At 64.8% G+C, this 57,671-nt stretch carries 47 protein-coding genes and 1 tRNA gene (2 of these 48 running past the window's edge); 22 read left to right on the top strand and 26 right to left on the bottom strand.

Annotation, left to right across the window (positions count from 1 at the left end; all coding sequences use genetic code 11):
• The 9 genes from CLU88_RS22485 to apbC all read right to left on the bottom strand — a co-directional run.
• Positions 1-1,905, bottom strand: partial view of a 4Fe-4S binding protein gene (locus CLU88_RS22485; RefSeq protein ID WP_099658507.1) — the 5' portion only. 165 nt of this gene lie to the left of the window's left edge; only the first 1,905 of its 2,070 coding nucleotides appear in the window; it begins with the start codon at positions 1,903-1,905; its stop codon lies beyond the left edge, outside the window.
• Positions 1,865-2,572 (bottom strand): DUF3306 domain-containing protein, encoded by a 708-nt coding sequence (locus CLU88_RS22480; RefSeq protein WP_099659087.1) that lies wholly within the window; start codon positions 2,570-2,572, stop codon positions 1,865-1,867. The genes CLU88_RS22485 and CLU88_RS22480 overlap by 41 nt, the downstream gene beginning before the upstream one ends.
• Positions 2,565-3,122, bottom strand: coding sequence for a DUF3305 domain-containing protein (locus CLU88_RS22475; protein WP_099658506.1), 558 nt, complete (start codon positions 3,120-3,122; stop codon positions 2,565-2,567). Before CLU88_RS22475 ends, CLU88_RS22480 begins: the two co-directional genes overlap by 8 nt.
• 72 nt (positions 3,123-3,194) lie before the next feature.
• Positions 3,195-4,103, bottom strand: coding sequence for a formate dehydrogenase accessory sulfurtransferase FdhD (gene fdhD, locus CLU88_RS22470; RefSeq protein ID WP_099658505.1), 909 nt, complete (start codon positions 4,101-4,103; stop codon positions 3,195-3,197).
• Complete coding sequence (locus CLU88_RS22465; RefSeq protein ID WP_233194752.1) at positions 4,100-4,396, bottom strand: hypothetical protein; 297 nt, start codon at positions 4,394-4,396, stop codon at positions 4,100-4,102. Before CLU88_RS22465 ends, fdhD begins: the two co-directional genes overlap by 4 nt.
• Complete coding sequence (locus CLU88_RS22460) at positions 4,393-6,741, bottom strand: FdhF/YdeP family oxidoreductase (RefSeq protein ID WP_099658504.1); 2,349 nt, start codon at positions 6,739-6,741, stop codon at positions 4,393-4,395. The genes CLU88_RS22465 and CLU88_RS22460 overlap by 4 nt, the downstream gene beginning before the upstream one ends.
• Before the next feature lie 154 nt (positions 6,742-6,895).
• The gene (locus CLU88_RS22455; protein WP_099658503.1) at positions 6,896-8,575 is read right to left on the bottom strand and encodes an OFA family MFS transporter; all 1,680 of its coding nucleotides are present in this window, start codon (positions 8,573-8,575) and stop codon (positions 6,896-6,898) included.
• A gap of 181 nt (positions 8,576-8,756) precedes the next feature.
• On the bottom strand, positions 8,757-9,701 hold the full coding sequence (locus CLU88_RS22450) for a LysR substrate-binding domain-containing protein (RefSeq protein WP_099658502.1): 945 nt from the start codon (positions 9,699-9,701) through the stop codon (positions 8,757-8,759).
• A gap of 182 nt (positions 9,702-9,883) precedes the next feature.
• A complete protein-coding gene (gene apbC, locus CLU88_RS22445) occupies positions 9,884-10,975 on the bottom strand; it encodes an iron-sulfur cluster carrier protein ApbC (RefSeq protein ID WP_099658501.1) in 1,092 nt (363 codons plus the stop codon).
• Positions 10,976-11,177: 202 nt separating this feature from the next.
• Between apbC and CLU88_RS22440 the strand changes: the two genes are divergently transcribed.
• The 3 genes from CLU88_RS22440 (at position 11,178) to metG (ending at position 15,615) form a co-directional block, all read left to right on the top strand.
• Positions 11,178-11,735, top strand: coding sequence for a restriction endonuclease (locus tag CLU88_RS22440; RefSeq protein WP_099659085.1), 558 nt, complete (start codon positions 11,178-11,180; stop codon positions 11,733-11,735).
• Positions 11,736-12,154: 419 nt separating this feature from the next.
• Positions 12,155-13,405, top strand: coding sequence for a patatin-like phospholipase family protein (locus CLU88_RS22435; RefSeq protein WP_099658500.1), 1,251 nt, complete (start codon positions 12,155-12,157; stop codon positions 13,403-13,405).
• Positions 13,406-13,515: 110 nt separating this feature from the next.
• Entirely contained in the window at positions 13,516-15,615 is a 2,100-nt protein-coding gene (metG, locus tag CLU88_RS22430) for a methionine--tRNA ligase (protein WP_099658499.1), read from the top strand.
• Positions 15,616-15,725: 110 nt separating this feature from the next.
• Here metG and CLU88_RS22425 read toward each other — a convergent pair whose 3' ends face one another.
• Complete coding sequence (locus tag CLU88_RS22425) at positions 15,726-16,367, bottom strand: YitT family protein (RefSeq protein WP_099658498.1); 642 nt, start codon at positions 16,365-16,367, stop codon at positions 15,726-15,728.
• Positions 16,368-16,604: 237 nt separating this feature from the next.
• Positions 16,605-17,153, bottom strand: a complete 549-nt coding sequence (locus CLU88_RS22420; protein ID WP_199173491.1) for an outer membrane protein assembly factor BamE — start codon at positions 17,151-17,153, stop codon at positions 16,605-16,607.
• Positions 17,154-17,195: 42 nt separating this feature from the next.
• Between CLU88_RS22420 and CLU88_RS22415 the strand changes: the two genes are divergently transcribed.
• Together CLU88_RS22415 and CLU88_RS22410 are read left to right on the top strand one after the other, a co-directional pair.
• Entirely contained in the window at positions 17,196-17,402 is a 207-nt protein-coding gene (locus CLU88_RS22415; protein ID WP_099658497.1) for a DUF3460 family protein, read from the top strand.
• Positions 17,403-17,486: 84 nt separating this feature from the next.
• Entirely contained in the window at positions 17,487-18,353 is an 867-nt protein-coding gene (locus CLU88_RS22410; RefSeq protein ID WP_369827682.1) for a ScpA family protein, read from the top strand.
• A 273-nt stretch (positions 18,354-18,626) separates the two neighbouring features.
• On the opposite strand, the gene CLU88_RS22405 is transcribed toward CLU88_RS22410, so the two are convergent.
• Positions 18,627-22,715: an IPTL-CTERM sorting domain-containing protein gene (locus CLU88_RS22405; protein ID WP_158235629.1), complete on the bottom strand. Its 4,089-nt coding sequence runs from the start codon at positions 22,713-22,715 to the stop codon at positions 18,627-18,629.
• 856 nt (positions 22,716-23,571) lie between these two features.
• Between CLU88_RS22405 and nadB the strand changes: the two genes are divergently transcribed.
• The 7 genes from nadB to CLU88_RS22370 all read left to right on the top strand — a co-directional run bounded on the left by nadB (position 23,572) and on the right by CLU88_RS22370 (position 29,912).
• Positions 23,572-25,161 carry an L-aspartate oxidase gene (gene nadB / locus CLU88_RS22400; RefSeq protein ID WP_099658495.1) on the top strand — a complete coding sequence of 530 codons (1,590 nt, stop codon included), beginning with the start codon at positions 23,572-23,574 and terminating at the stop codon, positions 25,159-25,161.
• Entirely contained in the window at positions 25,158-25,793 is a 636-nt protein-coding gene (queE, locus tag CLU88_RS22395; protein WP_099658494.1) for a 7-carboxy-7-deazaguanine synthase, read from the top strand. Before nadB ends, queE begins: the two co-directional genes overlap by 4 nt.
• A gap of 65 nt (positions 25,794-25,858) precedes the next feature.
• The gene (locus CLU88_RS22390; RefSeq protein WP_099658493.1) at positions 25,859-26,233 is read left to right on the top strand and encodes a 6-carboxytetrahydropterin synthase; all 375 of its coding nucleotides are present in this window, start codon (positions 25,859-25,861) and stop codon (positions 26,231-26,233) included.
• 15 nt (positions 26,234-26,248) lie between these two features.
• Positions 26,249-27,589, top strand: a complete 1,341-nt coding sequence (gene bioA, locus CLU88_RS22385) for an adenosylmethionine--8-amino-7-oxononanoate transaminase (RefSeq protein WP_369827681.1) — start codon at positions 26,249-26,251, stop codon at positions 27,587-27,589.
• Positions 27,586-28,263, top strand: a complete 678-nt coding sequence (gene bioD / locus CLU88_RS22380) for a dethiobiotin synthase (RefSeq protein WP_099658492.1) — start codon at positions 27,586-27,588, stop codon at positions 28,261-28,263. Before bioA ends, bioD begins: the two co-directional genes overlap by 4 nt.
• Positions 28,260-29,519 carry an 8-amino-7-oxononanoate synthase gene (bioF, locus tag CLU88_RS22375; protein ID WP_099658491.1) on the top strand — a complete coding sequence of 420 codons (1,260 nt, stop codon included), beginning with the start codon at positions 28,260-28,262 and terminating at the stop codon, positions 29,517-29,519. The genes bioD and bioF overlap by 4 nt, the downstream gene beginning before the upstream one ends.
• 30 nt (positions 29,520-29,549) lie before the next feature.
• Positions 29,550-29,912, top strand: coding sequence for a 5-carboxymethyl-2-hydroxymuconate Delta-isomerase (locus CLU88_RS22370; protein ID WP_099658490.1), 363 nt, complete (start codon positions 29,550-29,552; stop codon positions 29,910-29,912).
• 84 nt (positions 29,913-29,996) lie between these two features.
• Here the strand turns inward: CLU88_RS22370 and CLU88_RS22365 are convergent, their stop codons facing one another.
• Both CLU88_RS22365 and CLU88_RS22360 read right to left on the bottom strand, forming a co-directional pair.
• Positions 29,997-31,610, bottom strand: a complete 1,614-nt coding sequence (locus tag CLU88_RS22365; RefSeq protein ID WP_099658489.1) for a gamma-glutamyltransferase family protein — start codon at positions 31,608-31,610, stop codon at positions 29,997-29,999.
• A gap of 50 nt (positions 31,611-31,660) precedes the next feature.
• Complete coding sequence (locus CLU88_RS22360) at positions 31,661-32,632, bottom strand: tripartite tricarboxylate transporter substrate binding protein (protein WP_199173490.1); 972 nt, start codon at positions 32,630-32,632, stop codon at positions 31,661-31,663.
• Positions 32,633-32,770: 138 nt separating this feature from the next.
• Between CLU88_RS22360 and CLU88_RS22355 the strand changes: the two genes are divergently transcribed.
• Positions 32,771-33,703, top strand: coding sequence for a LysR family transcriptional regulator (locus tag CLU88_RS22355; protein WP_099658488.1), 933 nt, complete (start codon positions 32,771-32,773; stop codon positions 33,701-33,703).
• Between the two features lie 10 nt (positions 33,704-33,713).
• Here CLU88_RS22355 and CLU88_RS22350 read toward each other — a convergent pair whose 3' ends face one another.
• The 3 genes from CLU88_RS22350 to CLU88_RS22340 all read right to left on the bottom strand — a co-directional run bounded on the left by CLU88_RS22350 (position 33,714) and on the right by CLU88_RS22340 (position 37,385).
• Positions 33,714-34,466, bottom strand: a complete 753-nt coding sequence (locus tag CLU88_RS22350; protein WP_099658487.1) for a carbonic anhydrase — start codon at positions 34,464-34,466, stop codon at positions 33,714-33,716.
• A gap of 257 nt (positions 34,467-34,723) precedes the next feature.
• The gene (locus CLU88_RS22345) at positions 34,724-36,592 is read right to left on the bottom strand and encodes a chorismate-binding protein (RefSeq protein WP_099658486.1); all 1,869 of its coding nucleotides are present in this window, start codon (positions 36,590-36,592) and stop codon (positions 34,724-34,726) included.
• 235 nt (positions 36,593-36,827) lie between these two features.
• Positions 36,828-37,385, bottom strand: coding sequence for a hypothetical protein (locus CLU88_RS22340; RefSeq protein ID WP_233205557.1), 558 nt, complete (start codon positions 37,383-37,385; stop codon positions 36,828-36,830).
• Between the two features lie 141 nt (positions 37,386-37,526).
• Here CLU88_RS22340 and CLU88_RS22335 point away from each other — a divergent pair, with 141 nt between their 5' ends.
• Complete coding sequence (locus CLU88_RS22335) at positions 37,527-39,227, top strand: HAMP domain-containing sensor histidine kinase (protein WP_099658485.1); 1,701 nt, start codon at positions 37,527-37,529, stop codon at positions 39,225-39,227.
• Positions 39,224-39,946 carry a response regulator transcription factor gene (locus tag CLU88_RS22330; protein ID WP_099658484.1) on the top strand — a complete coding sequence of 241 codons (723 nt, stop codon included), beginning with the start codon at positions 39,224-39,226 and terminating at the stop codon, positions 39,944-39,946. The genes CLU88_RS22335 and CLU88_RS22330 overlap by 4 nt, the downstream gene beginning before the upstream one ends.
• Before the next feature lie 75 nt (positions 39,947-40,021).
• On the opposite strand, the gene nadA is transcribed toward CLU88_RS22330, so the two are convergent.
• The 4 genes from nadA to CLU88_RS22310 all read right to left on the bottom strand — a co-directional run bounded on the left by nadA (position 40,022) and on the right by CLU88_RS22310 (position 44,812).
• Positions 40,022-41,152 carry a quinolinate synthase NadA gene (gene nadA, locus CLU88_RS22325; protein ID WP_099658483.1) on the bottom strand — a complete coding sequence of 377 codons (1,131 nt, stop codon included), beginning with the start codon at positions 41,150-41,152 and terminating at the stop codon, positions 40,022-40,024.
• Entirely contained in the window at positions 41,149-42,027 is an 879-nt protein-coding gene (gene nadC / locus CLU88_RS22320) for a carboxylating nicotinate-nucleotide diphosphorylase (RefSeq protein ID WP_099658482.1), read from the bottom strand. The genes nadA and nadC overlap by 4 nt, the downstream gene beginning before the upstream one ends.
• A gap of 180 nt (positions 42,028-42,207) precedes the next feature.
• Complete coding sequence (locus CLU88_RS22315) at positions 42,208-43,521, bottom strand: ankyrin repeat domain-containing protein (RefSeq protein ID WP_099658481.1); 1,314 nt, start codon at positions 43,519-43,521, stop codon at positions 42,208-42,210.
• 292 nt (positions 43,522-43,813) lie between these two features.
• Positions 43,814-44,812: a diguanylate cyclase domain-containing protein gene (locus tag CLU88_RS22310; protein ID WP_099658480.1), complete on the bottom strand. Its 999-nt coding sequence runs from the start codon at positions 44,810-44,812 to the stop codon at positions 43,814-43,816.
• 267 nt (positions 44,813-45,079) lie between these two features.
• On the opposite strand from CLU88_RS22310, the gene panB reads away from it, so the two are divergent.
• Positions 45,080-45,952: a 3-methyl-2-oxobutanoate hydroxymethyltransferase gene (panB, locus tag CLU88_RS22305; protein ID WP_099658479.1), complete on the top strand. Its 873-nt coding sequence runs from the start codon at positions 45,080-45,082 to the stop codon at positions 45,950-45,952.
• Between the two features lie 33 nt (positions 45,953-45,985).
• Complete coding sequence (gene panC, locus CLU88_RS22300; protein ID WP_099658478.1) at positions 45,986-46,846, top strand: pantoate--beta-alanine ligase; 861 nt, start codon at positions 45,986-45,988, stop codon at positions 46,844-46,846.
• 31 nt (positions 46,847-46,877) lie between these two features.
• Here panC and CLU88_RS22295 read toward each other — a convergent pair whose 3' ends face one another.
• Both CLU88_RS22295 and CLU88_RS22290 read right to left on the bottom strand, forming a co-directional pair.
• A complete protein-coding gene (locus CLU88_RS22295) occupies positions 46,878-47,306 on the bottom strand; it encodes a hypothetical protein (RefSeq protein WP_099658477.1) in 429 nt (142 codons plus the stop codon).
• A gap of 25 nt (positions 47,307-47,331) precedes the next feature.
• Entirely contained in the window at positions 47,332-49,800 is a 2,469-nt protein-coding gene (locus tag CLU88_RS22290) for a UvrD-helicase domain-containing protein (protein WP_099659080.1), read from the bottom strand.
• A gap of 37 nt (positions 49,801-49,837) precedes the next feature.
• Here CLU88_RS22290 and CLU88_RS22285 point away from each other — a divergent pair, with 37 nt between their 5' ends.
• Entirely contained in the window at positions 49,838-50,554 is a 717-nt protein-coding gene (locus CLU88_RS22285; RefSeq protein ID WP_099659079.1) for a hypothetical protein, read from the top strand.
• Positions 50,555-50,758: 204 nt separating this feature from the next.
• Positions 50,759-51,736 (top strand): GMP reductase, encoded by a 978-nt coding sequence (locus CLU88_RS22280; RefSeq protein ID WP_099658476.1) that lies wholly within the window; start codon positions 50,759-50,761, stop codon positions 51,734-51,736.
• 157 nt (positions 51,737-51,893) lie between these two features.
• Here CLU88_RS22280 and CLU88_RS22275 read toward each other — a convergent pair whose 3' ends face one another.
• Complete coding sequence (locus CLU88_RS22275; RefSeq protein WP_099658475.1) at positions 51,894-52,775, bottom strand: alpha/beta hydrolase; 882 nt, start codon at positions 52,773-52,775, stop codon at positions 51,894-51,896.
• 131 nt (positions 52,776-52,906) lie between these two features.
• Here CLU88_RS22275 and CLU88_RS22270 point away from each other — a divergent pair, with 131 nt between their 5' ends.
• The 3 genes from CLU88_RS22270 (at position 52,907) to CLU88_RS22260 (ending at position 55,317) form a co-directional block, all read left to right on the top strand.
• Positions 52,907-53,791 (top strand): NAD(P)-dependent oxidoreductase, encoded by an 885-nt coding sequence (locus CLU88_RS22270; RefSeq protein WP_099658474.1) that lies wholly within the window; start codon positions 52,907-52,909, stop codon positions 53,789-53,791.
• Positions 53,792-53,871: 80 nt separating this feature from the next.
• A tRNA-Lys gene (locus tag CLU88_RS22265) sits at positions 53,872-53,947 on the top strand.
• Positions 53,948-54,051: 104 nt separating this feature from the next.
• Positions 54,052-55,317, top strand: coding sequence for a multidrug effflux MFS transporter (locus CLU88_RS22260; protein ID WP_099658473.1), 1,266 nt, complete (start codon positions 54,052-54,054; stop codon positions 55,315-55,317).
• On the opposite strand, the gene CLU88_RS22255 is transcribed toward CLU88_RS22260, so the two are convergent.
• Both CLU88_RS22255 and CLU88_RS22250 read right to left on the bottom strand, forming a co-directional pair.
• Positions 55,314-56,735: a sensor domain-containing diguanylate cyclase gene (locus tag CLU88_RS22255; RefSeq protein ID WP_099658472.1), complete on the bottom strand. Its 1,422-nt coding sequence runs from the start codon at positions 56,733-56,735 to the stop codon at positions 55,314-55,316. The genes CLU88_RS22260 and CLU88_RS22255 overlap by 4 nt on opposite strands.
• Positions 56,736-56,937: 202 nt before the next feature.
• On the bottom strand, positions 56,938-57,671 hold the end of the coding sequence (locus tag CLU88_RS22250) for a DEAD/DEAH box helicase (protein WP_099658471.1). Its footprint extends 1,120 nt past the window's final position; only the last 734 of its 1,854 coding nucleotides appear in the window; its start codon lies off the right edge, out of view; its stop codon occupies positions 56,938-56,940.

Below are 57,671 nucleotides of genomic sequence, written 5' to 3'. Positions count from 1 at the left end.
GCAGCGCACACAAGACCAAGGCTTGGCTTCGTTGAGCACCTGCAACTGCGCGCGCTCAGGCGCCAGCAGCAGTCGCGGCTGCAGGGTGATGGCATTCTCTGGGCAGGTGGTTTCACACAGGCCGCATTGCACGCAGTTCTTTTCCAGAAAGCGCAGCTGCGGCATTTGGGGGTTGTCTTGCAGGGCACTGGCCGGGCAGGCGCTCACGCAGCTCAGGCACAGGGTGCAGCGGTCTTTGTTGACGGTGATGGCACCCAACGGCGAGCCCTGGGCAGGCAACGCAATGGCGGCAGGCAAGGCAGCAGCGCCCAACGGGGCCTGCTCGATCAGATGGTCCAGCGCCATCTCCAGCGTGCTGCGCTTTTCCTGCGCCACGGCAAAGCGTGCCGCCACCGCAGGGGTTTTCTGGCGGGTCTGGCCTAGCGTTTGCAGTGCGGCGTCCAGCTCCGTGGGGTGCTTGGCCTCCAGCAGGCGCAGGTGGGTGCCGGTGTAGCCCAGGCCGTTGAGCAGGCGCTGCGCCACGTCCATCTGGGCGCGCAGTCCGTCCAGGTACTGAGGGGCTTCTTCATGGGTGACCAACAGCACGATCTGCGAAGCACCGTATGCCACAGCACTCAGCCACAGGTCTACCCCTGTGCTGGCCGTGTGCCACAGCGCCACAGGGATCACATGGGCGGGCACGCCATGGGCCACCTTGAGCTGCGCGGCGCGGCCCAGCTCGTTCACCAATGCTTGTCCACGCTCCTGGCTGTGCAGCAACAGCACGGCATCCTTGCCGCCGGCCGCCGCGTAGGTGGAGAGCAAGGTCTTGAAGCGCTGGCCCTGCTCCGCCGCAGGCGGGTAGGCATAGGTCATCGCCCCGGTGGGGCACACGGTGGTGCAGGCACCGCAGCCCACGCACAGGTTGGGGTTGACGACCACGCGCTGGCGGGCCTTGTCGCTACTGATGGCCTCGGCCGAGCAAATGTCCACGCAGGCGTTGCAACCCACGGTGGCATTGCGGCTGTGGGCGCAGAGCTTTTGCTTGTATTCAAAGAACTTGGGCTTTTCAAATTCGCCCACCAGCTCGCGCAACTTGAGCACTGTGGCCACATCATGCCCGTCGCTGCGCAGGTAGCCCTGCGGCAGTGCATGCTGCAAAAAGGTGGGCGTGGCATCGGCGCGGCGCATGTCCAGCACCAGATCAAACTGGGCCGTCTCAGGCGAGGCAGCGCGCTGAAAATCGATGGCCCCCGCCACCTGGCAGACCTTCACGCAGTCGCGGTGCGACTGGCAGGCAGACAGGTCCACCTGGTAGTCAAACCCGATGGCGTTCTCAGGACAGGCCGCCACGCAAGCGTTGCAGCGGGTGCACAGGTCCAGCTGGATGGGGTTGTCATCGCGCCAACGCAGCTCAAAGGCGCCCAGCCAGCCCGTGAGGGCTTCAATGCGGCCACCCAGCACGGGGTAACGCCGCTCTTGCGCGCCACCAGCTTGGCCAGGCCCTTGCGCAAACAAGGTCACATTCAACACATCGGACACCAGGGCTGCCACTTGCTCGGCAGCATCCAGCGGGCCAATGATGAGCAGGCGCCCTGCACTCTTGTAGGTGACCACAGGCACGGGCGCAGGCTCTGGCAAATGGGCGGCGGCCAGCAAGGCCGCCAGCTTGGGGCCGGCCTTGGCCGCATCGCGGCTCCAGCCGCCGGTTTCGCGGATATTGACGAAGCGGATGGGCGACAGCGCCCCTTCGGTCTGCTGGCCCAGTTCGGCAAACAGGCGCTGCTCCTGGGTGCAGGCGACCACCACGTCTTCGCCCGAACGGATGGCTTGGGTGAAAGCGCCCGCCTCGCGGCGGCAGAGGGTGGAGTGGAGGGTCAGGTCTTCACGAAGCGCTGTGCCCAGGGCCTGGGCGTTCAACGGCATCGTCTGGTTGCAATCGCAGATGAGCGTGGTCATGTTCTGGGTGGCTGGCTGGTGCGGGCACCCCAGGCTCCGGTTCTGAGCCCATGGGTGCCGCCCCAAGCGGGCTAGGAATGGCTGTGCATACCCCAGACTGTGCCACGTCTTGCGCCGATTCCGCCAGTTCGACCCCGGTCTGCGGCGCGGGCGCGGGGTCTTTCGGGGCACCAGCCGCATCATCGGCAGGCTGCTGCGCGAGCGCCTGAGGGTGTTCAGGCTCAGGTTCAACCAGGCCCATGAATTGCGCGCTGGCCATCTGGCGCAGCATCGCCGCAGGCAGCGGGTCAGGTTGCGTGTAGTCGTCGATGTACGTGTCCAGCCCGTCCATCACATTGAAGTGCGGGTCGGTAAACAGTTTTTTCATCGCGGTGTTGCGCACTTCCGGCGCCACAGCGCGGCCCACAAAGGGCTTGAAGTCGGAGTCGATGGACAGGGCCTGCGCGTCCTGCAGTGTGGGCAGCGGGGCAGGCTCAGGGGCGTTGGCAGGCAGGTCCGCCGCTTGGGGCATAACCACGGTCTGCTGGGCCAGCACGGGCGGCGCAGGGCGTGGTGGTTCAGGCTCTTGGAGCGGCTTGCCCTCGCGCACGTCCTGCTTGCGCCGCGACCAGCGGCCCAAAAAACCATCAGCCACGGCCGCCACCCCCACGGTGCTTTTCAGTGCTGACCGATGCCGGATTGCCAAACCGGTCCTGCAGCGACTGAAAACTGTCGGGCCGCTTGCGGCGCTTGGGCTCGGGTTGGTAGTGCTCGGCCACAAAAGCCTGCAAGGCGGCCAACACCTCCGGGGGCACGGGCACTTGCTCAGCGGTCTCTTGCGCATCCAGCCAGCGCCCGGCGTCGTGGTAGCTGAGGCTGACTTCTACCGGGCGCGCCAGACGCTCTGCACTGTCTGCGCCCTCTGCCGTCTCTTCATCCAGCCGCCACAGCACAAACCAGCAAGGCGCAGGGGACGTGGCATTGAGGTGGTAGCCCTCGGCATCATCGCGGAACAACTCCACGGAAAAGCCAGGAAAGAGCCACTGCGCCGCCCCATCGGTTTGCCGCAGCAGGCGCGGGGCTGTGCCAAACGCGGCCTCATGGGGGACGACGTCTTCCAGCACCCACCGCCAGGGCTGCCAGCGGTTGTCCAGTTGCTCGCGGCGCATGATGACCGCAACTTGAAAAACGGGGCGTGTTTGCATGGCCGAACTGTAACGCCGGGCCAATGCCCCATGGTCGCAGATGGCCTAACGGCCTTGTCTAAGCACCCTGTTCTAAGCTCCTGCCGCATACAGAATGGCCCGTGGTGAGCGGCACAGCCCCCACAGGCGAACTCCGGCCAGCTCGGCCAATTGCACCCCCGTGGCGGTCGGGGCAGAGATGGTGGCCAGGGCACTGATGCCCACGCGGGCGCATTTGCGCACCAGCTCGTGGCTGCCGCGGCTGGTGAGCACGACGAAGCCGGGCTCCGACAGACGCCCCTCACGGGCCAGGGCGCCGATGAGTTTGTCGAGCGCGTTGTGCCGCCCCACGTCTTCGCACACCAGCATCAACTGCCCGTCCAGGCGGGCCCAACCTGCGGCGTGCAAGGACCCCGCCTGGGCGTTGACCCACTGCCGGGCTCGCAGCACATCGAAGGCGCGCAGCACCGTGGCAACATCCACTTGCGGAACCCAAGGCTTGGCGGGCAAACGCTCCGGGGTCATGTCCAGCGCGGCCAGGCTTTCCACGCCGCACACACCGCAGCCCGTGCGGCCCGACAGGCTGCGGCGGCGCTGCTTCAGGCGCTCAAAGCAGCGCACCGAAATGTCCATGCGCACCTCGACCGCCGAAACACCGGGGGGCAACACGGCCGTCCCGCTGTCCACGGTATGCAGCTCCATGCCACGACAGTCCTCCGGGCGATCCAAAATGCCCTCGCTCAAGGCAAAGCCCAAGGCAAAGGCTTCCAGCTGGTCCGGTGTGGCCATCATCACGGCGTGCGACACCCCGTTGAACACCATGGCAACCGGCACTTCTGCCGCCAGCCAGTCCGGGCGCTGTGCACCGTCAGCGGGCAAGCCCGCCTCGCCAAACACGCGCACCGGGCGCTCATGCACCACGGGCAGGGTCAATGCGGCCTCAGCATCTTGGGGACTGCACACCAGCCCGGCGTCCACCCCAAACTCCATCTGCGCGCTCATGCCAGCTCCTGTGTGGGCGATGCGCCCGGTGCGTCAGTCACCAGGGCCACCGCCTCCAGGCCTTGCGGGGTGATTCGCGCCACCCAGCGCCCGTCCTCTTGGCGCAGGTCCACCCATCCAGGCCCCGCCTGCCCGGCAATGGAGGCTGTGCCCATAACAGCCAGCTGGCGCATGAGCACGCTCCCGCTCTGCCCCAACCGCTTGCCCAGGCGGGGCAAAGACACCGGGGCATGCTCGGCTGCCAGCATCTGCAAAATCTCGCAGGCCAAAGGATCGGTAGGGATGTGCGTCAAGCCAATGCCCCTGCCGCAGCGCCCGTTGCACCACTCTCTGCCCCAGCCTCTGCCCCGGTGGTGGCCACATGCCGCACCAGCACCACCGGAATGGACTTGGACGTGGGCGTACCGGCCACATCGGCCACGGCCGTCAGGGGCACCAATGGGTTGGTCTCAGGGTAATAGGCGGCCAAATTGCCCCGGGGGATGTCATACGCCACCAGCTTGAACCGGTCGGCACGGCGTTCTTGCCCATCGCTCCACAGGGTCTGGATGTCCACCCAGTCGCCGTCCCTCATGCCCAGTTCGCGAATGTCCTCGGCATGGATGAACACCACTCGGCGCTGGCCGTAGACCCCCCGGTAGCGGTCGTCCATGCCATAAATGGTGGTGTTGTACTGGTCGTGCGAACGGGTGGTGAGCAAGGTGAACACCACCGTGTCGCGCACCCGCTCGCGCGCCAGGTGCGAAGGCGTATCGCGGGGCACGGGGTGCGTGTAGAAGCTGGCCTTGCCCGACGCCGTGGTCCACACTCGCTCGCTGGCCGTGTTGCGCAGCCTGAATCCGCCTGGCGCCGCCACACGGGTGTTGAAGTCTTTGAAATCGGGAAACACCTGCTCGATCAGATCGCGGATGCGGCGGTAGTCCTCCACCAGCCACAGCCAGGGCGTGTTGCTGCGCCCACCCAGCGTGGCCGCAGCCAGCCAGGCCACGATGGCGGGCTCGGACAGCAGCTGCTCGGACGCCGGAGGGTTGATGCCCATGGACAGGTGCACCATGCTCATCGAGTCTTCCACCGTCACGCCCTGCGCGCCACTGGCCTGCATGTCGATTTCGGTACGACCCAGGCACGGCAGGATCAGCGCCTCGCGCCCATGCACCAGATGGCTGCGGTTGAGCTTGGTGGTGACATGGACCGTGAGGTCGCAGCGCTGCAGGGCTTTCCAGGTTTCGTAAGTGTCTGGCGTGGCGGCGGCAAAGTTGCCGCCCAGCGCAAAAAACACCTTGCCCTGCCCCGCCAGCATCTGGCCAATGGCCTCCACCGTGTCCACACCGGGTTTGCGCGGCGGCTCGAAGCCAAACACATCGCGCAGCTTGTCCAGCAAGGCGGCAGGCGGCTTCTCCCAGATACCCATGGTGCGGTCACCCTGCACATTGCTGTGGCCGCGCACCGGGCAAGGCCCCGCCCCCTCGCGCCCCACATTGCCGCGCATCATCAGCCAGCCCACGATGGCCTGGATGGTGGCCACGGAGTACTTGTGCTGCGTGATGCCCATGCCCCAGCAAGCGATCACGTTCTTGGCACCGATGTAGATGTCACCCGCCGCACGGATCTGTGCCTCGGTCAGGCCCGACTCCTGCTCCAGCAGCGCCCACGACTCGGCCCGCAGGTCGGCGGCCAATGCCTCAAAGCCCGTGGTGTGTTCGGCAATGAAAGCGTGGTCCAGCACCCCGCCGCGCTGGTCTTCTTGCTCCAGCACATGTTTCATCATGCCTTTGACGGCCGCAAAATCACCGCCCACGCGCAACTGGAAGTAGTGCGTGCTGATGGGCGACGAGCCCAAGGTGGCCATCTCCATCTTGTTTTGCGGGTCGGCAAAGCGCTCAAGGCCCCGCTCGCGCAGGGGGTTAAAGCTCACGATGCGCGCGCCACGCTTGTGGGCGTCGCGCAGCTCGGCCAGCATGCGGGGGTGGTTGGTGCCGGGGTTCTGGCCAAAAATGAAAATCGCGTCGGCACACTCAAAGTCGTGCAGCGTGACGGTGCCCTTGCCCACGCCAATTTGCGGGCGCATGCCACTGCCGCTGGGCTCGTGGCACATGTTCGAGCAATCCGGGAAATTGTTGGTGCCGTACTGGCGCACGAACAACTGGTACAAAAACGCAGCCTCGTTGCTGGCCCGGCCCGAGGTGTAAAAAATCGCCTGGTTAGGGTCCGGCAGCGCGTTGAGATGGCGTGCGATGAGCGCAAACGCGTCGTCCCAGGCAATGGGCTGGTAGCGGTCTGAGGGCGCGTCGTACACCATGGGCTGCGTCAGCCGCCCCTGGTCTTCCAGCCAAAAATCGCTTTGCGTTTGCAGATCGGCCACGGTGTGCTGGGCGAAAAACTCCGCACCTGCGCGGCGCTCCGTGGCTTCGGCCGCCACGGCCTTGGCGCCGTTCTCACAAAACTCGAAGGTCGATGCGTGGTTGCGATCGGGCCAGGCACAGCCGGGGCAATCAAACCCATCGGGCTGGTTGGCCGACAGCAAGGTCTTCGCGCCCTTGAGGGGGATGTCCTGGCGCAGCAGCGTGTTCTTCACGCTGTTCAAAGCGCCCCAGCCACCGGCCGGGCCTTTGTAAAACTCAATTTTTTCTTGTTTCATCGCCGTCTCCCGGACTGAACGAAAACCCAAAGGCGCTGCAGCAGGCCCCGCCCAAGACGAGGAACCTGCTGTGCGCCCACATCACTGCTTGTACTGCCACCCCAGCGCGATTGCGGGCGCCTGCACCCAGCGCCCACGGCTCACGCAAGGTCATTCACTGAAAGAACTTGGCGGCGCTCAACAGCGTCTTGTAAGTGCCCCAGGCCAGTGGCAAGCCCACGGCCAGCCAGGCCAGCACCACCACAGCGGTGCTGGTGCGCTCTGTGCTGTTGCCACCCGCCCCCACTTCTGCGGCCACGGCCTTGTCGTGGGCCAGTTTCTTCTCGTGGGCCAGCTCGGCGTCGGTCATGAAATGCTTGTCGGCCACGGGGCGCACCAGCAGGTTGGCAATCAAGCCCACCACCAGCATGCCCACCAGGATGTACATGGTCTGGTTATAGACCTGCTCGCGCGGAATGCCCAGGCCCAGCTGGTATTCACGCATGTAGTTGACCACCACCGGGCCCAAGATGCCCGCCGTGGCCCACGCAGTGAGCAAGCGGCCATGGATGGCTCCCACCATTTGCGTGCCGAACAGGTCGGCCAGGTAGGCAGGCACGGTGGCAAAACCACCACCGTACATCGACAGGATGACGCAGAACGCGCCCACAAACAGCAGCTTGCTGCCCGCACCGGCCGACGAAGGGATGCTGAAGTACAGCAGGCCGCCCAGCACAAAGAACACGGTGTAAGTGAGCTTGCGGCCCAGCTTGTCTGACAGGCTGGCCCAGAAGAAGCGGCCGCCGATGTTGAACAGCGACAGCAGCGCCGTGAAGCCACCGGCCACGGCCGCAATGGCGGACAGCTCTTCCTTGCTCAGCTCGGAGAACTTCTTGCCGATGCCCACCAAGCCACCGCCAAACACTTCCTGCAACATGGGGCTGGCCATGCCGATCACGCCAATGCCGGCCGACACGTTCATGCACAGCACCACCCACACCAGCCAGAACTGAGGAATGCCCCAGACCTTCTTCACGTGCACATGGCGCTGCGTGATCATGGCGTTGGCCGTGAGCGTGGCCGGCGGCGTCCAGCCTGCGGGCTTCCAGCCGCTGGGTGGCACGCGGTAGCCCAGTGCCCCGGCCATCATGAACGCAAAGTACACCAGCGCCATGACCACAAAGGTCTGCATCACACCGGCATCGGTGGGCGTGGCGAAGAACTTCATCAACTCCACCGCCAGGGGCGAGCCAATCATCGCGCCGCCGCCAAAGCCCATGATGGCCATGCCGGTGGCCATGCCACGGCGGTCGGGGAACCACTTGATCAGTGTGGACACGGGCGAGATGTAGCCCAGCCCCAGCCCAATGCCGCCGATGACACCCGAGCCCAAAATCATCATCCAGAACTGGTGGGTGTGGATGCCCAGGGCCGACAGCAGCATGCCGCCGCACCAGCACACGGCCGACACCACCCCGGCCTTGCGGGGGCCCGCCCGCTCCAGCCAGCCGCCCCAGATGGCCGCAGAGCAGCCCAGGAACACAAAGAACAGCGTGTACATCCAGCCCAGCGTGGCCACGGTCCAATCGCACTGCGTGGTGAACAACTGGGTGAAAAAGCCCACATCCTTGCCGCAGGCTGCACCGGCACCCGCCGTTTGCAGCGCCTTGGACAGCGGCAGCCAGAACACGGAAAAGCCGTAGGCCATGCCAATGCACAGGTGGATGGCCAAGGCTGCCGGTGGCACCAGCCAGCGGTTAAAGCCTGGGCCGGCAATGATGCGCTCCTTGCTCAGAAAACCCGGTGCGGCCGAATCCTCTTGAACCAAAGGCAAGCTTGCAGTGGAAGCTGTCATGTATTTCCTCTCCCTTTCGCGCCGTCACGGCGTTGTTTCTTGATGCAAATCAAAATCAGGAGCGGAGTTTCAGTAAAGCGGCAACCGGGCGTCAAATTAAATCAAAGCATCGCTTGATTCATGCAGCGAATGTATGCAGCACAGTGCATAACCAAGCCCTCAGTCACCGCCCAAGCATGGGCTAGTGCGCCAGGTCTCCACAGTGGTCGCTCAACTGCGCTTGCCACTCAGGGGACTCCAGCAGCGCCAGCGCGGCCTCCAGCGCCCGCGACGTGCGGGGGCCGCGCTGGGTCATGAAGCCAATGGGGGTGCGCACATCGGGCTCCACCAGGGGCAGCGCCTCCAGGCCACGCTCGCTGCGCACCGCGGCCACCATGGCGCTGGGCAAGATGCTGCACACCTGGCCTGCCGCCACGCTCAGCACCAGGGTCAGCACCGAATTCGTCTCAATGGCAGGCACCACGGGCGCCCCTGCCTCGCCCAGGGCCTGGTCGATGATGAAGCGGTTGTGCATCTCAGCCGTCAGCAGGCACAGCGGCAACTGCCCTGCCTCGCGCCATGCCATGGGCGGTCCAATGCGCAGGTGGTCGAGGGCAGGCTCTGCGGCGCGGCGCAGCAGGTAATAGCGCTCGGTGCACTGCGGCCACGACCGCAAGTTAGCGCGCTGCGCCTGCATGCGCTCGCTGTAGCCCACGGCCAGGTCGATGGAGAGGTCTTCCAGGCCCTGCTCCAGCTCCAGCGAACTCATCGACAGCACCACCGAGGCAATGCCCGGGTGGCGTGCCTGCAGCAGCGCCGCAAACCTGGCCAGCACTGGCACCGCCGTGGGGGTCGATGCCATGCGCAAACAGCCACGCGGCATGTCCTGCAAGCTGCTCAGCTCCTGGCGCAGCACCTCGCTCTCGCGCAGCATGCGCTGCGCGGTGGTGAGCACCGCCTGGCCTTCATGCGTGAGCCCCACATACGCGCGCCCCCGCTGCACGATGACCACGCCAAACTCCTCCTCCAGCGACCGCAGGGCGTTGGAGAGCGCAGGCTGCGTGATGTGGCAGGCCTGCGCCGCCCGGCCAAAGTGCCGGTGCTCGTGCAGCGCCACCAGGTAGCGCAGGGACGCGAGCAGGTTCATGGAGTTACGCCTTGCCTGCGCACAAAGAGGGGGCGCGGCTTGCCCACCCAAGCTGCGGGGTCGGCACCACCAGCACCGCAGGTACCTCTTGCAAGGGCGATCCGCTCATAAAATTAAAGAATTTTAGGCCGCTAGCGCTCTACCAATCAGCGCAAGCAGCTATCGATTCAATAGCAAAACACTCAGGTGTTCTTGCTGATCGAGATGGTCGGGAATTTGTTGGAAAAATCCTTGGCCTGCTGGGCGATCTTCACCGCCACGTCGCGGGCCACCTTCTTGTAGATCTGGGCGACTTCGCCATCGGGATCGGCCACCACGGTGGGCTTGCCGCTGTCGGCCTGCAGGCGGATGCTCATGTCCAGCGGCAGCGCGCCCAGGTAGTCCATGCCGTAGTCTGCCGCCATCTTCTTGCCACCATCAGCGCCAAAGATGTGCTCCACATGGCCGCAGTTGCTGCACACGTGAGCGGCCATGTTCTCGACGATGCCCAGGATGGGCACGCCCACCTTCTCGAACATCTTGATGCCCTTCTTGGCGTCCAGCAGGGCGATGTCCTGCGGGGTGGTCACGATGACGGCGCCGGTCATGGGCACGCGCTGGCTCAGGGTGAGCTGGATGTCGCCGGTGCCGGGGGGCATGTCGATGATGAGGTAGTCCAGGTCTTTCCAGTTGGTCTGGCGCAGCAGCTGCTCCAGCGCCTGCGTGGCCATGGGGCCGCGCCAGATCATGGCTTCGTCCTGGTCCACCAAAAAGCCGATGGACATGACCTGCACGCCGTAGTTCTCCAGCGGCTCCATGGTCTTGCCGTCTTCGCTTTCAGGGCGGCGGTTGATGCCCAGCATCATGGGCTGGCTGGGGCCGTAGATGTCGGCGTCCAGCACGCCTACGCTGGCGCCCTCGGCGGCCAGGGCCAGGGCCAGGTTGGCAGCCGTGGTGCTTTTGCCCACGCCGCCTTTGCCCGAGGCCACGGCGATGATGTTCTTGACCTGGGGCAGCAGCTGCACGCCGCGCTGCACGGCATGGGCAATCACCTTGGTGGTGATGTTGACCGACACGTTGTCCACCCCCGCCACGCCCTTGGCGGCGGCCACCAGGCTGCGGCGCAGCTCGGGCACCAGGCTCTTGGCGGGGTAGCCCAGTTCCACGTCAAAGGCCACATCGCCACCGGTGATCTGCACATTGCGCAGGGCGCGCGTGCTCACAAAATCCTTGCCCGTGTGGGGGTCCAGCACGCTGGAGAGTGCGGCCAAAAGGCCCTGTTCGGTGACTGCCATTCAAATAACTCCTGTGGGGGCCAGTAGTCTATCCAAGAGGCTTTCACTGGTTTTTACTGGGGGCAAGCCACCTTCTGCGGTGGCCGAAACACCGTTGCAACCACACCAACGTGTCCGCCAACCCCTGCACCTGCACGACAATGCGCACCCATTGACCCTACCGCCCCCAACGCCAGAGCGAGACGCCACCGTGAAACTCAAGATGTCCGAAAACTCCCTGTTTGCCCTGCTGCTGCGCTCGCCGTGGTGGATCAGCTTTGTGCTGGTGGCGGCCCTTGCGCTGGTGTCCCGGGCCTTGCTGCCTGCGGAATACTTTGTGCTCGGGGCTCTCAGCGGTTTTCCGCTGTTTGTGGTGGGCTGCATCGCGGCCTGGCGGCAGCTGCGCGCCCCCAGCGCAGCCAAGGTGCAGCAAATGCTGGACAGCACCCAGTCCATGCCCTGGAGCGCCTTCTCCCAGGCACTCACCCACGCCTGGGTGGGCCAGGGGTTTGACGTGAATGTGGCGTCCAAAGGGCCGGTGGACCTGCGCCTGACCAAGGGCGAACAGACCATTTTGGTCAGCGCCAAGCGCTGGAAGGCCGCCACGCACGGCATCGAGCCCCTGCGCGAGCTATACAACGCCATGCAGGCCCAAAACGCCCAGGGCGCCCTCTATGTGGCAGGCCAAGGCAGCGTGAGCGAAAGCGCCGCCCTGTTTGCCCGCGACCACGGCATCACCCTAGTGCAAGGCCCCGCCCTGGCGGCGCTGTTGCTCGGCTGAGACAAGGGCCCGCAGCGCCACGGCATCTACGGGTTTTCACAAACCAAAGCGGGGCCCTGCGCAGCACACTTTGGGCATCCTGTCCGCTGTAAGAACCTGTTCAAAATCTTTTTGGAGGATCGCATTGGAGTGCAATCGGGATGAGTGGATGCTTCGGATGCGCCGCATGGGCTCATGCCCATGCAAGCAGCCGGGGCGTCAAAACTCCAAGTTCGTCGGCCCGATTTCACTCCAACCCTTCGGGCAAGTGCCTTGCCGGGTGGTCTGCGTTGTTGCGGTGCTTGCCAATAGCCGAGCTATTGGCTGCCCACCGCGCCTAGCAGTCCATCCCCGCAAGGCACTTGTGCGACCCCAAAAAGATCTTGAACAGGTTCTAACAACCCACGGGCAGACCCGCTTGCACACCCACGGTTTTCGACATGCCCCACCGCGACCCGCCTGAGCCCCCCCAAACCCCGTCCACCGGCCTGCTGCTGACCGGCGGCGGCGCCCGCGCTGCCTACCAGGTGGGCGTGCTCGAAGCCATCGCCGACCTGCGCCTGGCCTGCGGCGCGGGGCAGCAGCCCAACCCGTTTCCCATCATCACCGGCACCTCGGCCGGGGCCATCAACGCAGCGGCGCTGGCCTGCGGGGCCGACAACTTTGACCGCGCCGTGCGCCGCATTGCCCGCGTGTGGCGGCAGTTCCACGCCAGCCAGGTGTACGGCGCCGATTCGCTGAGCGTGATGCGCAGCGGCGCGCGCTGGCTCACGCTGGTCTCTCTGGGCTGGGCCCTGGCCCGCTGGCGGCGCATGCGGCCCAAATCGCTGCTGGACAACGCACCGCTCGAGAAGCTGCTGGTCAAGATGGTGCCCCTGGTGCGCCTGCCGCGCCTCATCCGCAGGGGGCACCTCAAGGCGCTGGCCGTCACGGCGTCCAGCTACAGCTCGGGCGAGCACGTCACGTTTTTTGAGTCGGCCGAGGCGGTGCAGCCCTGGGTGCGCTCGCAGCGCAAGGCCGCGCGTGACCGCATCACGCACGAGCACCTGCTCGCCTCCTCGGCCATTCCGTTCATCTTCCCGGCCAAGGGCATCGAGGTGGACGACCACGTCGAATACTTTGGCGACGGCTCCATGCGCCAGTCCGCGCCCATCGCGCCCGCCATCCATCTGGGGGCAGAGCGCATCCTCGTCATTGGCGCCGGGCGCATGCACGAGCCCAAGGGCGACACCGCCGCCAACCCCACGACCAACTACCCCACGCTGGCGCAAATTGCGGGGCACGCGCTGTCCAACATCTTTCTGGACGCACTGTCGGTGGACGTGGAGCGGGTGCAGCGCATCAACCAGACGCTGTCCCTCATCCCCGAGGAAAAACGCACCCACAGCTCCCTGCGCCCCATCGAGCTGCTGGTGATTGCCCCCTCGCAGCGGCTGGACGCCGTGGCAGCGCGCCACGTGGGCGACCTGCCCACCCCGGTGCGCACCATGCTGGGCGCCTTGGGCGTCACCTCCAACATGGCCGATGTGCGCGGCGCGGCGCTGGCCAGCTACCTGCTGTTTGAAGCGGGCTACACCCAGGAGCTGATGGCCCTGGGCCGTGCGGACACCCTGGCCATGCGCGCCGAGGTGTGCCGGTTTTTTGGCTGGAACGACACAGGCGCAGAAATCAAGACGCGGCTGCACCAGTAACGCGGGCCCACATCCCGCGCCTCACGTCCCACGTCCTGCGCCCCCATCGGCGGCAGCCGCTCTGGCACTCGCCTAAAATCGCCGGTTCCGCCTGAGAAAGTGTTCCCCCCATGTCGTCACCCGCACGCAAACTCTTCGTTACCACCGCCCTGCCGTATGCCAACGGCAACTTCCACATCGGCCACATCATGGAATACATCCAGGCCGACATCTGGGTGCGGTATCAGCGAATGCAGGGCAACGCGGTGAATTTCGTGGGCGCGGACGACACCCACGGCGCACCCATCATGATTGCCGCCGAAAAAGCGGGCAAGACACCCCAGCAGTTCGTGGCCGACATCGCCGCGGGCCGCAAGCAGTACCTGGACGGTTTTCACATCAGCTTTGACAACTGGCACAGCACCGATGCACCCGAAAACCACGAGCTGGCCCGCCAGATCTACCGCGACCTGCGCGACCGCGCCGACGGTGGTCTGATCGAGGTGCGCACCATCGAGCAGTTCTTCGACCCCGAGAAGAACATGTTCCTGCCCGACCGCTACATCAAGGGCGAATGCCCCAAGTGCCACGCCAAGGACCAGTACGGCGACAACTGCGAGGTCTGCGGCTCGGTCTATGCACCCACCGACCTCATCAACCCGTTCTCGGCCCTGTCGGGCGCCAAGCCCGAGCTCAAGCACTCCGAGCACTTCTTCTTCAAGCTCTCTGACCCACGCTGCGTCGAGTTCCTGGAAAAGTGGACGCAGGACGGCAAGCTGCAGCCCGAGGTGGCCAACAAGATCAAGGAATGGTTCACCGTCCGCACCAACCCCGACGGCACCACCAGCGAAGGCCTGGGCGACTGGGACATCAGCCGCGACGCGCCCTACTTCGGTATCGAGATCCCTGATGCACCCGGCAAATACTTCTACGTGTGGCTGGACGCGCCCGTGGGCTACCTGGCGTCGCTGAAGAACCTGCTGGAAAAGCGCGGCGAAAGCTACGACGCCTACATGGCCGACCCGGCCATGGAGCAGTATCACTTCATCGGCAAGGACATCGTCACCTTCCACACGCTGTTCTGGCCCGCCATGCTGCACTTCAGCGGCCGCAAGACACCCAACAACGTCTTTGTGCACGGCTTCCTCACGGTGAACAACGGCGAGAAGATGAGCAAGAGCCGCGGCACCGGCCTGGACCCGCTCAAGTACCTGAGCCTGGGCATGAACGCCGAGTGGCTGCGCTACTACCTGGCCGCCAAGCTGTCGGCACGCAACGAAGACATCGACTTCAATGCCGAAGACTTCATGCTGCGGGTGAACAGCGATTTGATCGGCAAGTACGTGAACATTGCCAGCCGTGCGGCAGGCTTTTTGACCAAGCGCTTTGACGGCAAGCTGACCAGCGATTTCGGAACCACCGGAGCCGCCCTGCTGGCCGAGGTGCGCGGTGCGGGCGATGCCATCGCACAGATGTACGAAACGCGCGAGTACAGCAAGGCTACGCGCGAGATCATGCAACTGGCCGACAAGGTCAACGCCTACGTGGACCAGAACAAACCCTGGGACCTGGCCAAGGACGCCGCCAACAACGAGGCACTGCACCAGGTCTGCTCGGTGCTGATCAACACCTTTGCCACACTCACCCGCTACCTCTCGCCCGTGCTGCCCGGCCTGGCCCAGGCAGTGCAGTCGTTTGTGGGGGTGGACATGCAGCAATGGAATGTGGCGGGCAATGTGCAAGCCATCCAGCCCTACCAACACCTGATGCAGCGCGTGACCCCTGAGCAGCTTGAGGCCTTGTTTGAGGCTCCAGCGCAAGCAGAACAAGCGCCAGCAGCTACAGAAACCGTAGCAGCCAGTGCCAACCCCGGCGGCGAAGAACTCGCCCCCACCATCACCATCGACGACTTCACCAAGATCGACCTGCGCATTGCGCTGATCGTGAACTGCGAAGCCGTGGAGGGATCGACCAAGCTGCTGCGCCTGACACTGGACGTGGGCGAAGGCCGCACGCGCAACGTGTTCAGCGGCATCGCCAGCGCCTACAAGCCCGAAGACTTGGTGGGCAAGCACACCGTGATGGTGGCCAACCTGGCCCCGCGCAAGATGAAGTTTGGCGTGAGCGAAGGCATGGTGCTGGCCGCCAGCCATGGCGACGAAAAAGCCAACCCCGGCATCTACGTGCTCAACCCCTGGCCTGGCGCCACGCCCGGCATGCGCGTGCGCTGAACGCCACGATTGGCACCAACGACAAGGCCCTCACTCAGAGGGCCTTTTCTTTGGAGGGATTGCGTGCGATGTGCAATCCAAGCTCCACGGCCCCTGGGGACCGCGCACCATCAACCGCCCGCGTACCGCCCCGGGCGGTGGCTGATCCACAAAAACACGCCCATCACCACGGCGGCCAGCACCGAATAGAACACCCGCTCCAGCGGCACCACAAACAGGGCCAGCAGCAGCACCACGCAGTCAATCACCAACTGCACCTTGCCCGCGCGCACGCCGTAGCGGTTTTGCATGTACAGCGACACGATGGTGGCGCCCCCCAGGCTGGAGCGGTGCCGCGCCAGGAACAGACAGCCCGTGCCCAGCAGCAGCCCGCCCAGCAGCGAGGCAAACAGCGGATTGATGTAGCTGACCTGCATCACATGCGGGAACAGCTCGGTCAACAGCGACAGCAGCGCCACGCAAAGGAAGGTCTTGAGCGTGAACTCGCGGCCCATGCGCGTCCAGGCGAACCAGTAAAACGGCAGGTTCACCACAAAGAACAGCTTGCCGAACGAGATGTCGGTGACGTAGTGCAGCAAAAACGCAATGCCCGCCGTGCTGCCGATGAGCAACCCCGCCTGGTTGAACAGCATGAGCGCCATGGCCACAAACAGGGTGCCCGAGAACAGGGCTTGCGCATCTTCGTAAGTGCCGTGGCGCAAAGACACCACGGGGCCCGGGGCGGGCGGAATGCCGGATTCAGCAGGAGACATGGAAAAAAACTCTTGATTTTGAAAATGGAGGGCCAGGACCTTGTGAGCCCCAACGCCATTGGCCCCTGTCACGGGAGCACGAGAACACAAGCAAGCAGCGCGCCAAATGCCAGCTTGCCCAGTGGCATGCAGCGCCCAGCGCCGCAATTGCTATCAAATAAATAGCTTCTAGCGCTTATGGTTAAAGCGCTAGAGCCTATTTTCTTCTATTTTCAAAATCCAACAGCGCACCGGGCCCTATTTGCCACCGCCCTTGAACTCAGGCGCATCCAGGTCGTCACCGGTCTGGGTGCGGACCACGCGCAAGTCCGGGCCGTGCACCACGGTGAACACTTTGGGCGAAGGGCTGCCATCGGCAAAGCGCCAGTCCACTGCCGTTTCATTTTTGAGGGCGTAGTGCGCCGTCTTGGCAGGCTTGCCCAGCAGGCGGCGCACCTCGGCCATGGGCATGCCGGGCTGCACCCGGGCAAAGTTGTCGGGGGTCAGCACTTGGCGCACAGCGGCCACCTTGCCATCGGGCCCCAGGGTGATCATGTAGTTGACCTGGCCTGCAGGCTGGCGGTTGTACTCCAGCGTGCGGCCCCCATCGGCCTCGTTCCACACGTTTTCAGGCGCGCCAAAGCGGTCGCGCACATCGGCCTCGGTCGATTGGCCCGGTTGCAGCTCGCTGATGCGCTGCGGATCGCAGCCGCTGGCAGTCAGCAAAACCAGGGCCGCGAAGACGGGGGTCAATGCGGCGGAGACTGCGGCGGTGACAGCGCTTTGGGCGCGTCGAAAAAATGGCATGGCGTCGTCCCGGTAAAATCCAGCAAAAGAGGTTAACAGTCCATGTCCATTTTCCGCCGCCCCGATTACCAATCCGACGCTACCCAGTTCATCAACCAGCTCAAGGCCACCAAGCCCGAGCTGGACCAGCAACAGCAGACAGGCCGCGCCCTGCTGTGGGACAAGCAGGTCGACCGCACCCTGTGGGGCGACTACCGCCAAGGCCAGGTTGCCCAAAAGCCCTACGTCTACCAGACCAACGCGGACTGACGTCTTGCGGCTGGCAGTTGCAACGAAATTGGCACCTAGCGCTTGTACAAAAAGCGCTAGAAGCTACACATTTCATAGCAAATCATGAGCAACGCCAGCCCCCAGCCCGCCGCCGACGTGGCAGATGCCCTGGCAGCCACGGCGGCCAGCGGCATGCCCAATGTGATCGACCAGGTGGCGCTGGCGCGCCTGTATGGCGAGCCGCTGTTTGCGCTGCCCACCGACCTGTACATCCCGCCCGACGCGCTCGAAGTCTTCCTCGAAGCCTTTGAAGGCCCGCTGGATTTGCTGCTGTACCTGATCCGCAAGCAGAACTTCAACATCCTCGACATCCCCATGGTGGGGGTCACCAAGCAGTATTTGGTGTACGTGGACGAGATCCGCAGCCGCAACCTGGAGTTGGCGGCCGAGTATTTGCTGATGGCGGCGATGCTCATCGAGATCAAGTCGCGCATGCTGCTGCCGCCCAAGAAGCAGGCCGAGGGCGAGGAGCCCGAAGACCCGCGCGCCGAGCTGGTGCGCCGCCTGCTCGAATACGAGCAAATGAAGATGGCCGCTGCCCGCCTGGGGCAGCTGCCGCAGTACGGCCGCGACTTCCTCAAGGCCCAGGTCTACATCGAGCAAAGCCTGCAACCGCGCTTTCCCGATGTGCACGTGGTGGAGCTGCAAGACGCCTGGCGCGACATTCTGAAACGCGCCAAGCTCGTGCAGCACCACAAGATCACCCGCGAAGAACTGAGCGTGCGCGAATACATGAGCATGGTGCTCAAGACCCTGCAAGGCCGTCGCTTTGTGGAGTTTGAAGAGCTCTTCGAGCCCGCAAAAGGCAGCACCGTGCTGGTGGTCACGTTCATTGCGCTGCTGGAGCTGGCCAAAGAGACGCTGATCGAGATCACGCAGGCCGAAGCGTTTGCGCCCATTTACGTGCGCCTTGCTTACACCCCCGTATGACACCCCCTGAGCGGCTACGCCGCGTCCCCCTCTCTCGCTGCGCACGCGAGTGAGGCCGCCGGTAACCTGCAGGAAAATTCTGCTCCACAAGGCCCCCCGGTATGGGGACAGAGGGGGCACCGCTCTGCCAACATCCAAAAAGACCTGCGAAGCAACGCCTGAGGTTTCCTCGCCAATGAGGCCATCCGAAATGTGATCAGAAAAAGCAAAGGCCTGACTCAGCAGGCCTTTGGCGTGGATCTGCACACAAAGTGCAAACGCGTCACATCGTCGTTATGAAGGCAGCCTGCGCCGCAGGATGAGCATGCCCGAGCCGGAGAGCAGCAACGCCATCAACGCAATCCCCCATTGAGCCAAAGTGGGGATAGCGGAGGCGTTGCCCGGCGCTGCTGCCAACGGCACCGCGAGGGCCACGGGATCAACGATCTGACCATTTTGGTTCTGGTCGTCGTCGCCTGTCTCGCCGTCCTGCACCGAATACGTCACCCGATTGCCGCTGATCGTTGCCGGCACAGTGAACCACTTGTTCACAGCACTCGGGCTATGTTTCAACAGGATGGCATTGGGGGGCACCGGGTCCGCGTAAGTCAGGGTCACAGTCAGCGTGCTGTGCACATCACAACTGCTAGCCGTAAATTCAAACATGCCCTCAGGGAAGGTGTACCCGTTGGGCGGGGCAGTAGAGGCTGCGCTGGTGCCCACAAACTGGGAGTGCGTAAAGGTGCAGCTGTCGCCGCCGCCGGTGAAAGACGCCGTCGCGCTGCCCGAGCCCGTACTGGTCGGTGCGCTGTAGGTCTTTTTGGCCACGACGATGGTGTAGGGCTGGCTGATCATGAAGGGCGCGCCGGTCCCCGTAGAGCTGTCAGTTGCCCGGATGGTGGCGTTGAATGTGCCAGCCGTGGTCGCAATGCCGCTGACAACGCCCGTGCTGCTCAGCACCAAGCCGTTGGGCAGAGACCCCGAAGACACGACGTAGGAGTAGGACGCCGTGCCTCCGGACGCCGTGATGGTCTGGTTGTAGTTCGAGCCCGTCTCCGTGTTGGGCAGTGTGGAGGGGTTTAGCGACAGCGTAGGAAACCCTACGCTGAAGCTGTACGAGGCGCTCCCGGTGGAACCATTTCCATCCGTTGTCTGCACTGTGAAGTTGAAGGAACCTGCGGCAGTGACTGTGCCAGCGATAACGCCCGCAGAAGACAACGTAAGGCCGGGAGGCAGCGCGCCCGCAGTGATCGCGAACGAGTACGGCGCAGCCCCGCCCGCAGCGGAAAGATTCTGGCTGTAAGCCAAACCGACTACGGGAGCGGGAAGGGTGGACGGTGACACGGTCACCGTGGGTGCGGTGATCGACCAAATGAAGGACCGACTTCCAGAGTAAGGCCCTGTGCCGACCGATGAGTCTGTCGCTGTCACGGTGAAGTTGAGTGTTCCCACTGCCGTAGGATTTCCGCTGAGGACTCCGGTTGCCGTGTTGAGGATGACGCCTGCTGGCAAAGAACCCGCCGTAATTGCGTAGCTGTAGGGCGCAGTGCCACCGCTGGCAATGAACGCCGTGCTGGCTTGCATTCCCACCGAGATGGGGCTGATGGTGGAAGGAGAAATCGCTATGGTCGGTGCGGCCACGGTCAACGTATAGGACTTAATAACGGAGTACGGTGCTCCAGACCCCGTGGTGCTGTCAGTCGCAACGAGGTCGAACGTCACCGTCCCTGCCGAAGTCGGCGTGCCAGAGAGGATGCCTGTGTTTGTCGCGAAGCTCAGGCCAGTAGGCATGGAACCCGCTGTCACGTTCAGGCCGTACGTGTAGGGGGCATTTCCGCCGGAGGCGGTGAACGTCTGGCTGAAGGCAGCCCCAACTAACCCGGAGAGCGCGCCAGATGCCGGAGCCAGCGACAGCGTGGGCGCGGTGATCGACCAAGTGAAGGCCCGACTCCCAGAGTAAGGCCCTGTGCCGGTCGATGAGTCTGTCGCGGTTACGGTGAAGTTGAATGTTCCCGCTACCGTAGGATTTCCACTGAGGGCTCCCGTTGCCGTGTTGAGACTGACGCCTGCTGGCAAGGAACCCACCGTAATTGCGTAGCTGTAGGGCACAGTGCCGCCGCTGGCAGTGAGTGCCGTGCTGGCTTGCGTACCCGCCGAAATGGAGCTGATGGTGGTAGGAGAAACCACTATGGCCGGTGTGGCCACCGTCACGGTGTAGTTTCTGGCACCCGTGTACTGGTTGGCATCGGTTGCCGTGACCGTGAAGGTGTAGCTGCCGCCTGCGGTCGGCGTACCAGAGAATTGACCGGCCGGAGCAATAGACAGGCCGGGTGGCAGACTGCCCGCAGCCGAATAGGTGTAGGGCGCCGTTCCACCCGACGCAGTGAAGGTCTGGCTATAAGCCGTACCGACTGCGGCCGCCGGGACCGTCGCGGGTGCCACCGTGATCGTCGGCGCACTGATGCTCATGGTCAACGAACCGCTGTTTTGCACGTACGGCCCAGAGCCCGTACTGCTGTCCGTCGCCTGGATGGTGAAGTTGAAACTGCCTGGGGTCGTCGGAGTGCCCGAGATCACGCCATTGGTGCTCAGCGTCAACCCCGGAGGCAAAGCCCCACTGGCCACGGTGTAGGCGTAAGGAGCGGTGCCGCCCGAGGCGCCCGCCAGCGACTGGCTGTACGCGGATCCGACGAACCCGCTGGCCGGGTTGGTGGGGGCGTAGGTCTGCGAAGGCGCCGAGACCGCCAGAGACAGGGTTTGGCTCGCCGTGCTGTACTGACCCGCGCCAGTGTCTGCGGCGGTGACTTGGAAAGTGAACGTACCCCCTGCGGACGGCGTGCCGCTGAGCGTGCCGGAGCTCGACAACGTGATGCCTGCAGGGAGGCCACCCGAGGTCACGGTGTAGGTGTACGGGCCGCTGGCACCAGACGCGCCTGCGAGGGACTGGCTGTAGGCAACGCCCACGGTGGCAGCACTGGGTGACGCGGGGTCGTAGTGCAACCAGCGCGCATAAAGGGTGAGATTTTGGGAGATGTTGAACGTATCGCCCGGCAGGTAGGTCGTGCCGCTCCCGTCCGCAGCGGTGTTCCAGCCCGCGAAGGCCGCCCCAGTCTTGCTCAGCGCTCCAGTGTTGCCAAGCACCACCACGGTTGATCCGTCCACATACGGGCTGGCGGGGTCCGTCGGGGCCGATCCGCTGGTGTTGACATTGCTGTTGTAGGTGATGGAGCTGGGTGGAAAAGTGACGTAGTCGGTGCGCAAGCCTACCGAGTACTTGGTCGTACGAGGCGACGCACCGGGATTGCTGTGGATGACCGACAGACTGGTGTTGGCGGGCGCGACCAAGTAGACGGTTTCAGAGAATACGTCATCGTTTGCCAGCCCGTTGGTCAGTTCTGGGTTCACCGAAGCCGACGATGTAAACCCCTTGACCCACGTGGACTGACCCGACGGCCTGCCATAGACGTTGAAGGCGAAGGAAGATCCTGCGTCCGTAAATATGTCGTCGGCATGCATGACCAAGAAAAAGAGGTCACCCTGCAGATTTTGCGCAAGACTGTTGCGGGAACTAGAGAAAAGAGCATCCTTCCAGGCTAGCCCGTCATCGACGATCAATGCATTGGCACTGTTAATGGTGGTCCAGGTGCCACCAGCGTTGGTGAGCATGCCAATACGGAACGTCGTAAAAGACTGATCCTCAATGAGCAGATGGGCTACTCCATTGGCACCGACCGCCAGTCCGGCAACACGAAAATTGTCTCCAGGGACAGGATCGAGCGCTTTGGTAGAACTGGTCCAATTGTTGGAATCGGCGTACCAGATGGTTTGTTGATCGTTGCCGGTGTAAGCCAATGCAAGGCGGCCATCCAGCCCAGCCACAAAGGCGTTGAGCGTTAGCTTATTGCTGCTAACGCTCGAGTTGCCGCTGGCCGCCACCGTATCGGTAAACCCGCCAGCGCCGTTGTCCCTGGCAATGTGAATGGTTTCGGTCTTGGCAGGGTTGTCGTTGCGCGAATAGGCGATGGTTACCCTGCCCGTTTGATCGATCTGCAAACTGGGATCCACCCATGTGATCGGTTGTTGGGTCCAGGGGGTTGGCAGCGCTTGGGTATCGAGCGTCTTGGCCGTCGACCACGCGTTGGAACTGTATTGGAGATAGTAGATACCGGTGTGGACTGCATACTTGTTGTTGGTTGCGTCAGGCGCTAATGACATCCCAACAACAGCGACATGGATAGCGCCGCTCGCATCGACAGCGAGGCCAAACGCCTCATAGTTCTCCGAAGCAATCGCGGTGCTGGGCGTCGGCAGGGTAGTAACCGATTGCCAGGTGGTATCTCCACTGAGCAATCGATAAATGAAAATGCCTGCGTCACGCTTCAAAGCTATATAAGTATCCCCATTGGGCGCTATTGCTGGTTGTGCCAACTGAAGAGAACTAGTAGCCGTCGGCAGTGAGCCTGTCGACACCGCGGCGTGCGACGCCGCCGGAGCTAATGCAGACGCCACAAGCGCTGCAAACCACACTGCTGCAGCGCGCAGCTGCAAGGCCCTAAGGCACAGAGCCGCACAGGCCAAGGATGTCTTCAATGCGTGGGTGAAAGACGAAGTCGTTTTGCTAGGTATTAAAGCAATTGAGCAATCGAAGGCCATAGGATCAGTCGCACTTTAATAAAAGATCACAGCAGCGTATCACTCTGTAACCAAAAACGTCGTCTCCGAGGTAACAAACCAACGCTTTATCAAGCGAGAACAACACCTACATTTGGGTGCATCACACAACGAGACAGAAACGATCACCCTTTTCTCCACCTCGTGGATACCAATTCGGGCGCGGGCCGCGCTGCCTCCTGCTTGCGCAGCAGACCGTGCTGATGGCTGAAACGCCCATGCGCAGAGGAGATTCTGCAAATAGAATCGCAGCGCCACTCCAGCTACTGCTTCGCGTCTTGCTCATGTTCAGGGCACTTGGAGAACTCAGCGCTTCCCACCTGCGCAGACATCCGCTGGACTCATGTGCAGGGCGGTAGCAATGTTCCGATTCTTGTTGATGAGCATCACATTCTCCCGGCGATCTCACTCCGGCACACCATTTGACACGGCTAGCAGATGGCAAATATTGACTTCTCACACCACTTGTCTTGTGACACGCGTCCCAGTGAGTGGCATTTGACCAGTTGAATCCTCCAGTGCCACGTGCCCAAAGCGGCGCCCCTTCCAAAGCTAACAAGGACACCCTTTGGCATCCCACGACTTCGACGTTCTCATCGTAGGCAGCGGCCTCGCCGGTCTCTCGGCCGCCCTGCACCTGGCGCCCACGCACCGCGTGGCCGTGATCACCAAGCGCACGCTGCAGGATGGATCGAGCGGCTGGGCCCAGGGCGGTATTGCCGCCGTGCTGGCCGATGACGACAGCTTTGCCGCCCACATTGAAGACACACTGGTGGCGGGTGCGGGCCTGTGCGACCTGGCCACCACGCGGTTTGTGGTGGAGAACGCGCCCGCATCGATCGCCTGGCTGCGCCAGCTGGGCGTGCCCTTCACGCTCGAAGGCGACCAGTTGCACCTGACCCGTGAAGGCGGCCACAGCGCGCGCCGCATTGCCCATGTGACCGACGCCACCGGCGCAGCCGTGCAGCGCACGCTGATGGACGTGGTGCGCAGCACACCCGGCATCACGCTGTTCGAGCAGCACACACTGGTGGACCTGATCACCACGCGCAAGCTGGGCTTGCCGGGCAATCGCTGTCTGGGCCTGTACGCGCTCGACAGCGACACCGACGAGGTCGTCACCTTCCGCGCGCCGCAAACCATCCTGGCCACGGGCGGCGCGGGCAAGGTGTACCTCTACACCACCAACCCCGACACCGCCACGGGCGACGGCATTGCAGCCGCCTGGCGTGCGGGCTGCCGCGTGGCCAACATGGAGTTCATCCAATTCCACCCCACAGGGCTGTACCACCCGCACGAAAAGTCCTTCCTCATCAGCGAGGCCGTGCGCGGCGAAGGCGGCAAACTGCTGCTGCCCCCATCGGCGGGCGGTACGCGCTTCATGCTCGACCACGACCCGCGCGCCGAACTGGCCCCGCGCGATGTGGTGGCCCGCGCCATCGACTTTGAGATGAAAAAGCACGGGCTGGACTGCGTGCACCTCGACATCTCGCACCAGAGCCCTGCGTTTTTGCAGGAGCACTTTCCGAACATCCTCGCGCACTGCGCGTCGCTGGGCATCGACATCACCAAGGAACCCATCCCCGTGGTGCCCACCGCCCACTTCACCTGCGGCGGCGTGCTGACCGACCTGGCCGGTCGCACCGACCTGCCGGGCCTGTACGCCGTGGGCGAAGTGGCCTGCACCGGCCTGCACGGCGCCAACCGCCTGGCCAGCAACTCGCTGCTCGAATGCATGGTGTTTGCGCGTGCGGCCGCCCAGGCCATTGCCGCCGCCCCCACCTCCACGCTGCCTGCCGTGCCCGCCTGGGACGACAGCCGCGTGACCGATGCGGATGAGTCCGTCGTCATCTCCCACAACTGGGACGAGCTGCGCCGCTTCATGTGGGACTACGTGGGCATCGTGCGCACCAACAAGCGGCTGGAGCGCGCCGCCCACCGCATTGCCATGTTGCAGGGCGAGATCCAGGAGTTCTACGCGCACTTCCACATCACACGCGATTTGCTGGAGCTGCGCAACCTGGTGCAGGTGGCCGACCTGATCGTGAAAAGCGCCCAGCTGCGCCGCGAAAGCCGGGGCCTGCACTACAGCCGCGACTACCCCGACATGGCGGCCCCCGCTGCCCCAACCCTCTTAGTCCCTCCGGTACCCCGATGACCTACAGCGTCAAAGAAATCTTCTACACCCTGCAAGGCGAAGGCGGCCAGGCGGGCGCGCCCGCCGTGTTCTGCCGCTTTGCGGGCTGCAACCTCTGGACGGGCCGTGAGCAGGACCGCGCGCAGGCCGTCTGCCAGTTCTGCGACACCGACTTTGTGGGCACCGACGGCACGCTGGGCGGCAAATTCGAGACGGCTGCACTGTTGGCGCAAACCATCGCCGCGCAATGGCCCGTGGGCGCAGGCCACCGCCTGGTGGTGTTGACCGGTGGCGAGCCCCTGCTGCAGGTGGATGCAGCACTCATCGACGCGCTGCACGCGCAGCAGTTCCGCATCGCCGTCGAAAGCAACGGCACCGTGAAGGCGCCCGAGGGCATTGACTGGCTGTGCATCAGCCCCAAGGCGGGCGCCCCCTTTGTGCAGCGCAGCGGGCAAGAGCTGAAACTGGTTTGGCCGCAACCCGGGTTCGACCTGCCTACGCTGGAGCAAAACACCGACTTTGCCCACCGCTACCTGCAGCCCATGGACGGGCCCCTGCAACGCCAAAACACCGCCCTGTGCATAGACACCTGCATGCGCCACCCCGCCTGGCGCCTGAGCCTGCAAACCCACAAACTGACCGGGATTCGTTGATCCGACGCCATTGCGGACTCCCACCTTCCTGCTCCCGTTGAACCGGCCTCTGCCCCTTTTTTGCCATGCAACTGACCATTCGCCAACGCTTTTTTTTCGATGCCGCGCACACCCTGCGCCGTGAGATCGAGGCCGAGGGCAGCCGCCGCATCCACGGCCACACCTACCACGCCGAAGTGGCCCTGACCGGCCCACTCGACCCTGCCACCGGCATGGTGCAAGACCTGGGCCATTTGCGCGCACGCCTGGCCCAAGTGCGTGAGCAGCTCGACCACCACTTTCTCGACGAAGTGCCTGGCCTGGGCGTGCCCACGCTGGAGCACCTGTGCCTTTTCATCGCCCGTGCCGTGGCCGACCTGCACCCCAGCCAGGTGCGCGTGTGGCGCGATGCCGTGGGCGACGCGTGCACGCTGGACCTGCCCCAGGCACCCAGCGCCTGACCCAGCCTGCACGCCATGACCATGCCCCTTGCCTCCCTCGCCGAACGCAGCCTGGCCCACGTGTGGCACCCCTGCACGCAAATGAAGCGCCATGAGGCGCAGCCCCCCATTGCCATCGCCCGGGCCCAAGGGCCCTGGCTGCATGCAGAAGACGGCCAACGTTATCTGGACGGCATCAGCTCGTGGTGGGTGAACCTGTTCGGGCACAGCCATCCTCACATCAAGGCCGCGCTGGCCGATCAGCTCGACAAGCTCGACCACGTCATGCTGGCGGGCTTCACGCATGCGCCGGTGGTGGAGCTGTCCGAGCGCCTGGGCGCCCTCACCGGCCTGGGCCATGCGTTTTATGGCAGCGACGGCGCATCGGCCACCGAGATCGCGCTAAAGATGAGTGCGCACTACTGGCGCAACTGCGGCCGCCCCGGCAAGAGCCGCTTCATCGGCTTGGCAGGGGGCTACCACGGCGAAACCGTGGGCGCCCTGGCCGTCACGGACATCCCGCTGTTTCGCGAGGCCTACGCCCCGCTGGTGCGCTTGGCCGCCACCGTGCCCAGCCCCGACGCCCGCCAGGCCCAACCGGGCGAGACCGCCGCCGACATGGCCCGCCGCGCCGCCGCCGCGCTGGAGCAATGGCTGCAAGAGCACCATGCCGACACTGCCGCCCTGATCGTCGAGCCCCTGGTGCAATGCGCCGCAGGCATGGCGATGCACGATGCCGAGTACCTGCGCCTGGCCCGCGCCCTGTGCAGCCGCTACGAGGTGCACCTGGTGGTGGACGAAATCGCGGTGGGCTTTGGCCGCACCGGCACGATGTTCGCCCACCAGCAGGCGGGCATCCAGCCTGATTTCATCTGCCTGTCCAAAGGCATCACCGGCGGCACGCTGCCACTGTCGGCCGTGCTCACCACCGATGCGGTGTACGCAGCGTTCTACGACGACAGCGTGGCCGGTGGCTTTTTGCATTCGCACTCGTACACCGGCAACCCGTTGGCCTGCCGCGCCGCGGTGGCCACGCTGGAGTTGTTTGAGCAACTGGACACGCTGACCACCAACGCCGCCCTGGCCCAGCGCATCGACGCGGCCTGCGCGCCCCTCACCCACCACCCCCGCGTGCGCCACGCGCGCCGCCTGGGCATGGTCTGGGCCTGGGATGTAGACACCACGCTGCCCGACTTTGCCCGCCGCTACCACCAGCACGCACTGGCGCAGGGGCTGCTGCTGCGGCCCATCTCCAACGGCGCAGGCCACACCTTGTATGCCATGCCGCCCTATGTACTGGACGACGAAGCCGTGCAGTGCCTGGCCACAGGTGCGCTCCATGCCCTGCAAGCCACCCTGGCAGAGGAGCCCGCATGACCGCCTGCTTTGTGGTGGGCACCGACACGGGCGTGGGCAAAACCCATGTCTCCTGCGCGCTGCTGCAGGCCCTGGCACAGCACCACAGTCGCGTGGTGGGCATGAAGCCCGTGGCTGCGGGCGTAGTGCCCTGGGGCGAGGGCTGGGCCAGCGAGGACAGCATCGCCCTGCGGGCGGCGTCCACCATCGCCGTGCCCCCTGAGCTGGACACACCGGTGCTGCTGCCCGATCCCCTGTCACCCCACATTGCCGCCGCACGCGCACGGGTGCAGATCGACATCGCCACCATCGTGCAGGCCTACCAGGCACTGTCCCTGCAAGCCGATGCCGTGGTGGTCGAAGGGGCCGGTGGCTTTCATGTGCCGCTGTCGCCAACCGAGACCGGGGCCGACCTGGCGGTGGCGCTGAATCTGCCCATGGTGCTTGTCGTAGGCCTGCGACTGGGCTGCCTCAACCACGCCCTGCTGACGGCCGAGGCCATTGCCGCACGCGGGCTGACGCTGGCAGGCTGGGTGGCCAACCGGGTGGACCCAGACATGCTGGCGCCCGAGGAGAACATTGCCTGGCTGCAGCAGCGCCTGGGCGCCCCGCCGCTGGCCAACATCCCCTGGGGCGAACACACCGCCCACAGCCTGGCAGCCCACTTTCAACTGCCCGCAGATTGGACCCGATGAACACCTCTGCCACCACCCCTGCCCTGCCAGCCACTTCACCGACGGCATCCTGGCTGGACGAGCTGCCCGGCCGCATCGCGGACCTGAAGGACGGGCACCTGCTGCGCGTGCGCCGCACCGTGGCCCCGGCGGGCGGCGCCATGCTGCAAATCGACGGCCAGCCCATGCTGGCCTTTTGCAGCAACGATTACCTGGGCCTGGCCAGCCACCCCGCGCTGGCGACCGCCGCGTGCGAGGCCGCCCATGCCTACGGCCTGGGCTCGGGCGGCTCGCCCCTGGTCAGCGGGCACAGCACGGCCAATGCGCTGCTCGAGCATGACCTGGCCCGCTTTGTGGGCCTGCCGCGTGCGCTGTACTTTTACGCGGGCTATGCCACCAACGTGGGCATCATCCCCGCGCTGGTGGGTGCGGGCGATGCCTTGTTCTCGGATGCACTCAACCACGCCTGCCTGATCGACGGCGCACGCCTGTCGCGGGCCACCATCCACCGCTACCCACATGCCGACCTGACCGCACTGGAAGCCGCCCTTGCCAGCAGCCCCGCGCAGCGCAAGTTGGTGGTGACCGATGCCGTCTTCAGCATGGACGGCGACGTGGCCGACATTCCGGCCCTGCTGGCGCTGTGTGAGCGCTACGACGCGCTGCTGCTCATCGACGACGCCCATGGCTTTGGTGTGCTGGGGGCACCCGGCCAGGAAGGGCGCGGCACGCTGGCGCACTTTGGGCTGACCGGCGAGAACGCCTCGCCCCGCATCCTGTACATGGCCACCCTGGGCAAGGCCGCAGGCGTGGCCGGTGCGTTTGTGGCGGGCAGTGAGGTGCTGGTGGAGTGGCTGCTGCAAAAAACCCGCAGCTACATCTTTGCCACCGCCGCCCCCGCCCTGCTGGCCAAGGCGCTGCAGGCCAGCGTGCAGGTGATGCAGACCGAGACCTGGCGCTACACGCACCTGCAGCAGCTCATCACCCGACTGCGTGCGGGGCTGGCCCCGCTGCTGGCGCGCACGCCGTGGCAGCTCATGCCATCGCACACACCCATCCAGCCACTGGTGATTGGCAGCAACGCAGCCGCCCTGGCCACCATGGAAGCGCTGCGATCACGCGGCCTGTGGGTGCCCGCCATTCGCCCGCCCACCGTGCCAGAGGGCACCGCCCGCCTGCGCATCGCGCTGTCGGCGGCCCACACACCGTTTGACATCGACCGGCTGGTGCAAGCCCTGGCCGAGCACGCGGACTCTCTTCTTGCCCCAGCATCCTAGATTCTGTTCCATACCGAAAGCGAGACACACATGCCCCATCTGGTTATCGAAACCACCGCAAACCTCGGCACCTACCCCAAGGCCCAGGTTCTCAAGGAGCTGGCCGCGTCGCTCACCGCGCATCCGCAGATTCCAGTAGAGGCCGATCTCAAGATCCGCTTTGTGGATGTGAGCGACTTTGTGATGGGGACGGCCCCTGAGCTGCGCGGCTTCGTGCATGCCGAACTCCGGCTGATGACAGGGCGCACGCCCGAGGCCAAGACCGAGCTAGCCGGGCGCGTGTTGGAAGTACTGCAGCGCAACACGCCACGCCCCGAAGGCATGTCGGTACAGCTGAGCGTGGAAGTGCGCGACATGGACCGCGCCACCTACGCCAAGGCACGGCTCGAATAAAAGCCACTGCTGGGGCTGCCCTGCCCCACGCCAGCAGTCCAGCGGGCGAAGCGGATGAAACGGGCAAAGAGCCCGCCCTGCCCCTCAATACCCCGCTGCCAACCCGTCGCGGCGCGGATCGCTCGCAGCCACGTAGCCTTCTACAGCCGGGTTGCCCGCACGCCAGATGAACTGGCCCGCGCCAAAGTCCTGGTACGAGTCGTTGATCACATCGATCTCGTGCCCCAGGTCTTGCAGGCCCTGCACGGCGGCCGCGTTCATGGCCGCTTCCACATTGATGTTCAGGCCCTTGTTGAAGCGCCAGCGCGGCGCATCGCAGGCGGCCTGCAGGTTCTGGCGGTAGTCCAGCATGCGCACCAGCGTTTGCATGTGGCCTTGCGGCTGCATGTTGCCGCCCATCACGCCGTAGCTCATCACGGGCTGGCCATCCTTGGTCAGGAAGGCCGGGATGATGGTGTGGAAGGGCCGCTTGCCGGGCGCCACCACGTTCGGGCTGGCAGCGTCCAGGCTGAAGCCGTGGCCCCGGTTTTGCAGGCTGATGCCGTAGGTGGGCACCACGCAGCCCGAGCCAAAGCCCATGTAGTTGCTCTGGATGAAGCTGACCATCATGCCGTTCTCGTCGGCCGCCGTGAGGTAGATGGTGCCGCCCTTGACCGGGTTGCCCGCCTTGAAGTCCTGTGCACGGCCCAGGTCGATCATGCGGGCGCGCGATGCCAGGTAGGCGTCATCGAGCATCTGCTCGGGCGTCACCTCCATGGTCGATGGCTCGGACACATAGCGGTACACGTCGGCAAACGCGAGCTTCATGGCCTCGATCTGCAGATGCTGCGAGGCCACCGAATCCACCGGCAGGCTGGCCATGTCGAACTTCTCCAGAATGCCCAGCGCAATCAGCGCAGCAATGCCTTGGCCGTTGGGTGGAATCTCGTGCAGCGTGTAGCCCCGGTAGTCGCGGGCCAGGGGCTTGACCCACTCGGGCTGGTAGCTGGCGAGGTCTTTCACCGTCAGGGCACCGCCCTGCTCTTTGGCAAAGGCCGCCAGGGCCTCGGCGATTTCGCCCTCATACAACGCATCGCCGTTGGTGGCGGCTATGGCCTTGAGTGCACGCGCTGCGGCGGGGAAGCGGAACAGCTCCCCCACCTCAGGCGCGCGGCCCCAGGGCAAGAAGGTGTCGGCAAAGCCCGCCATGCCCTGCAGCACGGGGGTGGCAGCCGCCCACTTTTGTTGCACCACGGGCGGCACCAGGTAGCCGCGCTCAGCCACTTCAATCGCAGGCGCCATCAGATCGGCAAACGGCAGCTTGCCAAAGCGCTGGCTCAAAGCCACCCAGCCACGCACCGCGCCGGGGATGGTCACCGAATCGATGCCGCGCATGGGCGGCGTGGTGGCATCTGCGCCGTACTTGGCCTTGAAATATTCGGGCGTCCAGGCCTGCGGCGCGCGGCCCGAGGCATTGAGGCCGTGCAGTTGCTGCCCATCCCACAAGATGCAGAACGCATCGCTGCCCAGGCCATTGCTCACCGGCTCCACCAGCGTCATCACGGCGGCGGTGGCCACAGCGGCGTCCACCGCATTGCCGCCCTGCTGCAGGATGCGCAAACCGGCTTGCGCTGCCAGCGGGTGCGAGGTGGACACCACATTGCGCGCAAACACCGGGATGCGGGTGGAGAGGTAAGGGTTGTGGTAGTTGAACTGCATGCGGTCTCCTGGCGATTTTTTGAAATGGATAAGGTGCTTGAACAGGATTCTTATTCGTTGACGATCTTGCGTTCGCTGATGATCTTCTTCCACTTGGCAAGGTCGTCCGCCACCATCTTGCTGAACTGGGTGGGCGTGCTCGTCACGGGCTCAATGCCCAGCGTGGTGAGCTTGTTGCGCACCTCAGGGTCGTTCAGCGCCTGGTTGGCAGCGGTGTTCACCCGGGTCACGATGTCAGCACCCAAGCCCTTGGGGCCGTACAGGCCAAACCAGGTGTTCGACTCGTAGCCGGGCAGCGTGTCGGCAATGGGCGGCAAGTCGGGCGCCAGCGGGCTGCGCTTGAGCGTGGTGACGCCCAGTGCACGCAGGCGGCCATCGCGCACGTGGGGCATGCCGGTGGGCAATGAATCAAACAGCACATCAAGCTGGCCGCTCACCAGGTCTGGAATCGCCAGCGCCGTGCCCTTGTAGGGGATGTGCGTCACATACAGGCCCGCCTGCGCCTTGAAGAGCTCGGCCGTCAATTGCACGATGGTGCCGTTGCCGCTGGAGGCGTAGTTGAGCTTACCGGGGTTCTTTTTGGCGTACTCGATCCACTCTTTGACCGTCTTGGCGGGCGAACTGTTGGGCACCAGCATGATGCTGGGCGCGTTGCCCACATGGGCAATCGGTGTGAAGTCGCGCACGGTGTCGTAAGGCAGCTTGCCGCCCATGGCGGGGCCAATCGAATGCGTGCTGGTGGTGGCCAACAGCAGCGTGAGGCCATCGGCCGGGGCCTTGGCCGCCAGGTCTGACCCGAGGCTTCCGCCCGCACCGGGCTTGTTGTCCACCACGATGGAGGTGCCCAGCTTTTCGCCCATCTTCTGTGACAGGGTGCGCGCAAACAGGTCGGTGGCACCGCCCGCTGGGAAGGGCACGATCAGGCGGATGGGTTTGCTGGCCTGGGCCAGCGCTGCAGGCACGGTGGCGCCCAGCGCCAGGGCGGCGGCCAGGCCGCGCAGAAAGTGGTGGCGACGGATCATGGATCGATTCCTTGCAAGAGGGGGGAGCGGAAACAACGAAAAGAAGGCGCCTTCAACGCCCCCAATGTAGGCGCTGGCCATCCATCAAAACAGATAATCAAAGTTATTTCGCTATGACGTCATGTCATACATAACGCCATGAAACCCTCTGCCGCCCCTGCCGATGAAGTCTCTTTGCAGCAGTTCCGCGCCCTGGCCGCCATTGCGCAGACGGGCAGCTTCACGCTGGCGGCCGACGCGTTGCAGTTGACGCAGCCCGCCGTCAGCCACCTCATCAAGCGCATGGAGCAGCAGCTGGGCCAGCCGCTGGTGGTGCGCGGGCGGCGCATTCGGCTCACCGATGCCGGGCAGATGATGGCCGACACCGCCCAGCGCGCGCTGCGCATGATCGACGAGTCGGTGCACGCCTGTCGCTCGCAGGCGCAGCTGCAGGAGGGCCGGGTGGTGGTGGCCGTGGGGCACCTCACGGCCGGGGCGCTGCTGCCCGCGCTGCTGGCGCGCTTTTCGAAGGCACACCCCCAACTGGTGGCCACGCTGCACGACAGCAATGCTGCGCAGATGGTGGCGCAGGTGCTCTCACGCGAGGCGGACTTGGCACTGGGCTCAGACATCGGGCAGACGCATTCCGAGCTGGCCACCGAGCGCCTGTTCAGCGAGCGCATGGCGCTGTTTTTGCGGCACGACCACCCTCTGGCCCAGCGCGCCAGCGTGCAGGGGCGCGACCTGGATGGCCTGCCCCTGGTGCATGTGAACCCCGATGCCGTGGTGTGGCGCGCCATCAGCCGCGAGCTGAGCGCCGTGGCCAATGTGTACCCGCAGGTGGTGCACCATGTCTCGATGCTGACCACGGCCTTTGGCATGATCCAGGCGGGCGCCGGGGTGGCGCTGCTGCCGCGCTATGTGGCGCGCCTCATGCCGCCCGACCTGCGCGCCGTGCCCATCGTGCGGCCGGTGCTGGAGTTTCCGGTGGTCGCCATCCGCCTGGCCAAACAGCCGCTGAGCCCAGCGGCCATGGCATTCCTGGCCATGGCGCGGCAGCACCTCAAGCCCTTGGCCACAGGTGCATCGTGACGCAGGCCGCTCAGGTGCTTTCTTTGACTACCCGGCCGTTCAGGGGCTGCACGGGCCGCGCATTGGCGTTGTAGACCTTGCGGAACGACTTGATTTGCTGCGGGCTCAGCTTCACGGGGTCTTTGAGCACCATCCACTGCACCCCTTCGGAGCATGGTGGCGTGGTCAGAGAGCCTTCAAAGCTGTAGTAACCCTTCTTGGCAGGCAGCAAGGCGCCCAGGTCCAGCGTCAGGCCATCGACCGTCACCTGCTCGCCCACGCGTGGCAGGTGGGCAAAGATAGGTGCCCATGCGGCGTTGGCCTTGCCCGGCTGAATCAGCACCGCCACCACGCCCAATTTGCCGTCTTCGCCCTTATGCACAAAGTGCGCCACCATGGCAGTGTGCTTGCCCGCCACGGCTTCTTCGCTGGGGGTATGGAAGTGGAACTGCAGCAGCTCCAGCCTCTTGCCATCGACCACCAAGCTGTTGCCCGCTGGCAGGTTTACCTGCACGGTGTGGCCGTTGTTGACCAGCGTGGGGGCTGATGCCGTGTACTGAAAGTCCAGCACAGGCAGGTCCGCCTTCACGGCGTTGCGGATGTCAATGGGGCTTTGCGATGCGCCCCGGGCGCAAGCCTCAAAGCCCGCTTCCAACTCGCCCCAGTGGGCTGCGCCGTGTTTGCCCTTGTACTCCCAGTGTGGGGCATGTTGTGCGAAAGCCAGCGAGGCGCACAGCGCCACCGAAGCCAGGGCGATTTGTCGAATCCAATGATGGTGTGTCATGGTTTTTGGTGATGATCAGACAAAGGACATGCCCCTCCTCAAGCAGCGCACGCGTTCACCCCACGACCATTGGAAAGATCAAACAAGGAAGGGCTGAAACAACAAACCGTGGAGCTTTGTGCTGCTGCAGCAAGGCGCGATGGCCTCGCCGGTGCACATGATGATCGCAACAGCGTGTACAGAGCAAGAGCTAACACGCATGAACGCCCACCCACCCCCAAAAAAAGATCGCAGGGGTGCCGACCGCAGAGCGGCGCTTACACCACGGGCAGGTCCGACGGTAAAACACGCGCTGCCAACCAGCCCCGCAAGCTGTTTACAAAGGCCCATTCGCGCACCTGCGGCACATCGCTCACGCGCAGCACGGCCTCGACCACGCGGACTTCGCGCAGGGCCACGGCGCGGCCCACGCCGGGCAGCAGGCCGCTGGCCAGGGGCGGGGTCACCCAGCGGCCATCGGGCAGCAGCGCGGCGATGTTGCCGCGTGTGCATTCGGTGATCTCGCCCGCCCCGTTGTAGAGCAAAGTGTCAAACACCCCGGGCTGCGCCGCCGCGTCGGGCGTAAAGGCGTCGTAGTGGGCGCGGCGCGTGGTTTTGAAGCGGGTGAACTCGCTGTGCGCCTCGGCCAACGGCTGCCCCGCCAGTTGCAGCAGCACGGGCACGGCGGTGGGCTGCGTGGCGAAGGCCTCGGCACGCGGCTGGCCCGTGGCGTTGAGCAGCAAGCGCACGCGCCACAGCCCCTCGGGGTGCTGCGCGGCCAGGGCCTGCAGGCATTGCTGCACACGGACAGCATCCCAGGCAAAGCCAAAATGCTGCGCCGCCCCGGCCATGCGGGCCAGGTGCTCGCCCACGTGGCGCAATTGCCCAGCGTCCAGCGCCAGGGTTTCCAGAATCTCAAACGGCATGCTCGCCCTTTCCACAAAGGCGCGCTTATGGCGCCACTCGTTCCACTCGGCCTCCGCCTCGGCCCCCGAGGTGATGCCGCTGCCAATGCCGCACACCGCCTGCGGTGCGCTGCCCGGCCCCTGCGTGCGCAGCACCACGGTGCGGATGGGCACATTGAAGGTGGCCGCCACCGGGTGCACGCCTTGGACAAGGCCTGGGCCCGCTGCGCGGTCAGTGGCCGGGCCCGCAGGCCGCACCACGCCCACCGCGCCGCAATACACGCCACGCGGCCCGGCCTCCAGCGCGCGGATCATCTGCATGGCCCGCACCTTGGGCGCACCGGTGACGGAGCCGCAGGGGAACAAAGCCGCAAACACATCGGCCAGCGTGGTGCCGGGGCGCGTGCGGGCCACCACGTCCGAGGTCATCTGCCACACCGTAGGCAACGCCTGGGTGGCAAACAGCGCAGGCACCCGCACGCTGTGGGGCAAGGCCACACGCGATACATCGTTGCGCAGCAGGTCCACGATCATCACGTTCTCGGCACGCTCCTTGGGGGCTGTGCGCAGGTATGCGGCATGGGCAGCGTCTTGCTCAGGGGTCGCGCCGCGCGGGGCGGTGCCCTTCATGGGGCGGGCGAGCAAGGGCCCCTCGCCTTCCGGGCTGTCCAGCCCTTCCTGCCAGTCAAAAAAAAGCTCAGGCGACACGGACAGCACCTGCTCAGGCCCCGCGTCTATGCAGGCCGCATAACCCTGTGGCTGGGCGCGGTGCAAGGCGGCAAACAGGTCTGCCGCATGCCCCTGCAGCGTGCCCTGCAGCGGCGCGGTGTAGTTCACCTGGTACAGCTCGCCGTTGCCAATGGCCTGCTGGATGCGGGCAATGGCGGCATCAAAATCCTGGCGCGCCATGCCTGCCTGCCAATCCACGCTGGGGGCATCGCCGGTTGCGCCGGGGGGCGGCGCGTCCGCAGCCCAGGGCTCGGCGTGGTCGTACACGGCGAACCAGGCCAGGGGGCCATCGGCCGCATGGGTCTGCAAGGCGGCATCGAACGCGGCAGCCGCTTCGTAGCGCACATAGCCCACGCACCATGATCCCTGCCGTGCGGCGGCGTACACAGCGTCCAGCACCGCACGCACCTGGGTGGGCGCATCGGCGCGCAGCACCTGGCGTGGCACGCCAAACTGGCAGCGCAGGCGCGGCGCGTCAGGCAGCAGGGGCTGGGTGAAGTCGATGCAGGACATAAAGAGTCAAACTGGCCCCTAGGGCAATCCAATCAAGCGCAAATAGCTATTATTTTCATAGCAAACCAGCCAGCATGCCAAGCCTTGCGGCCCCACGTTGCCAGCTACCTGCGCCAAGGCAAAGGTGGCAAGGATAGCCACATTGCGCCCACCCCTGCAGCGCAACCCCTTGACCACCCGCCTTGCGACATTGCCTTCATCTCGGCCCGGCAAGGGGCTTCACGCCCTCAAGCCCTCATTGGCCGCTGTAGGGCAAGGAGGAGTGGTGGACCACGATGCGCAGCTTGCCCGCATCGTCCTTCACATACGACCAGGTTTTGTCCACGGTCGTCACCTTGCCGTCCTTGCCGGTCATCACCACGTTGCCCATGCTGGAGGCCGAGTCACCCGCGACAAACACGGCGGCATTCGTGGCTTCGCAGCGCGTCCAGCCCTTGAGGGCAAAGCCCGTGTCCTTGGGGAAGTTGCTGTCGCCCCCCACAAAGTAGGCCAGCGCGCCCGCACGGGTGGTGCGGAAGGTTTGCGGCGCGGCCGCCAGGGTGGGCTTGAACAGCACGGCCCCCAGCTGGTAACCGTAGGCGGCGTCGATGACTTTCTCGGCCAAGGCCTTGGCTGCGGGCTGCCCGCCCTTGTCGTTAGCAGCGCTGATGTCCACCAGCGCCTGGCACCAGGCCGCCTGTGCGGCAGTGACTTCGGATTCGGTGATGGCCCGGTTCACCACGGTGGCATGGCCCAGGGTGCTGAGCCCGGCAAGAACGAGGGAAACAAGGGGTGCGAGGTGGCGTGCGTTCATTTCAGGATTTCCTTCACAAGCGGAGGGTGGTTTGGCTGTGGAGGCACGGGATGTGCAACCACAGCTCTGCATTGGAAAAGGCTGGCATGAAACACCGATGGACGCCACATGAACGGCGCCTGATGCCCACATTAACGCCAGATGAACACGGGCATGGCCGCAGGCTTTGCAGCGACAATTCCGGCCATGTTCCGCCGCCGACTCAGCCTCGTCCTCGTCCTGCTGGCCGCCGCCGTCACACTGCAGGGCCTGGCGGCCGTGGTGGCCGTGCGCGAGGCCGAGCGGCAGGTGGTGCGGGGCCGCGTGGCCAGCGACACCCTGCAGCGCTTTGTCGAGCTGTCCTCTACCAAGCAACGCCTGCGTGCCTGGGCCACGCAGCACCAGATTGGCGCAGGCGGTGCCACTTCCGAGCGCGACACCCTGGTCGAGCGCATGCAGGCGCAACTGCAGTCACTGGTGGCGCTGGCGCGCGATGCCGAAACCATGGGCCTTGCCGAGGAGGCGCCCGAAGAACACGCTGCCCGCCTGGATGCCCTGCGCGTGCTGACCCACAGCGTGGCCCAGCTGGGCGCAGCCGTGCGCGAGATGCAGCCCCTCTCGCCCGAGGTGCAGGCCAGCGCCGTGTGGAACGCGCTGACGGCGGTGTTCGAGCAGTCCGAAGGGCGCGACCTGCGCGAATTGGTGGCCCAGAGCATTGCACGCGAACAGGCCGCCATGCAGCGAGAGCGCGCCGCTGCCGATGCCTCTTTGGCCCGCATGCGGGCGCTGTGGATTGGCACCGCCCTGGCCCTGGCGCTGGGTGCCTTGGCGGCCACGCTGTACTTTGGGCGCGCCTTGCGCCGCCCCCTGCATGCGCTGGCAGACGGCGCACGGGCACTGCAGCAAGGGCAGCTGCACCACCGCATCAACCTGCCGGGCCGCAACGAGTTTGCCGATGCCGCGCGCAGCATGAACGCCATGGCCGATGAGCTGGAACGCCACCGCCAGCGCGAGCAGCAGCAGCGCCAGGTGCTGGAAGCCACCGTGCGTGAGCGCACCGCCGACCTGCACCAGGCCAACGAATCGCTGCAGCGCACCGACGTGCGGCGGCGCCAGCTGCTGGCCGACATCAGCCACGAACTGCGCACGCCCACCACCGCGATCCGTGGCGAGGCCGAAGTGACCCTGCGCGGCGGCGAGCGCCCCGCCACCGAATACCGCGAGGCATTGGCCCGCATCGTCGACATCTCACGCCAGCAGGGCAAAGTGATTGACGACCTGCTGGCCATGGCCCGCACCGACATGGAGACCTTCAGCGTGGCCCGCGAGCCCGTGGCGTTGCAGCAGCCGGTGCTGGACGCCCTGGGGCTGGCCACGGCCCTGGCGGCCGAGCAGGGCGTGCGCCTGCAGGCAGAGGACGCCCTGCCCGACACCATCACCGTGTTTGGCGATGCCCAGCGCCTGACGCAGTTGGTGCTGCTGTTGCTGGACAACGCCATCCGCTACTCGCACCCGGGGGGCACCGTATCCTGGCGTCTGCTGGCAAAAGACGGCTGGGCCGAGTTGCAGGTGCGTGACGAGGGCATTGGCATCCCGGCGGCCGAGCTGCCCCAGGTGTTTGAGCGGCATTTCCGGGGCAGCTCGGCGCGCCAGCACCGTGCCAGCGGCAGCGGCCTGGGCCTGCCCATTGCCCGCGCCCTGGCACAGGCCCATGGCGGCGCGCTGGAGTTGCACAGCCCCTGGCCCCCAAGCACCGAAAGCAGCACCGATGGCGGCACCTGCGCCGTGCTGCGGCTGCCGCTGTGGCATGGCGCCGAGACAGACACGCCACGGAACGCGGGCACCACCCCAGACATGGCATGAACATCCTTTTGGTGGAAGACGATCCCCGGATCGCAGACTTTTTGATGCGCGGCCTGCGGGCCGAAGGGCACAGCGTGCAGCGCGCGGCCCACGGCGTGGAGGGGTTGGCGCTGGCGCAAGAGGCCGCCCGCACCGCCCAGCCCAGCGACGCGCCCACCGTGCTGGTGCTGGACTTGATGCTGCCCGGCATGAACGGCATGGAGATTTGCCAAACCCTGCGCGCCGCAGGTGTGGCGCTGCCCATCCTGATGCTGACGGCGCTGAGCACGCTGGAAGACCGCGTGGCCGGGCTGCGCATGGGTGCGGACGACTACCTGTGCAAGCCCTTTGAATTTGAAGAACTGCTGGCCCGCCTAGAGGCCCTGGCCCGCCGCGCCCGCCCCTTGCAGCCGGGCCGCGCCAGCCGCCTGCAGGTGGACGACCTGGTGCTGGACCGCGAGAGCATGAAGGCCACGCGCGCCAGCCAAGCCCTGACGCTGACGGCCCGCGAGCTGGCGCTGCTGGAGCTGCTGATGAGCGCCCCAGGCCGCCTGTTCAGCCGCGAACGCATCCTGGCCAGCGTGTGGGGCCACAGCGAAGACCCGCTGACCAACGTGGTGGACGTGTACATCCGCCGCCTGCGCAGCAAGATCGACGACGGCCACGCCACCGCGCTGATCCACACCGTGCGCGGGCTGGGCTACCGGATGGAGGCCCAAGCACCTCCAGCGGTGGCCTGAGCCAATTCTTTGAATAAAAAGCACTGCCAGCGCTTGATTCACAAGCGCTAGCAGCTACATTTTTAATAGCAAATATTAAGCAGCGCCCAGGTGCGGCACCAGGCCCGCCGTGGGCTGCCCATTTTTAAGCGCAGCGGTGAAGGCCAGCATGCGGTCAATCGGCTGGCGTGCGCGGGGGATGAGCGCGGGCTCTACGTGCACGGCGTTGACCCCGGTCTCCAGCACGCGGGCCACGTCGGCCAGGCCGTTCATCGCCATCCACGGGCAATGCGCGCAGCTCTTGCAGGTGGCGCTGTTGCCCGCCGTGGGCGCTTCGTAAAAGGTCTTGCCGGGGTTGAGCGTGCGCAGCTTGTGCATCATGCCGTTGTCAGTGGCCACGATGAACTCGGTGGCTTCCATCTCGCGCGCGGCCTTGAGGATCGCGCTGGTGGAGCCCACGGCATCGGCCAGGGCCACCACGTCGGCGGGGCTTTCGGGGTGCACCAGCACCTTGGCATGTGGGTGCTCTTTTTTGAGCAGCTCCAGCTCCAGTGCCTTGAACTCGTCGTGCACGATGCAGGCACCGTTCCAGAACACCATGTCCGCGCCCGTTTCGCGCTGGATGTAGGCGCCCAGGTGGCGGTCTGGCGCCCACAAAATCTTCTGGCCTGCGGCCTTGAGGGCGCTCACGATCTCCAGCGCGCAGCTCGATGTCACCAGCCAGTCGGCCCGTGCCTTCACGGCTGCGCTGGTATTGGCGTACACCACCACGGTGCGGTCGGGGTGCTGGTCGCAAAACGCGCTGAACTCGTCGATGGGGCAACCCAAATCGAGCGAGCAGGTGGCGTCCAGATCGGGCATGAGCACGGTCTTTTCCGGGCTCAAAATCTTGGCCGTCTCGCCCATGAAGCGCACACCGCTCACCACCAGCGTCTGTGCGGCGTGGTCGCGGCCAAAGCGGGCCATCTCCAGCGAATCGCTGACCAGGCCGCCGGTTTCCTCAGCCAGGTCCTGCAAGTCAGGGTGCACGTAGTAGTGCGACACCATGACCGCGTTCTTTTCCTTGAGCAGGCGGCGGATCTCGTCTTTCAGCGCGGCACGCTCGGCCTGCGATGGCTCGGGCGGCACGCGCGCCCAGGCGTGTTTGGTGGAGCAGACGGCGCCTGCAGCGGCTTCGTCGGGCTGCTCGTACTCGACGTCAATACGGTTCAGGGCTGCGGTGCTCATGCCAGCTCCTGTAGGCGCATCGAAAAGTCGGTGGCCTTTACGTCTTTGGTCAGCGTGCCGATGGAAATACGGTCCACGCCGGTTTCGGCCAGCTCGCGCAGACCCGCCAGCGTCACGCCACCGGAGATTTCAAGGATGGCACCACCGCCCGCGTGCGCAGCGTTGATGCGCACCGCCTCGCGCAGCATGGGCAGCGGCATGTTGTCCAGCAGCACCATCTTGGCGCCCGCATCCAGCGCTTCGGCCAGTTGCTCCAACGTTTCCACTTCGATCTCGATGAAGCTGGCCTGCGCGGCCACAGCCTGCGCAGCTTTCAGCACCGCCGTCACGCCACCAGCGGCGGCAATGTGGTTCTCTTTGATGAGCACGGCGTCGTGCAGGCCAATGCGGTGGTTGGTGCCGCCGCCCACGCGCACGGCGTACTTTTGCGCCAGGCGCAGGCCGGGGATGGTCTTGCGCGTGTCCACAATGTGGGCGCGGGTGCCTGCCACCACGTCCACATAGGTGCGCGTTTTGGTGGCCACAGCCGACAGCAGTTGCAGAAAATTCAGCGCGGTGCGCTCGGCGCTCAGCAGAGCACGGGCATTGCCTTCCAGCTCCAGCACCACCTGATCTGGCGTGCAGCGCTGGCCCTCTTGCACATGCCAGGTGATCTGCACCGTAGGGTCCAACGCGCGCAGGGCGGCTTCGGCCCAGGGGGCGCCACAGATCACGGCGTCTTCGCGCGCCAGGATGCGCGCACGGGCACGGCGGGCGGGGTCAATCAGGCCGGCCGTGAGGTCGCCAGTGCCCACATCTTCGGCCAGGGCGCGGGCTACGTCGGCCTGGGCCAGTGCGGCCAGGGCCGCAGCGGTTTCATCGTCTCGATTTTTCATGGAGGGCAAGCATAGCGGCATCGCACAGACGCGCGGCACTTTTTGACGGATACCGTGGCGCCTGTTTGCGATCTCGCAGCGGCGTTGGCAGGACGCGATGCCAAGCGGGGTGCACCATGGGCCACAAGCAGCGGCCCAGTGCAGCCAGGGGTGCCCGACCGGTGGACGACGGCAAGGCCGTCAGTCCGCCTCGTCAGCGGGGCCGTGCGGGCGGCGGCTGGCAAGCAGGTCGGCAGGCGTTCTACCGGCCACATTGCGGGCACCATCGTCTGCACCGTGGCTGCGCAGCAAGTCGATGACCTTCGGGTTGTCATCCAGCGCAAACCAGAGCGGGCCGCCATCAGACACCCAGGTTTGGCCGCTGCAGTAGTGCAGGGCCGTATTGCCATACGCGTCCACCGCATGCAGGTCGGCCCCGGCGGACAGCAGGTACTGGATCACCGCCAGATCGTCCGCCAGCGCTGCCGCCATCAAGGCCGTGCCAAGGCGGCCCACGCGCCCCTTGCCCTCGTAGGCAATCCTTGTCGCACGGGCATTCACGTCGCAGCCCAGTTCCTCGACCAGATAGCGCACCATCTCCAGCTTGCCGGGCAGGATGCTATGGGCAGAGCAAGCGCGAACCAGCAGATCAGGCCCCGCCAGGTGCGCGTGGTGCTGGGTGAGCTTGCGCACCATGTCCAGCGACAGGCTTTCCACGGCCCCCAGCAGCGCCCCCTCGTTGATTGGTGCCCCGTGGGCAAGCAGCTGCTCCACAAACTCCACGCTGCCCGACTCGGCTGCAAAGCCCAGCGCGTCGGAGCCGTCGTTGGTGCGCGCGGCCACGTCAGGCTTGCGCTGCAGCACGGTTTGCAGGTTGTGCGCCCGGGCTTCCAACACCGCTGCTGCGTCAGCCTTCGCTTCGCAGCCGTCCTCGTCGTCGTCTTCCAACTGCGCATCGGCGTACTGGCTGATGGCCCAGCGGTAGCCTGCACAGGCGGCCAGCAAGGGCGTCTTGCCTTCGTAGTTGCGAAAGTCCACGCTGCCTTCGCTGGCGATCACGGCATCGAGTTCAGCCAAGGTGATCTTGCGATCTCCCATCTCGCTGATGAAGTCATCGGCTGCTTCGCTGGCGTGATGGCGGGCGTCCTGCTCGTCATCTACGTCCATCCCGGCTTCAATCATCGCCAGCTTGCTCCCCTCCGACAGCGAACCCGGGCTCTCTTCGTGCGCCAACGTTTCGATGAAGTCCCAGTAGTAGGCCGAGAGGTCCACGCTCTCGCCGCCCTCGAAAGGCACCAGCACCAGATCGCCGCCATCCACATCGCACTGCATGCCCAGCAGTTCGAACGCACGCGCAAGATAGCGCGTGCTGGCGAACTCCTCGGGGTTCTTCAGGTAGTCCGCGATCACCATGTGTTTGGGGCACCCGCGCTGCAGGCTCTTCAAAGCGGCAGCATGGTCGGCCTCGCGGATTCGGAAGGCTCCGGGTTCACTGACAAATGCGTTGGTTTGCATGGTTTAGCGCTCTCGTCTTAGCTGGGTTAGGTTTGAAATGGTTACTTGGCCCTCAGCGGGCCCAGCAGGCACTGCGATGGAGCACAGGGGGCGAGCAATGCAGCGGGGTTGTTCCAGGGCCCACTCACCACCCAGTCGCCACAGCGGCCGGTTGCGGTGGATGTTAGCCAGAGCATTGCGTTGTGCACTGGACAAGTTGTCCGGTGGTGCATTTCAGCGGCAACGGGCTGCACAGCGCCAGCCTGAAAAGCCGCACGGCGGGGCACAACAGGGATCAGGCAGGCTCCTGCAATCAGCGCTGCGCCAGGTGCTCCTTGGCCGTCACCTGCAACTCGTAGCTGAAGAAGTGGTTGCGCCCCAGCGCCTTGGCGGCGTAAAGCGCTTCATCCGCCCGGGTGATCACGCCCAGGTACGTGGTGGCCTCGTCGGGCACACAGGTGGAGATGCCCCCAGACACCGTAACGAACTCGGACACCGAAGACGCCGGGTGCACCAGCTTGCGCCCTGCCAGCACCTCCGTCAGCGCCCGCGCAAACATCATGGCGCCAGAGCGCGGGGTGTTGGGCAAGATCAAGCCAAACTCTTCGCCGCCCACGCGGCAGGCCACGTCTCCCGGGCGCTGGCAAATGCTGGCCAGCAGACGCGCCACGGTCTGCAGGCACTTGTCCCCTTCGGGGTGCCCAAGCGCATCGTTGTACTGCTTGAAAAAGTCGATGTCGCACATCATCAGCGTGAGGGGCTTGCCCTCGCGCCGGGCCATACGGATCTGCTCGTGCAGCACCCGGTCAAAACCCCGGCGGTTCACCAGTCCGGTCAGTGCATCGCGCTCGATGAGCGAATTGAGTTGGCGATTGGCTTCGTACAACTCCTCCGTCACCGTCACCAGACGCCGCTGCATGGTCAACAGGCGCTGCATGGCGCGGATCTTGGCGGCCAGCACCGTGGCGCGCACGGGCTTGACCAGGTAGTCATCACCCCCGGCCCGAATGCCCTCCCACAGGTCTTCGTCGCGGTCCATCCCGGTCAGGAAGATGATGGGCGTCCAGCGGCCGTCGTCCAGGTCGCGGATGCGCTCGGCAATCCAATAGCCATTGTGGCCGGGCATCATGATGTCCAGCAGCACCAGGTCGGGCCGGTGCTGCCCAAAGGCCGCCAGCGCCTCGTCGGCCGAAGCGGCCTCGATCACCTGCTCGGCCCCCATGCGCAGCAGCTCCTGGCACAGGTGCTGGCGCACCGAGTCCTGGTCATCCACCACCAAAATCCGCAAGTCGGTGTTTTGAAGAATTGTCATCGGACGCCTTTCCTGCAGGTTGCGCTCGTGGGCCTGCGCACCTGCATGTCTCTGTGCATTCGTTGGCAGCCCCTCCACTGGCGGCTGCATCTCTGTGGGCCATTGTGCGTCCAAAAATGTGAGGCTCTGGCACTTGCCCCCACGGGCTTGCTTCGCGTTCGGGACAGCTTCCCTTTGGAGGCCAAGGCCTGTTTGAAATAAATCCTCCTGTCTGACATAGACTCGCGGCAATTTTTTAGAGACAACGCCCCACAAGGGCGAGCCTGCATGAGCCAACCCAGCACCACCCCCTACGGCACCCTGCCGCCTGCATCGCCCCTACCCCAGCGCCGCCCCGTGAGCCTGCCGCGCCTGGCGCAGATGCGCGAGGCTGGTGAAAAAATCACCATGCTCACCGCCTACGACGCCACCTTTGCCGCCGTGGCCGATGCGGCGGGCGTGGACTGCATCCTGGTGGGCGATTCGCTCGGCATGGTGTGCCAGGGCCTGCCCAGCACTGTGGGCGTGCTGCTGGACACCATGGCCTACCACACGGCCAGCGTGGCGCGCGGCCTGCAGCGCGTGCAGGGCACCGCCTGGCTGGTGGCCGACCTGCCCTACGGCACCTACGCCGAAAGCCGCGAACAGGCCCTGCGCAGCGCCTGCGTGCTGATGCAGGCGGGTGCGCACATGGTCAAGCTCGAAGGCGGCGGGTGGACCGCACCGACGGTGGAATTTTTGGTGCAGCGCGGCGTACCCGTGTGCGCCCACCTGGGCCTGACGCCCCAAACCGTGCACGCCCTGGGCGGCTACCGCGTGCAAGGAAAAACCGACGAAGCCGCCCGCGCCCTGCGCCAGGACGCGCACGACCTGCAAAACGCCGGTGCCGCCATGCTGGTGCTGGAAATGGTGCCCACCGCGCTGGCCACCGAGCTGACGGCCGAGCTGCCCCACTGCCACACCATCGGCATTGGCGCGGGCAACGGCACCGCTGGCCAGGTGCTGGTGTTGCACGACATGCTGGGCATGAACCTGGGCAAGATGCCCAAATTCGTCCACAACTTCATGCAGGACGCGGGCAGCGTGCGCGGTGCCATGGAGGCCTACGTGCAGGCCGTCAAGCAAGGCCGCTTCCCCGACAACGCACTGCACGCCTGGTAAGCCCTTTTGAATACAAATACAAAGCCCCGCCCCATGCTCATCACCCACACCATCGACGAACTGCGCCAGGCCCTGGCCCCCTACCGCCGCCCCGCCTTTGTGCCCACCATGGGCAACCTGCACGAAGGCCACATCAGCCTGGTGCGCCAGGCCAAGCCGCTGGGCGACGTGACGGTGGCCAGCATCTTTGTGAACCGCCTGCAGTTCTTGCCGCACGAAGACTTTGACAGCTACCCCCGCACCTGGGAAGCCGACTGCGCCGCACTGCAAAGCGCAGGCTGCGACGTGCTTTTTGCCCCGCGCGAGGCTGACCTGTACCCCCAGCCGCAAACCTTCAAGGTATACCCCGACCCCGCCCTGGCCGATCTGCTGGAAGGCCACTTTCGGCCCGGTTTTTTTACCGGCGTGGCCACCGTGGTGATGAAGCTGTTTGCCTGCGTGCTGGGCCAAACCGGCGGCGTGGCCGTGTTTGGTAAGAAGGACTACCAGCAGCTCATGGTGATCCGCCAGATGGTGCAGCAGTTTGCGCTGCCCATCACCATCGTGGCGGGCGACACCGCCCGCGCGCCCGATGGCTTGGCCCTGAGCTCGCGCAATGGGTATCTGAGCCTGCACGAGCGGCAAGAAGCCGTAGCCCTGGCCCAAGCCCTGCAGCAACTGAGCGAGCGCTGGCTAGCCGCCCACAGCGCCACTCCGCTCACCGCCCCAGCCCACGCGCTGGAGCAGCAGGCCATGGACGTGCTGCGTGCCCGTGGCTGGCAGCCCGACTACCTCACGGTGCGCCGCCGCACCGACCTGCAACCCGCCACCGCCCACGACGGCGCAGGCACCCTGGTGGCCCTAGGCGCCGCACGGCTGGGCAGCACGCGGCTGATTGACAACCTGGAGTTTTGACGACGAGGCAGGGGCGGTCTGCAGGCAGCAGCTACCCAACGGAGCGACTGATTGCCTGCCAGGCTTGGCGCAAAGAGCCCTGGTACAGCCACCCCAGCCCACACATGCCGTACAGCGACAGCGATGCGGGAAAGTTCACATCCCGCATCAACGCCAAAACGGCGGGGTCCTTCAAAGACCAGTAGAGGGCGTAGCAGCCGTCCACGGTCAACCAAGCCAGAAACAGCGCCAGTGGCACAGCGCGCCAATGGCGCCGCACCAGCACCCGCAAGCTCCAGGGCGCGGTGGCGTAAGCCAGCAGGCCCATGATGAAGCTGATGGGAATGTCCCAGTCCGGCGCGGGCGTCAGCTCTGCCCCCAGCAGCAGCAGGCCAATGCCCAACGCCAGCGTGGCCAGTTTCCATGGCCGCAGGCATTCACGCCACTGCGTGCGCCATTGCAGATCGGGCGGAGATGCCATGCCTGTCGGGTGCCTTCTGCGGGCGTCAGTCCACCACCGTCAACTTCGCCACGCTCAGCGCCAGCCACTTGGTGCCGTGGCGCGGGAAGTTGACCTGGGCACGCGCGTCGTCGCCCGTGCCTTCGATGGCCAGCACCTTGCCTTCCCCAAACTTGGTGTGGAACACAGCAATGCCTGCGCGCAGGCCGTGCGAGGGGGCGGCCTTTTGCGGGGGCACCGGGGGGCTGGCAAAGGTTTCAGACTTGAAGCCAAAATTGCCTCTAGCGCTTGATCCATAAGCGCTACCAGCTCCCGAATTAGGAGCATAGGCACCAAAACCTTGCTGCTTAGGCGTGATCCACTTGAGGCACTCTTCGGGCAGTTCGTCAAAGAAGCGGCTCTTGACGTTGTAGCGCGTCTGGCCGTGCAGCATGCGCGTTTGCGAGTGACTCAAGTACAGGCGCTTGCGCGCACGGGTGATGGCCACATACATCAGGCGGCGCTCTTCTTCCAGGCCATCGCGGTCGCTGGAGGCGTTGTCGTGCGGGAACAGGCCCTCTTCCATGCCGCCGATGAACACACCGTCGAACTCCAGGCCCTTGCTGGCATGCACGGTCATGAGCTGCACGGCGTCTTGCCCGGCCTGGGCCTGGTTGTCGCCAGCCTCAAGCGCAGCGTGGGTGAGGAAGGCGGCCAGGGGCGAGAGGGTTTCGCCCGTGTCGGCGTCGACGATGCCCGCTACGGCGGGCTTCAAAGGCTCGTCGAGCATGGGGGCGTTGGGGTTGATCCCTTGGCTGACCGGGCTTTGTGTGGGCGCGCTTTGGGTGAGCGGCGTGCCATGCTCATCCAGCGGCAGTGCCACCGCGTCGCGGCCAAAGCCTTCCTGGGTGACAAAGCTCTCGGCGGCGTTAACGAGTTCCTGCAAGTTCTCGATGCGGTCGGCGCCTTCTTTTTCGGTGCGAAAGTGCTCGACCAACCCGGTGGTTTCGAGCACCTGTTCGATGATGCTGCGCAGGTTCTGCCCTTCGGTCTGCTCACGCAGCACATCGACCATGGCAACGAAGGCCTTGAAGTTGGTACCGGCCTTGCCGGGCACGGCGCTCACGGCATCGTGCAGCGAGCAGCCTGCGCTGCGGGCAGCGTCTTGCAGCACCTCGATGCTGCGCGCACCGATGCCGCGCGGCGGAAAGTTGACGACGCGGGTGAAGCTGGTGTCGTCGTGCGGGTTCTCCAAAAGGCGCAGGTAGGCCAGTGCGTGCTTGATTTCAGCGCGCTCAAAAAACCGCAGGCCGCCGTACACGCGGTAGGGCACGCTGGCATTGAACAGCGCAGATTCGATCACCCGGCTTTGCGCATTGCTGCGGTAGAGCACGGCGATTTCCTTGCGATCAAACCCGTCGCTGCGCACCAGTTGCTTGATCTCGTCGACCATCCACTGCGCCTCGGCCAGGTCGGAGCTGGCCTCGTACACGCGCACGGGCTCGCCTGCGCCCTGCGTGGTGCGCAGGTTCTTGCCCAGGCGGCGGCTGTTGTGGCTGATGAGGGCATTGGCCGAATCGAGAATGTTGCTGTAGCTGCGGTAGTTTTGCTCGAGCTTGATCTGGCGCTGCACGTCAAACTCGCGCACAAAGTCGGTCATGTTGCCCACGCGCGCACCACGGAAGGCGTAGATGCTCTGGTCGTCGTCGCCCACGGCAATCACGCTGCCACGGGCTTCAAAGCGCCCGCCCACTTCATTGCCCGCAAGTTGCTTGAGCCAGGCGTACTGCAGCTTGTTAGTGTCCTGAAACTCATCGACCAGGATGTGCTGGAACCGGCGCTGGTAGTGCTCGCGGATGGGGTCGTTGTCGCGCAGCAGCTCGTAGCTGCGCAGCATCAGCTCGCCAAAGTCCACCACGCCTTCGCGCTGGCATTGTTCTTCGTACAGCTGGTAGATCTCAACCTTCTTGCGCGCATCGCTGTCGTGGGCTTCTACGTTGGCGGGGCGCAGGCCTTCTTCCTTGCAGTTGGCGATGAAGTACGCGAGCTGCTTGGGCGGGAAGCGCTCATCGTCCACGTTGTGCTGCTTGCACAGGCGCTTGATGGCCGAGAGCTGGTCTTGGGTGTCGAGGATCTGAAAGGTCTGCGCCAGCCCCGCTGCCTTGTGGTGGGCGCGCAGCAGGCGGTTACACAGGCCGTGGAAGGTGCCAATCCACATGCCGCGTACGTTGACCGGCAGCATGGCCGACAGGCGGGCCACCATCTCCTTGGCCGCCTTGTTGGTGAAGGTGACGGCCAGGATGCCGCCAGGGGTGGCGTGCCCGTTTTGCAGCAGCCAGGCGATGCGGGTGGTGAGCACGCGCGTCTTGCCAGACCCCGCGCCCGCCAGGATCAGCGCGTGGCCTGCGGGCAGCGTGACGGCAGCGAGCTGTTCGGGGTTGAGGTTGTGCAACAGGGGCGAGACGCCAGCCGCAGCGGCCGGGGCAGCGGGCGCGCCGCTATCGGGCGCGTCCGAGAACATATCTTGTGGGAACATGTGCCCATTGTAGAAAGCCACTCGCACCATGGCCCACATGAAGCCCCTTGCCTTTGTTACCAGCACGTTTGCCGCAGCCGCATTGGTATGCCACGCCCCCCACGCAGCGGCACAGGCCAGCTGCAGCAGCGATGGCACAGCGCGCCCTACTGCACTGTTCGAGCGCTTCATCAGCGCTGACTGTGAGGCATGCTGGGCCGACCCGGCCACGCCAGCACCCTCCGCACCGTCCACCGTGGTGCTGGACTGGATCGTGCCCAGCGCGCAAGGGGATGAGGCGCCGTTGTCTGCGGCAGCGACCAACGACGCCGCCCAGCGCCTGCAGGCACTGGGCCGCCAAGCCCCTGCGGGCACCGATGTGGCACTGTCTACCGTAGAGCCCCCTGCCCGCCCCCTGCGCTTGCGGGTGGCCCATGGCCTGCCGATCAATGACTACCTGGGCACGGGCATTGCGCTGGCCCGCACAGATGGTGTGACACCGCCCCCGCAGGGCTGGCAGTACCACCTGGTGCTGGCAGAAGCCGTGCCCGCAGGCAGCGAGGGCACGTTGGTGGCTCGCAATTTGGTCAGAAACATGCTCTCAGACACATGGAATAAGCGCGAGCAGCTATCAAAAAATGAGCTATTCCGGTGGATGGACAACCGCCCCATGCGCATTCCCCCCGGTGCGCAGCCACAGCGGCTGCACATGGTGGGCTGGGTGCAGGATGCCCAGGGCCGCGTTCTGGCGGCAGCGCAGTCTGTATGCAGGTAATACGGCCGACGTTATGACAAGCACGCCATAGGCGCCTAGAATCAAGCACCGGGCCCAAGTTTCTTGACGCCCGGTTTTTTTGTGCCTGTGCAACCAGGGTTCGGTGGCAGCTTTCACGCTGACACCCACAAAGCCGGTCCCAAGCCAAGCGCCCACCGTGGCAAAAATCCTTTTGCTGCGTCCTTTGATGGAGCTTGGAATCTCATGGAAATCTTCGACTACGACAACGTTTTGCTGCTGCCCCGCAAGTGCCGCGTGGAAAGCCGCTCGGAGTGCGACGCCAGCGTGGAGCTGGGCGGGCGCCACTTTCGCCTGCCGGTCGTGCCTGCCAACATGAAGACGGTGGTGGACGAAACCATCTGCACCTGGATGGCGCAAAACGGCTACTTCTACGTGATGCACCGCTTTGACTTAGACAACCTGCAATTCGTCAAAGACATGCACGCCAAGGGCTGCTACGCGTCCATTTCGCTGGGTGTGAAGAAGCCCGACTACGACACGGTGGACCAGTTGGTGGCCCAAGGCATCACGCCCGAGTACATCACCATCGACATTGCCCACGGGCATGCCGACAGCCTGAAGAACATGATTGGCTATCTCAAGGAAAAGCTGCCCAAGTCCTTCGTGATCGCAGGCAATGTGGCGACCCCCGAGGCCATCATCGACCTGGAAAACTGGGGTGCGGACGCGACCAAGGTGGGCGTGGGCCCAGGCAAGGTGTGCATCACCAAGCTCAAGACGGGGTTTGGCACGGGTGGCTGGCAGCTCAGCGCGCTCAAGTGGTGCGCCCGCGTGGCCACCAAGCCCATCATTGCCGATGGCGGCATCCGCAGCCACGGCGACATTGCCAAGAGCATCCGCTTTGGCGCCAGCATGGTGATGATCGGCTCGCTGTTCGCAGGCCATGAAGAATCGCCCGGCAAGACGGTGGAGGTGGATGGCGCGCTGTTCAAGGAGTACTACGGCTCGGCCTCAGACTTCAACAAGGGCGAGTACAAGCACGTGGAAGGCAAGCGCATTCTGGAGCCCGTCAAGGGCAAGCTGGCCGACACGCTGATTGAGATGGAGCAGGACGTGCAAAGCTCCATCAGCTACTCGGGTGGCACCAAGCTCATGGACGTGCGCAAGGTGAACTACGTGATTCTGGGCGGAGACAACGCGGGCGAGCATTTGCTGATGTAGCGCCCACGGGTGCCGGGGCCTGTGCTACGCCAGGGCGCGTGTGGCGGTCCCGTGCCAAGCGGCTGCACAAGGGCCGCCGCGCTGGCGGCATCTCCTATCCGGGCTCAGCGCACTAAAAAGGAAAAGGCGTGCAACGCCGCAGGAGGTGGCCCCTGCTTCACGCGCGCAGCAGGTTCAGCGCCATGTGGTGCAGGTCATGCCCCGGCTTGGCCAACGCGTCCACAATGCTGAAGTGGTGCAGCCCCGGCAGGATCTGGCAACGCGGCACGATGTGCGTGCCCCAGGCATCCTGGATCAAGCGGGCTTGACGGGCAAACTCCTCGCTCTCGTCACCACCCGCCACGCTGTAAAGCAAGCCCTGCGCCGGGGCTTGCAGCCGCGCCGGGCTTGCCAGCAGCACATGCTGCTCGGTCAAGTGCAAGGTTTGCTGCAGAAACGGGGCGTACATCACGGGCTCCAGATCGTGCACCCCCGAGATGGACAGCACCTTGCGCACCAGGCTATCTGGCAAGCCATTGCCAATGAGTGGCCACACGCTGGTGAGCAACAGGGCCGCCAGTTGCCCACCTGCGGTGTGCCCCGCCACGGTGATCCGCTGCGGATCACCGCCATGCTGGGCGATATTGCGCCACACCCAGGCCAGGGCTGTCTCGATCTGTCTGCCGATGTGGGGAACGGTGATGGGAAACTCTGGCGTGCCAGGGCACAAGGCGTAATTGACCACCACCACACAGCAACCCGCCTGGGTGAACGGCGGTGCAATGAAGGAGTGCTCAGACTTGTCGAGCGAGCGCCAGTAACCACCATGGATAAACACCAGCACGGGCGCCCCTGCGGGGCTGGACTGCAGCGGCGGGAACACATCCAGCGTCTCGCCAGGCTCTGCGCCATAGGCCACGTCCAGCACACAAGGCATGTTGGCACGCACTTGGGCAGAATCCTGCGCCCAGCGCTGCAGGTAATCCATGTGGTCAGGCACCAAAGCGCGGTTGTTGTACATGCGCTCTAGCCAGGCGGGGTCGTGCAGCGGGAGGGACATGGCGTGTGGCTCCTTCAAAACAGGCTCCCATCATCTTGCCAACGCCCCAAAGCTGCAAGCTACGTGACAGGCTGAACGCACCAAAACGGAACATCATGTGTGCAGAGACAACTCCGCGCGAGATCACAACCATGACCCCTCCTTCGCTCCGCATCGCCGTTTTGGGCATTGGCAACATGGGTGACCCCATCGCCCGCCGCCTGCACCAGGCAGGGCACCAGGTGCACGTCTGGAACCGCACCCGCGCGAAGGCAGAGCCGCTGGCAGCCCTGGGCATTGCCGTGCACACCACGGCGGCAGAGGCCGTGCAAGGCGCAGACCGGGTCGTGAGCCTGCTGGAAAACGGCACGGTGGTCGAGCAAGTGCTGTTCGAGCGGGGTGCAGCACAGGCCATGCGCCCTGGCGCACTGTTGATCGACATGGCGTCCATCCAGCCCCGCGAGGCCCGCGACCATGCCGCCCGGCTCGATGAAATGGGGCTATCCCATGTGGACGCGCCAGTCTCTGGAGGCACCGTAGGTGCAGAAAACGGCACGCTGGCCATCATGGCAGGCGGGCGGCCAGAGGACTTTGCGCGCGCACAGCCTGTGTTTGCCGCACTGGGCCGCGCAACCCATGTGGGCCCTCACGGCAGCGGGCAATTGGCCAAGCTGGCCAACCAGATGATCGTGGGCATCACCATTGGCGCCGTGGCCGAAGCTCTGCTGTTTGCCGCCAAAGGCGGCGCCGACATGGCCAAGGTGCGCGAAGCCATCCAAGGCGGGTTTGCCGACAGCCGCATCCTGCAGTTGCATGGGCAGCGCATGGTCGAGCGCGACTTCGCTCCCAAGGGCCGCATGGCCGTGCAACTCAAGGACATGCGCAACGCGCTTGCCACCGCGCAAGAGATTGGATTCGACGCTCCCGTCACCGCGTTGTTTGAAGCCCTCTACGCCGACGGCGTGGAGCACGGCCTGGGCGAGCTGGACCACAGCGGACTGTTTGTAGAGCTGGCCAGCCGCAACGCGATGCAATAATTTTTGACCTGATTTGCAAAGTGCCTAAAAAGTAGTGCATAATACGAGTCTCTGCAGCGATGCAGACAAATAAAAAGTTTGGGTTCTTAGCTCAGTTGGTAGAGCAGCGGACTCTTAATCCGTAGGTCGAGTGTTCGAGTCACTCAGGACCCACCAAACAAAGCCGCAAGGCAGAAAAAGCCGAAGCTACATCGTAGTTTCGGCTTTTTGCTTTGGCGCACGCAAAATCCCTTTCTGCGCCCCCAACATCCACCCTGGCAATGAACCCACAAGCCGACACGCTCTGGACTGGCCCCAAATGGGCACTGGCCGTTCTCCTCGCCATTCTGGGCATGCTGGGGCCCTTCTCCATTGACACCTACATTCCTGCGTTTTCAGGCATTGCTACGGCGCTGGGGGCCACCCCCATCCAGATGCAGCAAACGCTGTCAGCCTATCTGTTCGGCTTCGCCTTCATGAATCTGTTCCATGGCGCGCTGGCAGACAGTTTCGGACGCAGGCCGGTGGTGCTATGGGGCATTGCGCTGTTCACCCTGGCGTCCGCCGGGTGCGCTCTGTCGCAAAACATTGGACAGCTGGTTTTTTTCCGCGCAGTGCAAGGACTGTCCACAGGGGCAGGCATCGTGGTGTCACGTGCCGTCATCCGCGACATGTTCCCACCCGCACAAGCCCAGCAGGTGATGAGCCAAGTCACCATCTACTTTGGGGTGGCCCCCGCCATCGCGCCCATTGTGGGCGGCTGGCTGTTTGTTCACACGGGTTGGCAGAGCATTTTCTGGTTCCTGACCCTGGTGGGGGCCACCCTGTGGATCACCAACTTCAGGCTGCTGCCCGAAACGCTGGCCCACCAACACCGTCAGCCGTTCAATGTTCAGCACCTGATGCGCGGGTATTGGGCATTGGGCGCCAGCCCCAAGTTTGTGCTGCTGGCCTTTGCCAGCGGCATTCCGTTCAACGGCATGTTTTTGTACGTGCTCTCTGCCCCCGCCTTTTTGGGAGAGCACCTGCAACTCGCGCCCACGCAGTTTTTCTGGTTCTTTGTGCTGACCATCTCCGGCATCATGGGCGGCGCATGGCTGAGCGGACGACTGGCCGGGCGCATTGCCCCCAAGCGCCAAATCAGGCATGGGTTCGTCATCATGTTCAGCGTGGGCATCGTGAACGTTGCGCTGAATTTTCTGATCCCACCCCACCCTGCCTGGGCACTGCTTCCCATCGCCATTTTTGCCTTCGGCTGGGCCCTCATGGTGCCTGTGGTCACCCTGCTGGTGCTGGACCTGGTGCCCGAACGCAGAGGCATGGCGTCGTCCTTGCAGGCCTTCGTCGGCTCCACCGCCAACGGCATTGTCGCGGGGGTGATTTCTCCGATGGTCATGCATTCCACGCAAGGCTTGGCACTGGCATCCTTGTCGATGCTAGGCATCGGGCTCGTGGCTTGGCTTTATTTGCACCACCGCTGGCCTGAGATTGGAGCCCAAGCCAGCCATCCGCCAACCCTCGCACCAACCCCAGCAGAAAAATCCTAGCGCCTGCGCTCTGCACCAATGTGCTGGTAGTAGCGCCTCTTTTCCTCGTACATGGCCTGGTCGGCCTTGTGCAAGGCAGCCTCAACCCCCTCTCCCGACTGGCAACAGGCAATGCCTATGGCAAAGCCCAAAGGCTGGCCTGAGTAAAACTGGTTGTTCAACTCAATCAACGACTGGATGCGCTCGCGCACGACCTGGGCCGCGCGCTCGTCCAGGCCGGGCAGCAACACCGCAAACTCATCTCCCCCCACCCTGGCAGCACAGGCGGGTGCATCCACCGCTTTGGCCAGCACCTCGCCCGCACGGCGCAGCATGGCATCGCCCGCGGCATGCCCCTGCTCATCGTTGATGGCCTTGAGACCATTCAAATCAATGGCGATCACCGCAAAGGGCCATGGCCCTTTGCGGGTCAGGCGGTTGAGCTCCTCCGCATAAAACGCACGGTTGCGCAGCTGGGTGAGGACATCGTGCTTGCCCAGATACTCCAGGTAGGCCTCCGCCTTCTTGCGCGCGGTAATGTCCACCAACGACAGCAACACCAGACTCCAATCATCCAGGTGGCTACCCAGGACCGAGAACTGCATGTGGATGTGCACCACATCCCCCGACAGGGAATAGTTCGTGACCTCGCGCTGCTGCACCGTCTTGCCATCCCACAGGTCCTGCAACTGCTCCGCAAAAGACTCTTGCATCTCCCCCCGAAAAACGCGGCCGATGTTGTTGAGCAAATGCTCTTTGGAGGTAGCACCAAACATCTGCAGCGTCTGCTGGTTCACATCGATCACGCGGATTTCTTGCATGCACCGCGAAACAAACTCCGGGTGCACCTTCAAGAAGGTTTTGAAATCGACAATACCCTGCGCACGCACCCCCTCCAGCAACAACTTGATGGCGCTGAAGTCCTCCACCCACAAAGAGACGGGTGAGTATTCGAACAAATCGCGGGCGTAGTGCTCACTGCGCCGCAAGCGTGCAGCCCCCTGCACCTGCTGCGTGATGTCCTCCAGGGAGACCAAGACCCGCCCCCAATCCGCCTCATGGCCCGGCAAGACACGGATGCTGATGCGCACATCAAGCCGCCGACCGTCCAGGGCGTAATTCACAGTCTCATTGGTGAACTCCAGCCGCCCCTCCCACAGCTGGACCATTTCGCGCACCATGGCCGTGTGCATATCGCCCCGGAACACCTGGGCAAGCTGGCCCAGCAACTCCGACTGGCTGGCAGCCGAGAACAAGTCCAGCGTGCGCTGGTTCACACGCAGCACCTTGAGAGACGCGCTGCACTGCGAGAGCAGCAATGGATCACACTGCAAGTGGGCCTGCAAGTCCTCCACCCCCTGGGCACGCCAGCGCTCAAACAGAGCCTTCAAGGCACTGTAATCCTCCAACCACAGCGAGACTGGCGCCAGATTGAACATGTGCTCGAAAGCAGCATCAGAAGAGTCGGTAGGGAGCACAAGGATTCCTTTCTGCACCCATTATGCGAGGGTCCACACCCATCATGCGGGCACAGGCTGGTGCATCTAGTGGATGGTAGGGCCATGAAAAAAGGCCGCCTCTCTTGCGAGAGGCGGCCTTTGACCCAAAGCAACCCAGGACCAATGCCTGGGCTACAAAAAATCAACGTGCAGGGCGTGCAGGACGCTTGCGTGCATCGTGGGGCGCAAACGGCTTGCCACCAGCAGGCTTAGCGAAAGCGGGCTTGCGTGGAGCGAAATCACCACGGTCACCACCACGGGGGGCACCCATGTCGCCTCGGGGGGCAAAGCCACCACCACGCGGGGCATTGTCACCAAAGCCAGGCTTGCGGCCATAGCCCTCACCATCACGGCGCGGAGCGAAGCCACGGTCTTCGCGAGGGGCATAACCATCGCCACCGCGGGGCGCGGGAGCACCACGACCAGCAAAACCGCCACCAAAGCCGCCGCCGAAACCACCACGGTCGTTTCCACCACGATCATTGCCGCCGCGTGCTGGACCACCAAAACGGCGGTCACGGGACTGGTTATCGCGGCCTTCAAAACCGCCCGAACGGCCACGGCCACCGAAGTCGCCACGGGGTGCTTGAGGAGCGCGCTGCGCAGGCTCCAGACCAGGAATCACTTCCGACTTGAATTGCTGACGGCTGTAGCCTTCAATGTCAAAAATCTTGCGGCGGTCACGGAACTCAGCAAACGTGACAGCCAGACCATCACGCCCCGCACGGCCCGTACGGCCAATGCGGTGGGTGTAATCCTCAGCCTTCATGGGCAGGCCAAAGTTGAACACGTGGGTGATGGTAGGCACATCAATACCACGCGCCGCCACATCGGTGGCCACCAGGATCTGCACTTGACCACTGCGCAGCGCCATCA

The organism is Acidovorax sp. 56 (assembly GCF_002749705.1).
Classification (GTDB): Bacteria; Pseudomonadota; Gammaproteobacteria; order Burkholderiales; family Burkholderiaceae_C; genus Acidovorax.
The sequence above is the reverse complement of the archived record's forward strand: the minus strand, read 5'-3'. Positions and strand labels throughout refer to the sequence as shown.

Excerpts from the sequence above, each read along its gene's own strand:
- CLU88_RS22475 (WP_099658506.1), bottom strand. The coding sequence starts at position 3,122 with ATGCAAACACGCCCCGTTTTTCAAGTTGCGGTCATCATGCGCCGCGAG.
- fdhD (WP_099658505.1), bottom strand. The coding sequence starts at position 4,103 with ATGAGCGCGCAGATGGAGTTTGGGGTGGACGCCGGGCTGGTGTGCAGT.
- CLU88_RS22460 (WP_099658504.1), bottom strand. The coding sequence starts at position 6,741 with ATGAAACAAGAAAAAATTGAGTTTTACAAAGGCCCGGCCGGTGGCTGG.
- CLU88_RS22455 (WP_099658503.1), bottom strand. The coding sequence starts at position 8,575 with ATGACAGCTTCCACTGCAAGCTTGCCTTTGGTTCAAGAGGATTCGGCC.
- CLU88_RS22450 (WP_099658502.1), bottom strand. The coding sequence starts at position 9,701 with ATGAACCTGCTCGCGTCCCTGCGCTACCTGGTGGCGCTGCACGAGCAC.
- apbC (WP_099658501.1), bottom strand. The coding sequence starts at position 10,975 with ATGGCAGTCACCGAACAGGGCCTTTTGGCCGCACTCTCCAGCGTGCTG.
- CLU88_RS22440 (WP_099659085.1), top strand. The coding sequence starts at position 11,178 with ATGTCCGAAAACTCCCTGTTTGCCCTGCTGCTGCGCTCGCCGTGGTGG.
- CLU88_RS22435 (WP_099658500.1), top strand. The coding sequence starts at position 12,155 with ATGCCCCACCGCGACCCGCCTGAGCCCCCCCAAACCCCGTCCACCGGC.
- metG (WP_099658499.1), top strand. The coding sequence starts at position 13,516 with ATGTCGTCACCCGCACGCAAACTCTTCGTTACCACCGCCCTGCCGTAT.
- CLU88_RS22425 (WP_099658498.1), bottom strand. The coding sequence starts at position 16,367 with ATGTCTCCTGCTGAATCCGGCATTCCGCCCGCCCCGGGCCCCGTGGTG.
- CLU88_RS22420 (WP_199173491.1), bottom strand. The coding sequence starts at position 17,153 with ATGCCATTTTTTCGACGCGCCCAAAGCGCTGTCACCGCCGCAGTCTCC.
- CLU88_RS22415 (WP_099658497.1), top strand. The coding sequence starts at position 17,196 with ATGTCCATTTTCCGCCGCCCCGATTACCAATCCGACGCTACCCAGTTC.
- CLU88_RS22410 (WP_369827682.1), top strand. The coding sequence starts at position 17,487 with ATGAGCAACGCCAGCCCCCAGCCCGCCGCCGACGTGGCAGATGCCCTG.
- queE (WP_099658494.1), top strand. The coding sequence starts at position 25,158 with ATGACCTACAGCGTCAAAGAAATCTTCTACACCCTGCAAGGCGAAGGC.
- CLU88_RS22390 (WP_099658493.1), top strand. The coding sequence starts at position 25,859 with ATGCAACTGACCATTCGCCAACGCTTTTTTTTCGATGCCGCGCACACC.
- bioA (WP_369827681.1), top strand. The coding sequence starts at position 26,249 with ATGACCATGCCCCTTGCCTCCCTCGCCGAACGCAGCCTGGCCCACGTG.
- bioD (WP_099658492.1), top strand. The coding sequence starts at position 27,586 with ATGACCGCCTGCTTTGTGGTGGGCACCGACACGGGCGTGGGCAAAACC.
- bioF (WP_099658491.1), top strand. The coding sequence starts at position 28,260 with ATGAACACCTCTGCCACCACCCCTGCCCTGCCAGCCACTTCACCGACG.
- CLU88_RS22370 (WP_099658490.1), top strand. The coding sequence starts at position 29,550 with ATGCCCCATCTGGTTATCGAAACCACCGCAAACCTCGGCACCTACCCC.
- CLU88_RS22365 (WP_099658489.1), bottom strand. The coding sequence starts at position 31,610 with ATGCAGTTCAACTACCACAACCCTTACCTCTCCACCCGCATCCCGGTG.
- CLU88_RS22360 (WP_199173490.1), bottom strand. The coding sequence starts at position 32,632 with ATGATCCGTCGCCACCACTTTCTGCGCGGCCTGGCCGCCGCCCTGGCG.
- CLU88_RS22355 (WP_099658488.1), top strand. The coding sequence starts at position 32,771 with ATGAAACCCTCTGCCGCCCCTGCCGATGAAGTCTCTTTGCAGCAGTTC.
- CLU88_RS22350 (WP_099658487.1), bottom strand. The coding sequence starts at position 34,466 with ATGACACACCATCATTGGATTCGACAAATCGCCCTGGCTTCGGTGGCG.
- CLU88_RS22345 (WP_099658486.1), bottom strand. The coding sequence starts at position 36,592 with ATGTCCTGCATCGACTTCACCCAGCCCCTGCTGCCTGACGCGCCGCGC.
- CLU88_RS22340 (WP_233205557.1), bottom strand. The coding sequence starts at position 37,385 with ATGAACGCACGCCACCTCGCACCCCTTGTTTCCCTCGTTCTTGCCGGG.
- CLU88_RS22335 (WP_099658485.1), top strand. The coding sequence starts at position 37,527 with ATGAACACGGGCATGGCCGCAGGCTTTGCAGCGACAATTCCGGCCATG.
- CLU88_RS22330 (WP_099658484.1), top strand. The coding sequence starts at position 39,224 with ATGAACATCCTTTTGGTGGAAGACGATCCCCGGATCGCAGACTTTTTG.
- nadA (WP_099658483.1), bottom strand. The coding sequence starts at position 41,152 with ATGAGCACCGCAGCCCTGAACCGTATTGACGTCGAGTACGAGCAGCCC.
- nadC (WP_099658482.1), bottom strand. The coding sequence starts at position 42,027 with ATGAAAAATCGAGACGATGAAACCGCTGCGGCCCTGGCCGCACTGGCC.
- CLU88_RS22315 (WP_099658481.1), bottom strand. The coding sequence starts at position 43,521 with ATGCAAACCAACGCATTTGTCAGTGAACCCGGAGCCTTCCGAATCCGC.
- CLU88_RS22310 (WP_099658480.1), bottom strand. The coding sequence starts at position 44,812 with ATGACAATTCTTCAAAACACCGACTTGCGGATTTTGGTGGTGGATGAC.
- panB (WP_099658479.1), top strand. The coding sequence starts at position 45,080 with ATGAGCCAACCCAGCACCACCCCCTACGGCACCCTGCCGCCTGCATCG.
- panC (WP_099658478.1), top strand. The coding sequence starts at position 45,986 with ATGCTCATCACCCACACCATCGACGAACTGCGCCAGGCCCTGGCCCCC.
- CLU88_RS22295 (WP_099658477.1), bottom strand. The coding sequence starts at position 47,306 with ATGGCATCTCCGCCCGATCTGCAATGGCGCACGCAGTGGCGTGAATGC.
- CLU88_RS22290 (WP_099659080.1), bottom strand. The coding sequence starts at position 49,800 with ATGTTCCCACAAGATATGTTCTCGGACGCGCCCGATAGCGGCGCGCCC.
- CLU88_RS22285 (WP_099659079.1), top strand. The coding sequence starts at position 49,838 with ATGAAGCCCCTTGCCTTTGTTACCAGCACGTTTGCCGCAGCCGCATTG.
- CLU88_RS22280 (WP_099658476.1), top strand. The coding sequence starts at position 50,759 with ATGGAAATCTTCGACTACGACAACGTTTTGCTGCTGCCCCGCAAGTGC.
- CLU88_RS22275 (WP_099658475.1), bottom strand. The coding sequence starts at position 52,775 with ATGTCCCTCCCGCTGCACGACCCCGCCTGGCTAGAGCGCATGTACAAC.
- CLU88_RS22270 (WP_099658474.1), top strand. The coding sequence starts at position 52,907 with ATGACCCCTCCTTCGCTCCGCATCGCCGTTTTGGGCATTGGCAACATG.
- CLU88_RS22260 (WP_099658473.1), top strand. The coding sequence starts at position 54,052 with ATGAACCCACAAGCCGACACGCTCTGGACTGGCCCCAAATGGGCACTG.
- CLU88_RS22255 (WP_099658472.1), bottom strand. The coding sequence starts at position 56,735 with ATGTTCAATCTGGCGCCAGTCTCGCTGTGGTTGGAGGATTACAGTGCC.